This window comes from Nocardiopsis sp. CC223A (assembly GCF_030766825.1).
Taxonomy (GTDB): Bacteria; Actinomycetota; Actinomycetes; order Streptosporangiales; family Streptosporangiaceae; genus Nocardiopsis.
Map to the genome: position 1 here is coordinate 57,672 of NZ_JASFDV010000014.1, position 45,314 is coordinate 102,985.

Genomic DNA, 45,314 nt, shown 5'->3' on the forward strand with positions numbered 1-45,314 from the left:
TCCTCATGGCCACCTGGAAGCTGGCGCCCGCGCTGGCCGCGGGCAACGCCGTCGTGCTCAAGCCCGCCGAGCAGACCCCGGCGTCCATCCTGGTCCTGATCGAGCTCATCGGCGACCTGCTGCCGCCCGGCGTGCTCAACATCGTCAACGGGTTCGGCGTGGAGGCGGGCAAGCCGCTGGCGAGCAGCTCCCGGGTGCGCAAGGTCGCCTTCACCGGAGAGACCACCACCGGGCGCCTGATCATGCAGTACGCCTCGGAGAACCTCATCCCGGTCACCCTGGAGCTGGGCGGCAAGAGCCCCAACATCTTCTTCGAGGACGTGGCCTCGGCCCGGGACTCCTACTACGACAAGGCCCAGGAGGGCTTCACGCTGTTCGCCCTCAACCAGGGCGAGGTGTGCACCTGCCCCTCCCGGGCGCTGATCCAGTCGTCCATCTACGACTCCTTCCTGGGCGACGCCCTGGAGCGGGTCGGCCGGATCAAGCAGGGGAACCCGCTGGACACCGAGACCATGGTCGGCGCCCAGGCCAGCAACGACCAGCTGGAGAAGATCCTGTCCTACATCGACATCGGTCGGCAGGAGGGCGCCGAGATCCTCGCGGGCGGCGAGCGCGTCGACCCGGGCGGGGACCTGTCCGGCGGCTACTACGTGGCCCCGACCGTGTTCGGGGGCGACAACACCATGCGCATCTTCCAGGAGGAGATCTTCGGCCCGGTGGTGTCGGTGACCCGGTTCGAGGGCTACGCCGACGCGATCAAGACCGCCAACGACACCCTGTACGGCCTCGGCGCGGGCGTGTGGTCCCGCGACGGCAACACCGCCTACCGGGCGGGCCGCGACATCCAGGCGGGCCGGGTGTGGGTGAACAACTACCACTCCTACCCGGCGCACGCCGCGTTCGGCGGGTACAAGCAGTCCGGGATCGGACGCGAGAACCACAAGATGATGCTCGACCACTACCAGCAGACCAAGAACCTGCTGGTCAGCTACTCCGACGAGGCGCTGGGATTCTTCTGATGGACGCCGGGGCCGACGTGGAGCGGGTGGCCGTCACCGACGCGGCCGCCGCCCTGCTCCGCGACCTGCGGGCCGAGCACGGGCCGCTGATGTTCCACCAGTCCGGCGGGTGCTGCGACGGCAGTTCGCCCATGTGCTATCCGGCCGGGGAGTTCCGCACCGGGGCCTCGGACGTGCACCTGGGCGACCTGGACCCGGGGACGCCCGAGCCGGTGCCGGTGTGGATGTCCCGCTCCCAGTTCGAGCTGTGGAGCCACACCCACCTGACCATCGACGTCGTCCCCGGGCGCGGGGCCGGTTTCTCGTTGGAGGCGCCGACCGGCAACCGGTTCCTCATCCGCTCCCGACTGATGACCGACGCGGAGGCCGAACGCCTCCCGTGACCGACCACGGTGCCGCCCGGGCTACCCGCCCGGGACGGCCCATCCCAGGAGGGGAAGGAGAGGGCGGGCCCGGGGATGCTCCCCGGGCCCGCCCGATCACCCCGTACCCCTTCACTCGGCCCGCCGGGCGGAGTCCTCCTCGCGCTTGCGCGCCAGCCGCTCGGCGAGGTCGTCGCGGACCAGCAGGTCCTCGCGGATGCGCCCGGTGCGGTAGCCCACCCGGGCGGCGATGTGCCCGGCCACCGGGATCGTGACGACCTGGAACAGGCCCACCAGCAGCAGGGTGCCGACGTTGAACACGTTGGTCTCCTCCACCGGCGCCAGGCGCAGCCCGATCCCCACCAGCACCAGCAGCATCCCCAGCACCTGCGGCTTGGCCGCGGTGTGCATCCGGGACAGCAGGTCGGGGAAGCGGATCAGGCCCACCGCCGCCACCACCGACAGCAGGGCCCCGGCCAGCAGGCACAGGATCGCGATCCAGTCGAGGACCGTGACGAGCTGATCGCTCACGGCCGCCCCCCTTCCTCGTCGGCCGACGGGGCACCCGGGACCGGGTGGACGACATCGGTCGGGGTGGCCACGTGCTCCTCCGGGCGGCGGGCGACGAACTTCGCGATGCTGATCGTCGCCACGAAACCCACCAGCGACAGCACCATCAGGGTCGGCAGGACCGTGGGGTCGCGGTGGAGGGCGGCGTAGGCGCCGAGGCCGACCAGCGCCGAGGCGAGCAGCACGTCCACCGACAGCGCCCGGTCCAGGATGCTCGGGCCCAGCAGCAGGCGCACCATGCTCAGCAGGGACGCGACGGCGAGCAGGGCGGCGATGACGGTCCACAGGGTGTTCACGCGCTCTCCTTCCCGGAGGGGGACGCCGCCTCCAGGGTCTCGATGTCCTCACGGGTGCCGAGGGCCCGCACGAGGAGACGCTCCAGGACCATGACGTCCCGGACCCCCTCCTCGATGCCCGCGTCGTCGGCGGCGCCCAGCACGTGGACGTACAGGATCCACTCGTCGCGCGAGACCTCGACGATGACCGTGCCCGGGATGATCGAACTGGCGATGGCCGTGCACACCAGCATCAGGTCCGACTGCGTGCGCATCGGCACGGCCACCACCGAGCTGCGCACCTCGCCGGGGGAGAACACCTGGGCGGTCACCCGGAAGCTCGCCGTGAACATCTTCCCGATGATGTGCAGCACCAGGTGCGCCAGCGGGAGCGGGTGGAGGCGAAAGCCCGGGGTGATCGGCGGCAGCGGGAACACCAGCATGATCGCCACCGACACCAGGAAGCCCAGCACGAACAGGCCCAGGGACTCCCAGCGCCACTGGAACCCGTTGAACAGCAGCAGCCAGACCAGGGTCATGCCCAGCGCCACGGGGATCTGGACCTTGCCCAGCCGCCTCCGCAGCGCGGTCGCCCCGGCCCTCTTCCCGGCCTTCCCGACGTTCTGCGCGGTCATCGGTCACCTCCCAGGACGGCCTCGATGTAGGGGGTACGGGCCAGCAGTTCGGTGGCCGCCTCCGAGGAGTAGGCGATCAGCGGGCCCGCGAACACCGTCAGGGCCAGGCCGAACCCCACCAGTGCGATCGTGGCGCCGACCATGGTCCTGGGCAGGGCCACCGAGGTCACCAGCGGGGTGGACACCGTGGCCGTGCCGCCGATGCGGGAGGAGGGGCCCACGGCCTCGCCCGGACCCAGGGCCGCGGTCGAGGAGTCGTCGGCCTCGGTGTCCTCCAGCACGGTCCCGGGGTCGGCGACCTTGCCCTCGGAGGGCGCCCGCCAGAACGCGTAGTTCCACACGCGGGCGATCACGTACAGGGTCAGCAGACTGGTCAGCACCGACGCGCCCACCAGCAGGTAGGCCAACGGGGTGCCCTCCTGCACACCGGCCTGGAGCAGGCCGACCTTGCCCAGGAAGCCCGACAGCGGCGGGATGCCGCCCAGGTTCATCGCCGGGATGAAGAACAGCACGGCCAGCAGCGGCGCGATCCGGATCAGTCCGCCCAGGTCGTCCAGGTTCGTGGACCCGCCGCGGCGCTCGATCAGACCCGTGGTCAGGAACAGCGTGGTCTGCACCGTGATGTGGTGGGCGATGTAGAACACCGCGCCCGCCAGGCCCATCTGGCTGCCCAGCGCCACCCCGAACACCATGTACCCGATATGGCTGATCAGTGTGAACGACAGCAGACGTTTGATGTCCGTCTGAGCCACGGCGCCCAGGATGCCCATGATCATGGTCGCCAGCGCCACCCACATGAGCAGGTTGTTCAGGTCCTCGCCCGGGAAGAAGAGCGTGTGCGCGCGGATGATCGCGTACACGCCGACCTTGGTGAGCAGGCCCGCGAACACCGCGGTGACCGGTGCCGGGGCCGTCGGGTAGGAGTCGGGGAGCCAGGCGGCCAGCGGGAACACCGCGGCCTTGATGCCGAACGCGAAGAGCAGCATCACCTGGAGCACGATCTTGAGGTGGCCGTCCAGCTCCGGCAGCCGTTCGGCGAGCTGGGCCATGTTGACGGTGCCGGTCGCGCCGAAGGTGAGCGCGATCGCGATGAGGAACAGCACCGACGACACCAGGGACACCACCACGTAGATGGCGCCCGCCCGGATCCGCGACTGGGTCCCGCCCAGGGTCAGCAGCACGTAGCTGGCGGTCAGCAGGATCTCGAAGCCGACGTACAGGTTGAACAGGTCGCCGGCCAGGAAGGCGTTGGAGACACCGGCGACCAGGATCAGGTACGTGGGCTGGTACACCGACAGCGGCGCCACCTCGGCCCGGCTGGCCATGCCCTGACCGATGGAGTACACCAGCACGGCCAGGGTGATCGCCGCCGACACCGTCACCATGAGGGCGGACAGCCGGTCCGCCACCAGGGTGATGCCGATCGGCGCCTCCCAGCCGCCCACCTGCACGACCTGCGGACCCAGGGCGTCCGCGCCGAGCATCAGGACGAACCCGACGAACAGCACGAAGGTCAGCGCGATGATGCTCAGCCACTGCTGCACCTTGGGCCAGCGGCTGCCCATGGCCAGCTTGACCCCGGCCGCGAACAGCGGCACCACCACCGGGAGCGGGATGAGGTAGTGGAGGAGACCCGCGAAGTAGTCCCAACTCATGCTCAGTCACTCCCTTGCAGGTCGCTGTCCTCGGCGCGGGCCAGACGCTCGCGCTCGGCCCGCATGGTCTGGGCGGCCTGGCGGCGCTGGGCCCGCACCCGGCGGCGCAGCTCGCGCCACAGCTCGCGTTCGGCGGCCCGGTCGGCCCGGCGGTGCTCGCGCAGCCGCCTGCGGCCCAGGCGGATGCGTCCGCGCAGCTCCTGCACCTGGGCGGTCATGGTCTCCGCCCGGTCGCTGAGGCGGCGCATGGTCTCCTGGGACTGCTCGTCGATCCCGCTCTCCTCGACCTCGACCTCGTAGCGGGCCAGCTCGGCCTGGGCGCGGGCGATCTCGGCCTTGATGCGGGCCTGCTCGGCCAGCTCCTGGGCGTCGGCCGCGGCGATGGTCGCCTGGAGCTCCGCCCGCTGGCGCCGGATGTCGGCCTTGAGCCGGCGGCGCTCGCGCACGAAGCGGCGGCGCAGCGCGCGCCGCCCCTCGCCCTGGACGATCCGGAGGTCCTCGGCGTCGTCCTGGACCTCGTCGTTGCCCTCCAGCTGCCAGCTCCGGTAGGCCATGGCGAGCAGGAACGCCGTCACACCCAGGGTGATGACGATGGCCGTCAGGATCATCGCCTGCGGCAGCGGGTCGGTCATCTCCTGCGGTTCGCTGAACCACAGCAGCGGAGGCCCGCCCATGGTCCCGGCCATGGCCAGGATCATCAGGTTGACGCCGTTGCTGAGCACGATGAAGCCGAGCAGCACCCGGCTGAGGCTGCGCTCCAGCAGGAGCACCACCCCGACCGCGACGAGCACCCCGATCAGCAGGACGAGGGTGAGACTGGGCGAATCGTTCACGAGGTGACCTCCTCGACGGGCTCGGGGGCGCCGGGCCCGGCGGTCGCCCGGACCCGGGCCGCGTCCCGCTCGATCTGCTCGTCGATGCGGGCGCCGAGACTGCGCAGGATGTCCAGGATCAGACCGATGACCAGCAGGTACACCCCGATGTCGAAGAAGAGGGACACCGTGATGTGCGGTTCTCCCAGGATCCACAGGTCCACGTGGAAGTCCCCGCCCGCGAGGACCTCGTCGCCGAAGATCGCGCCGCCGATCGCGATGCCCGTGGAGATGGCCAGGCCCAGGCCGATCAGCGCGCCGGGCTGCACCCAGGCGGTGTTGTACAGCTCGAACCGGCCGCCCGCCAGGTACCGGACGATGAACGCCAGACCGGCGACGATGCCGCCGGCGAAGCCGCCGCCGACCGCGCCGTGCCCGGTCAGCAGCAGGTACACGGAGATCACCATGATCACCGGGAACAGGAAGCGCGAGACCACCTCGAAGATCACCGAGCGGCGCTCGGTGGGCAGCGCGTCCGCGCCCGGGAGCCAGGTGTGGTTCCACTGGGGCTTGACGTGCAGGTTCTCCGGGGCCACCCGCAGCCCGCCCAGGTCGATCCGGGCCTGGCCGTCGGCGGCCTGCCGCCCCGCGGAGGTGACCGACACGGCCATCACCCCGCCGGGTGCCTTGCGCGGCTGGGTGCGGCGGACGAACATCAGGCTGGCCACCCCGGCGGCCGCGGCGACCAGGACGGAGATCTCGCCCATGGTGTCCCAGGCGCGGACGTCCACCAGCAGCACGGAGATGATGTTGTAGCCGCCCGCCTCCTCGGCGGCCGCCGGGTAGAGCCGGGAGATCGACGGCTCCTGGCGGCCGGCCAGGGCGAACCAGGTCATGGCGGCGACCAGGGTGCCGGTGGAGGCGCCGATGGCCAGGTTCCATATCCGGCGGCCCTTGAGCGCGGGCGCCGAGAAGTGGCTGGGGAAGCGGCGCAGCACCAGCACGAAGACCACCAGGCTGACGGTCTCGACCAGGAACTGGGTGAGTGCGAGGTCCGGCGCGCCCAGCAGGTAGAACATGGCCGCCACGCCGTAGCCGCCGGTGCCGACGAGGATCACCGCGAACAGGCGCCGCCGCATGAACAGGGTCAGCAGGGCGGTGGCCGCGATGATCACGGCCGGGATGACCTGGATCGGCGTGTCCCACAGGCGGACCCGCGGGTAGTCGCCGTCCCAGATGGGCTCGGAGATGACCCAGTAGCCGGCCACCACGACCAGGCTGACCAGGATGGTGCCGAGGTAGACCGGCAGTGAACCGCGCTGGGTGCTGCCGGTGACCTGTAGGGCCAGGTTCTCCAGCCCGGCGAGCATGCGCCGGTAGACCCGGTCCGGGTCGACCACCGAGGTGCGGGTGCCGATCCAGACGACCGCGCTGCGGACCCGGAACAGCAGGAGGCCGCCGACGACGCAGGCCGCGGACAGCAGCAGCGGCAGCTCGAAGCCGTGCCACAGGGCCAGGTGCGTCTCGTAGGCGCCGGGCGCGAGCGGGACGGAGTCGGCGTACAGCGCGAGCAGCGGGTCGATCCGGTGCGACAGCGGCCCGCCGATCAGGCTCAGACCCGCCATGAGCGCGGCCGGGGCCAGGAAGAGCGGGCCGGGGCCGTGCACCGGGGTGGGCGCCACGTCCGCCTTGTCGAAGAACGCGCCCCACAGGAAGCGCAGTGTGTAGGCGACCGTGAGCGTGGAGCCGGCGACCATGCCGACGAGCACGACCGTGTCCACCACGCCGCCGTGGGCGTAGGCGCCGAAGGCCAGCTCCTTGGCGGCGAAGCCGAGCATGGGCACCAGCCCGGCCATGGAGGCCAGGGCCAGGACCGAGGTCCAGAAGGTGCCCGGCATGGATCTGCGCAGCCCCGAGAGCTCGCGCAGGTCGCGGGTGCCGGTGCCGTGGTCGATGATGCCGACCACGAGGAACAGGGGGGCCTTGAACAGCGAGTGCGCGATGAGCATGGAGATGCCGGCCAGGGCCGCGGCCCGGGTGCCGGTGCCCAGCAGGGCGATGAGGAAGCCGAGCTGGCTGATGGTGCCGTAGGCCAGGACCAGCTTGAGATCGTACTGGCGCAGCGCCTTCCAGCCGCCCAGGATCATCGTGAGCACGCCGAAGCCGAGGGCCGTCGAGGTCCACACGGCCGAGTCGGGGAACGCCGGGGTGAGGCGGGCGACCAGGTAGACGCCCGCCTTGACCATCGCCGCCGCGTGCAGGTAGCCGGAGACCGGCGTGGGCGCGCGCATGGCGGCGGGGAGCCACAGGCTGAAGGGGAACAGCGCGGACTTGGACATCGCGCCGACCATGATCAGGCCCAGGGCCACCTCGACGGCGATGCCGCTCGGGGGGGCGGCGACGATCTCGGAGATGACGTAGGTCCCGGCGGTCTCGCCGAGCACGATCATGCCGACGAGCATGGTGAGCCCGCCGAAGGTGGTGACGGTCAGGGCCGTCATGGCCGCGCGGCGGCTCTCCTTCAGCTCCGTGCTGTGCCCGATGAGCAGGTAGGAGAAGACCGTGGTCAGCTCCCAGTACACGAACAGCTGGATGAGGTCGTCGGCCAGGACGAGGCCGAGCATGGCCCCGGCGAAGGCGACGAACACCCCCGCGAACCGCCCCAGTCCGGGTTCGGAGTCGCTGAAGTAGCGCGCGCAGTAGATCAGGATCAGGGCGCCCACGCCGGCGGCGATGAGGGTCATCACCAGGCCGAGGGTGTCCATGTACAGGCCCAGGCGCAGCGAGAACGCGGGGGCCCACGCGACGGATCCGGCGAGCGCGCCGCCGTCGAGGATCACGGGGAGTTGGAGGAGGGCCCAGACGGTGGCGGCGCCGGGCACGACGGCGAGGGCGAGGAACGCGTTGCGGCCCCACAGCCGGACCAGTAAGGGCGCGATCGCCGCCGCGATGAAATGCGCGATCAGCACTGTTGTCAATGCGCCCCTCCCGGATCGTTCCGGGCCCGCCCGGTGTTTCGGGCGGACGTCCGCTGCCCCCAGCAGCAGACCGATTCGCCCACAACCGGATGCGTGGACGGGGTGTCACTACGGTGTGAGGGGGCAAGGATCTACGTAACTTGTATGTACATGCTATTTAATAGCTAGACTACACAAACGTCAAACCACCGCGCGGGTCCAGACGGGCCCCGGTGCCCGTCCAGCCTGCGAGGAACGTTTCGTGTCCGACGAGACCCCCGAGTCCAGCGCCGAGCGACTCCGTGCCGCCGACCGTGGAGTCGCGGCCGAGCGTGCCCGTGAGTTCGAGGGCGTCGGACTCGATTCCCCTGTCGGTCTCGAAGAGTTCCAGCGCGCCTGGACGGAACTGATCAACGCGGCGATCCACGCCCGTTCCCGCAGCGGACACGGGCATCGGGCGGCGGACGACCTCACCCTCACCCAGGCCCTCCTCATGGAGGCCGTCCGCGGGCTGGACAGTCCCAGCGTAGGCGCGGTGGCCCAGGTGGTGGGGGTGTCCTCCCCCTCCGCCACTCGCATGATCCAACAGCTCGAACGCAAGGGCATGATGGCGCGCCGCAGGTCGGAGCGGGACGAACGGAGCACGGTGGTGGCCATCACGCAGGAGGGTGAGAAAGCGCTCGCCCACCGCCGCCGCAGCATGGAGGCCAGACAGCGGCGCGTGTTCGAGGCGATCCGCCCCTCCCTGCGCCCCGTCGTGCTGGAGCTGCTCCGCGATCTGCGCGACGCCATGGACGACACCTGAGGGACGGCCCGGGGGTATCCGGGCCCTCCTTTCCGGTCCCTTCACCCGTTCCCATTCCCCGGTCCTTACGGTCTGCCGTCGGCATATCTGCCGCAGGCCGAAACAGTGGCATCCGCTGCGGCCCGCCGCGCAGGGTGGAGGCACGGCCGGTGCGGGCGAGGGATCCGCGCCAGCGGCCGGGAAGGGAAGGGGGCCACTCCATGTCGATGACCGGAACCAGGGCCACGGCCTCGCACGAGGCCGAGGGCGGAGCGTTCGACGACCAGCTGTCCGCCCGCCTGCTGCGCAGCCGCATCGTGCTGCTGGGCACCCAGGTCGACGAGACCAGCGCCAACCGGGTCTGTGCCCAGATCCTGCTGCTCGCCGACGAGGACCCGCACAAGGACATCACCCTGGCCATCAACAGCCCCGGCGGCGTCGTCTCCGCCGGGCTGGCCATCTACGACACCATGAACTTCGTGCCCAACGACGTGTCCACCCTGGTCATGGGGTTCGCGGCGAGCATGGGGCAGTTCCTGGCCTGCACCGGAGCCCACGGCAAGCGGTACAGCCTGCCGCACGCCCGCATCATGATGCACCAGCCCTCCGGCGGGCTCGGCGGCACCGCCGCCGACATCGCGATCCAGGCCGAGAACCTGGCGCACACCAAGCAGACGATGATCCGGCTCATCGCCGAGCACACCGGGCAGAGCGAGGAGACCATCTCCCGCGACCAGCACCGGGACGCCTGGTTCACCGCCGAGGAGGCCAGGGAGTACGGGTTCGTCGACCACGTGGTCACGTCCCTGTCGGAGATCAACGGCACCGGCATCCGGCTGGGCGCGGGCGCCCCCGGGTTCGTCCGGCGCGAAACGGAGGGCGTGCGATGAGCGGGCGCTACACGGTCCCCATGGTCGTCGAGCGCACGCCCCGGGGCGAGCGGTCCTTCGACGTGTTCAGCCGGCTGCTGTCGGAACGGATCATCTTCCTGGGCACGCCCATCGACGACGACGTCGCCAACGTGGTGATGGCGCAGATGCTGCACCTGGACCACGAGTCCGCGGACACCGACATCCAGCTGTACATCAACTCTCCGGGCGGCTCCAACACCGCCCTCACCGCCATCTACGACACCATGCGCTTCGTCCGCGCCGACGTCGCCACGGTGTGCATGGGGCAGGCCGCGTCCGCCGCCGCGGTGCTGCTCGCCGCGGGAGCACCCGGCAAGCGCCGGGCCCTGGAACACGCGCGGGTGCTGCTGCACCAGCCCTCGGGGGAGGGCCAGGGGGTGGCCGCCGACCTGGAGATCCAGGCCGCGGAGATCCTGCGGGTCCGATCCCAGGTGGAGGAGATCCTGGCCCGGCACACCGGGCAGACCCAGGAGCGGCTGCGGGCCGACACGGACCGGGACAAGATCTTCACCGCCCACCAGGCGAAGGACTACGGGCTGGTGGACACCGTCATCAGCACCCGGGAGGCGGTGCCGGTGTGAGCCGGGCCGGTCGGGGCCGCACCGCGGCCCCGACCGGGCGGTGCGGGGACGCTCCTATGAGGTCACGGTCGCCCGTCCGGTCGCGTGCGGCGGCCTCCCCGTACAGGCCGACGAATCCCGTAAGGGACGACCTTGCGGTGTCGGCCAGGCCGTGGGTCGGACCTGCGGGAGAAGCCACTGCACATCCTCGCGGTCAGGCCGCCAGGGACACCGACAGCACGGAGACGGTGGCGGTCGCCCGCGGCGCGGCGGTCGGCGTGTAGGAGCCGGTCCGGCCGCCGAGCGGCCGCGGTACGGCCATGACCGTCTCCCGGTGGAGCTCGGCCAGCACGTCGGTGAGGCTCAGCCCCAGGGACCGGTAGACCGCGGCCAGCACCTCCGAGGACGCCTCCTTGCGGCCGCGTTCGATCTCGGACAGGTACGGGAGCGAGACCTGGGCGTCCTCGGCCACCTCGCGCAGGGTGCGGCCCTGCTCCACACGGGTCCGGCGCAGCAGGCCGCCGATGAGGTCGCGCATCAGGGGCTCGGGCTCGGGGACCCGGTCGGTGCCCCTGCGGGCCTCGTCCAGGGAGCGCAGGACATCGGTCATCGGGGCCTCCGGTCTCGTGCTCGGGATGCGCACTGGTCCTCCCCGCAGCCTACGCTCGCGGCCGCGGGCCGGGGAGGGCCGTCCCCGGCCTTCTGCGGACGGCAGAACGATGTTCGGCGGTCGGACCGTCACGGATGGGCTCTTCAGCGGCTCCGGCGGGGGTTGATCGGCTTCGGCCGGGGCGCGGACGGGGTGGTGGGCGCCGCACTGCTCGGGACGGTCACCCTGCCACCGCTCTTCGCGACCTACGCCGCCCTGTGCCCGGCCGGTCCGGTGCGCCGCTCCCCGGTGGGCGGATGGCTGTCGGCGGTCCTGCTCACGGTCACCGGTCTGGGCGACCTGTGGGGTGGGGCCCGCCCCGGCCCACGCACCGGCGGTCCGACCTGGACGAGCAGGGGAACCTCCGGGCCCCCGGATGGACCCCGGCCGGACGCCGCCGCGCTGGGGCCGACCCCTCCCGGTGAAGCGGTGCAACCGCCAAACGGCTACAAAAGATTTTTCTCCTTCGGGGGTGTGACGGGTTCGTCGCTCTGAGAAAGGGAACGGTGAGAGGTGTCCGACCTTGGGGAGGGACCTTGGAGATCACCGGAATCATCAGCGCGGTCATCGTGGGCCTGATCATCGGAGCCCTCGGCAGACTCGTCGTCCCGGGGAAGCAGCACCTGCCCATCTGGCTGACGCTGATCCTGGGCATCGTGGCGGCCTTCATCGGCGGTTGGATCGCCGCGTTCTTCACGACCATGTGGATCATCGTCCTGATCGTCCAGGTCCTGGTCGCAGCCGGGATCATCTACCTCGCCGACGGGATGTACGCCAAGAACGCCAAGGGGGCCGCCCCCTAGGGAGGCGGGCCCCGTTCTCCGCTCGGGCCGTCGGGCCGCCTCTCGCTGCGCCGCGTGCGCTCGGACAGCCGAACCCGGGCTGGCCCGCGCTCGTCGTCGTGCGAGAGATCGCCCGGCGGCCGCTCGTGTCCTTCGGTGCGAGCGCCGAGCCGCACGAGAGCATCCGCCGGACACGCCCGAGGGAGGCGGGCCCCGTTCTCCGCTCGGGCCGCCGGGACTACCCGGCGGCCTTCGGCACGTCCACCGTCCGGCCCTCGCGCAGGGCGGTCTCGGCGGCCGCCAGGACCGCGACCACCTCGCGGCCGAACCGCACGTCCAGGGGGTCGCCGGGGGTCCCCTCCACCTGGGCGATCAACCGGTCGACCGCCACCCCGAACGCCTCCACCGCGGACCTGTCGCCGCTCGGGACCTCGGCCCGGCCCGCCTCGCCGAACAGCACCACCTCGAACCCCTGTGCCTTCTCCGGGGCGTCGAGGGTGACCGAGAACGTGCCGACGGCACCGCCCCGGTGGCGGGTGAGCAGGTGCACGGTGTCGCGGGGCCCGGCCATCGCCGCCACCGCCTCCACCGGACCCAGCACCGGCAGCACCACCGACAGCACGTGCGGGCCCACGTCCCACAGGCCGCCCTTCTCCCTGCGCCACGGGGAGGCGCCGTACGGGTTCCCCGGGCGGAAGATCGACGCGAACAGGGTCGCCCGCACCCCCTGCCAGCCGCCCCGGTCGGCGGATTCGCGCACGAAGGCGTCGATCCCGTCGGAGAAGCGGTTGGTGAAGAACACCATCGACGCCAGCCCGCGCGCCCCGACCTCGGCGACGACCGCGTCGGCGGCGTCGGTGGTGAGCGCCAGCGGCTTGTCCAGCAGCAGGTGCTTTCCGGCGCGGGCCGCCCGCAGCGCCAGGTCCGCCTGCACGTCCGGCGGCAGCGCCACGGCCACGGCGTCCACGTCCGCCAGCAGCGCGTCGAGGTCGGCGTAGGCCCGCGCGCCGTACCGGTCGGCGACCGCCTCCGCCTTCTCCGGGGCCCGGCCCCACACCCCCACCAGCTCCGCCCCCGGGTGGGCGGCCAGCGCCGCCGCCTGCGTCTCGGCCGCCCAGTGGCCGGTGCCCAGCAGCCCGAACCTCAGACCCATGTGCATGCTCCTTCGTCCGTCTCGTGGCCGTTCGCCCATTCTTCCCGGAAGCGCTCCCACAGGGTCGGGGCGGGTGCCGCGAACGAACTCTCCGGGACGGACGAGGTCAGGAGAGGCGGCGGGCGCCGGGGGAGGGGACGGCGGCGAAGAACGCGGGCGCGGTGAAGCCGCGCTCCTTGTAGGCGTCGCGGACCGCGTCGGCGACGGCGTCGGCGCGGTCGGCGTCGACCAGGGCGATCACGCAGCCGCCGAACCCGCCGCCGGTGATGCGCGCGCCCAGCGCGCCCGCGGCCAGAGCGGCGTCCACGGCGGTGTCCACCTCCGGGACGCTCACCTCGTAGTCGTCGCGCAGGGAGGCGTGCGAGGCGGTCAGCAGCGGCCCGACCTCGGCCACCGCGCCCGCCCGCAGCAGGTCCACGGCCTCCAGCACCCGGGCGTTCTCGGTGACCACGTGGCGCACCCGGCGCCGGGTGCGGTCGTCGGGCAGGGCGGCCAGCGCGCCGGGCAGGTCGGTGACGTCGCGCAGGGCGGGGACCCCCAGCAGCCGGGCGGCCTCCTCGCAGCCGCGGCGGCGTTCGGCGTAGGCGCCGTCCACCAGCCGGTGCGGGGCGCGGGTGTCCACCACCAGCAGGGTGAGCCCGTGCGCGGCCGGGTCGAAGGGCACGTGTTCGGCGACCAGGGTGCGGGTGTCCAGGAACAGGGCGTGGCCCTCGCGGGACAGCATCGACGCCGACTGGTCCATGATCCCGCAGGGCATGCCGACGAAGTCGTTCTCGGCCCGCTGGGCCAGGCGGGCCGTCTCCTCCGGGGCGGGCGGGGCGTCCCCGGCGACGGCGAGCAGGGTCGCGCACACCAGGGCGGCGGAGGAGGACAGCCCCGCCCCGGAGGGGATCGTCCCGTCCGCGTACAGGTCCAGGCCGCCCGCGGGGAGCCCGGCGTCGGCCAGCGCCCACAGCGCGCCCGCCGGGTACGCGGCCCAGCCGGCCACCGTCCCCGGCGCGGGGAGGGCGGCGGCCTCGAAGACCTCCGGGTCCTGCGCGGACCGGAACCGCAGCCGCCCGTCGGCGCGGGGCGCCGCCGCGACGGTCACCGCGTGGGGGAGGGCGACGGGCAGCACGAACCCGTCGTTGTAGTCGGTGTGCTCGCCGATGACGTTGATCCGCCCCGGCGCTCGCCACACCCCGGCCGGGTCGTACCCGAACACCGCGCGGAACCCCCGTGCCGCGGCACTCACGCCGGCTCCCGGGCGGCGGCGCGGGCCAGGGTGAACTCCCAGGCGTCGGCGACGGTGTCGGCGAGGGAGCGGCGGGGCTCCCAGCCCAGTTCGGTGCGGGCCCGGTCGTTGGAGGCGACCAGGACCGACGGGTCGCCGGGGCGGCGCGGACCGTCCTCGACGGCGACCGGGCGGCCGGTGACGGCGCGGACGGTGTCGATCACCTCGCGCACGCTGTGGCCGCCGCCGGTGCCCAGGTTGTACACCCGGTGCCTCCCCGGGGAGGCGGCGTCCAGTGCCAGCAGGTGGGCCTGCGCCAGGTCGGCGACGTGCAGGTAGTCGCGGACGGCGGTGCCGTCCGGGGTGGTGTGGTCGGTGCCGTGCACCCGGGCCGGGGTGCCCTCCAGGGCCGCCCGCAGCAGGTTCGGCAGCAGGTGGGTCTCCGGGTCGTGCCGCTCGCCCAGGCCCTTGTGGGCGCCGGCCACGTTGAAGTAGCGCAGGCTCACCGCGCCCAGCCCGTACGCGTGCGCCCACGACTCCAGCATCCGGTCCACGGCGAGCTTGCCCGCGCCGTAGGGGTTGGTGGGCACCGGCGGGTCGTCCTCGCGCAGCGGGGCGGCGGAGGCGGGCTCCCCGTACACGGCGGCGGTGGAGGAGAACACCAGCCGGTCGACGCCGTGCCGGGTCATGGCCTCCAGCAGGGCGAGCGTGCCCGCCACGTTGGTCCGCCAGTACTTCCCGGGCGCGGTGACGGACTCGCCGACCAGCGACTTGGCGGCGAAGTGCAGGACGGCGCCGGTGTCGGGGGTGAGGACGTCGGCGGCGTCGGTCAGGTCGGCCGTGACGGTACGCGCCCCCGGGGGGACGGCGTCGCGGTGGCCGGTGGACAGGTCGTCGAGCACGGTGACGTCGTGCCCGGCCTCCAGCAGCAGGGCGGTCACCACACTCCCCACGTACCCGGCGCCTCCGGTGACGAGCAGTTTCAAGGTGCGGCCTCCCTGAGCCGGCGGGCGACGGTCTCGGGCGCGACGTCGCTGACGAACACACCCATGCCGGATTCGGTCCCCGCCAGGTATTTGAGTTTGTCGGGTGCGCGGCGCACGGAGAACACCTCCAGGCGCAGCCGGGACAGGTCGCGGCCGGTGCGCACGGGCGCCTGGTGCCAGGCCGAGATGTAGGGCAGCGGCAGGCCGAACAGGCCGTCCAGGCGGTGCAGCACGTCGAGGTACAGCGGTCCGAAGTCGTCGCGTTCGGCGTCGGTGAGGGCGGGCAGGTCGGGCACCGGGCGGTGCGGGTACAGGTGGACCTCCACCGGCCAGCGGGCGGCCGACGGGACGAACGCCGTCCAGTGCTCACTGCGGGCGACCACCCGCAGTCCCGCCTCCTGCTCGGCGCGCAGGACGTCGGCGAACAGGTCGCCGCCGGTGCGTTCGCGGTGGGCCCGCGCCGACTCCAGGATCCGCTGCGTACGCGGGGTGACGAACGGGAACGCGTAGATCTGGCCGTGCGGGTGGGGCAGGGTCACCCCGATCTCCGCCCCCCGGTTCTCGAAGCAGTACACCTGCTCGGTGCCGGGCAGGGCGGACAGCGCCTCGGTGCGCCGGGTCCACGCCTCCAGGACGGTGCGCACCCGGCGGGGCGTGAGGTCGGCGAAGGAGGCGTTGTGGTCGGGGCCGAACACCACCACCTCGCAGCGCCCGGTGCCCGGCCGACGGGACCGCCCCACCTCGCCGACGTCGTCCAGGAGGGGGCCGTCGCCCGCGGCCAGGGACGGGAAGCGGTTCTCGAACACCACCACGTCGTAGTCGTCGGCGGGGACCTCGGTGGCGCGGTCGGCCGTGGACGGGCACAGCGGGCAGGCGTCGGCGGCCGGCATGTGGGTGCGGTCCTGCCGGTGGGCGGCGATGACCACCCACTCGCGCAGCAGCGGGTCGAAGCGCAGTTCCGAGGCGGCGGAGAAGGGCGGCAGGTCGCGCCGGTCGGGTGCGGGGACGCGGGGCGGGGCGCCGCCCTCGTCGAAGTACACGATCTCGCGCCCGTCGGACAGCCGGGCCGGGGTGATGCGGACGCCGTCCGCGGCGGTCCGGCTCATGCCGGGTCCTCCTTTTCCGTCTCCGCGGGGCGGACCTCGGCGATGACGAGGCGGCCCACGCGCTCGCCGAGCACCTCGCGGGCCCGCGGGTCCAGCCCGTCGTCGGTGACGAGCACGTCGCAGCGGTCCAGGGGCACGATGGTGCTGATGCCGACGGTGCCCCACTTGCTGTGGTCTGCGGCCACCACCAGGGTCCCCGCCGCCTCCACCAGGGCCCGGTCGGTCTCGGCCTCCAGGAGGTTGGGGGTGGTGAACCCGGCGCGCTCCTGCATGCCGTGCACGCCCAGGACGAGCAGGTCCAGGTTCAGCCCCCGGATGGAGGCGAGCGCCAGCGGACCCACGAGCGCGTCGGAGGGGGTGCGGAAGCCGCCGGTGAGGGCGACCGTCCGGTCCGGGCGTGCGGCGCGGTGGAACACCTCGGCCACCGGCAGGGAGTTGGTGACGACGGTCAGCCCCGGCGTGTCCACCAGGTGCTCGGCGACCAGCGCGGTGGTGGTGCCGCCGGACAGCCCGACCGCTCCGTGCGGGGGTACGAGCCCGGCGACGGCGCGGGCGATCGCGTGCTTCTCGTCCTCTTGGAGGGCGGACTTGGCGGCGAACCCGGGCTCCTCGGTGCGGGCCCGGGCGACGGCCCCGCCGTGCACCTTGCGCAGGGCGCCCCGCGCCTCCAGGACGTCCAGGTCACGGCGGACGGTCATGTCCGAAACCGCGAGGCTCTCGACCAGGTCCGCGACCCGGACCGCGCCGGTGCGCCGGATCCGGTCGAGGATCAGCTCCTGCCGTTGGGCGGCCAGCATCGTTTCCCCTCGACTGATGGAAAATGTTCGATCCTGTTGGAAACAGTGCATCATGGGCTGTCGAAGTGTCAACACCGGCAACGAGAACACTTCGCTCCCCTGCTGTTTGTCGGAAAACGTTGGTTCGTGTCGGTCGGTGTATTGACAGCCGCGGAGCCCGGAACCGAGCATGTGGAGGCCGCCCCAGAGACCCCCGGAGGACCGCCCGTGCCACAGCAGCCGGGAACACCGACCGCACCCGCCATCGCCCCCGGCGTCCCCACCGTCCGGCTGGCCGCGGCCGGGACCGCACTCGTCCTGGGCGTGCCCGACACGGGCCTGCCGTACGTCCTGCACTGGGGCGCCGACCTGCCCGACCCGGCGGGACTGGCCGCGCTGTCCGGCCCGACCGTCCCGCACAACACCGTCGACGCCGCCTTCCCGCTGTCCCTGGTCCCCGGCCAGGGGGAGGGGTGGTCAGGGCACCCCGGCCTGTCCGGGCACCGCGAGGGCCGGGCCACCCACCCCCGTTGGCTGGTCCGCGAGGTCGTCGTGGACCCGCTGCCGGACGCCCGGGACGGCACCGGCGGGGTGCTGGTGTTCACCGCCCGGGCGCAGGCCGCGGGGCTGGAACTGCGCGGCGAACTGCGGATGGAGGCCGACGGCCTGCTCCGGGTGCGCCTGGAGGCGACCAACACCGGGGAGGACGTGTGGACCCCGGCCGCCCTCCACGTGTTCCTGCCGCTGCCCCGGGAGGCCGAGGAGGTGCTCGACCCCACCGGGCGGTGGTGCCGCGAACGCGCCCCCCAGCGCCGGGACCTCGCCCAGGGGACTCTGCTGCGGGCCGCCCGCCGCGGGCGCACCGGCCACGACGCCCCGCTGTTCCTGGTCGCCGGGACCCCCGGCTTCGGCTTCCGCCGGGGCGAGGTGTGGGGTGCGCACGTCGCCTGGAGCGGCGACCACGTCCACCTGGCCGAACGCCTGCCCGAGGGGGCCGGGCAGGCCGACGCCGTGCTCGGCGGCGGGGAACTCCTCCACCCCGGCGAGGTACGGCTGGCCCCGGGGGAGTCGTACGGCACCCCGTGGGTGTGCTTCTCCTGGTCGGACCGGGGACTGGACGGCATGTCGGCGCGCGTCCACCGGTGGCTGCGCGCCCGCCCCCACCACCCGGCGCCGCCGCGCCCGATGGTGCTCAACACCTGGGAGGCCGTCTACTTCGACCACGACATCGACAAGCTCAAGGCGCTCGCCGACACCGCCGCCCGCGTCGGCGTGGAACGCTTCGTGCTCGACGACGGATGGTTCCGCGGCCGCCGCGACGACACCGCGGGCCTGGGCGACTGGACCGTGGACACCGAGGTGTGGCCGGACGGGCTGCACCCGCTGTTCGACCACGTGCGCGCGCTGGGCATGCAGGTGGGGCTGTGGGTGGAACCGGAGATGGCCAACCCCGACTCCGACCTGTTCCGGGCGCATCCCGACTGGATCCTGGGCCCCGCGGACCACCGGCCGCCCACCGGGCGCGACCAGCACGTGCTCGACCTGGGCCGCCCCGAGGCCGCCGCGTACCTGCTGGAACGCCTGGACGCGCTGGTCGCGGAGTATCGGCCCGACCACCTCAAGTGGGACCACAACCGCGACCTGCTGGAGGCCGTCCACGGGCCCACCGGCGGCGCGGGCGTGCACCGCCAGACCGCCGCCGTGTACACGCTGCTGGACCGGCTGCGCTCCCGGCACCCCGGACTGGAGATCGAGTCGTGCTCCTCCGGCGGCGGCCGGGTGGACCTGGGCGTGCTGGAGCGCACCGACCGGGTGTGGGCCTCCGACGTCAACGACCCGCTGGAGCGGCTCGCGATCCAGCGCTGGACGGGGCTGCTGCTCCCGCCGGAGCTGGTCGGCGGCCACGTGGGCGGGCCGGTGTCGCACACCACCGGCCGCGCCACCGACCTGGCGACACGCTGCCTGACCGCGCTCATCGGCCACCCCGGCATCGAGTGGGACATCTCCGCCTGCACCGAGGAGGAACTGGGCGTGCTGGCCCGCTGGACCGCCCTGTACCGGGAACTGCGTCCGCTGCTGCACACCGGCGACCTCGTCCGCGCCGACGACCCCGACCCCGCCGAACAGCTCGACGGCGTCGTCGCCCGCGACGGTACGCAGGCCGTCTTCCGCTACGCCCGCCTCACCTCCTCGGTCCGCACCCACCCGGGCCGGGTCCGCCTGCCGGGACTGCGCCCGGACCTGCACTACCGTCTGCGCCGGCGCCGGGACGTGGGACGGCCGGCCACCATGCAGCGCGCCGTGCCGGGCTGGTTCGACCGCGGGGAGGCGGTCGCCTCCGGTCGCGTCCTGGAGCGCTCCGGTGTCCAGTTGCCCAACCTCAACCCCGGCCAGGTGCTCCTGCTCCACCTCACCGCCGTCTGACCGCCGCCCCGCCCCGGCCGCCCGGAAGGACGTCCGCCACCCCCTCCGGCGGCCCCGCCGGGGCGGGGTCAGCGTGGGGAGCGGGTGGTGACCGAGGCGAAGGGGGCGTGCGTGGTCAGCCGCTGCTCGATGCCCCGGCGCACCATCTCCTTGGCGGTGGCCGCGGCCGCGCCCACCTCGGCGCCCCTGGCCAGCTCCGCGGTGATCGCGGCGGCGAAGGTGCAGCCCGCGCCGCTCACCCGCTCCTCACCGATCTTGGGGGCGCGCAGCACGGTCACCTCCTCGCCGTCGAAGTGCACGTCCACGGCGTCCGGGCCGGGCAGCTCCGCGCCGCCCTTGGCGATCACGTGCGAGGGCCCCAGGTCGCGGATGCGCCGGGCCGCCTCGACGAGGTCGTCGACGGTGTCGATGCTCTCCATGCCCGCCAGCGTCATCGCCTCGAAGTGGTTGGGCGTGATCACCGTCGCCAGCGGCAGGACCTTCTCGGTGAGCGCCTTGTCGGTGTCCAGTGCCGCGCCCGGCTCCTGGCCCTTGCAGATCAGCACCGGGTCCAGCACCACGTGCCGCCATTCCCGCGCGCGCAGACCCTGTGCGACCACGTCGATGGTGTCGGGGGTGCCGAGCATCCCGATCTTCACCACGTCCAGGTCGTGGCAGGCCGTGGCCGCCTCGATCTGGTCGGCGATGACCTGCGGGTCGACCGGCACGAACCGGTGCCCCCACCCGTTCTTCGGGTCGAAGGAGACGATGCAGGTGATCGTTCCCATCCCGTAGACGCCCAGCTCCTGGAACGCCTTCAGGTCGGCCTGGATCCCGGCGCCCCCCGTGGCCTCCGAGCCCGCGATCACGTACGCGCGATCGGTCATCGGGCAACCCCCTCGTGTTCGATGTGCTCTGTCGGGTCCCGGGAACGGTCTCGGGAAGGCGAGACGGTTCCACGGCCCCGCACAATTCCACCACAAAGCCCAGGTAAGGGGGCGTTGTCCACAGGCCGCATCGGCCTTCCCGCGGGCCCGGCCCGTGACCGGTCCAACGGTCCGTCACGGGCATGCGCCAGACTCGGACACGGAATACGCCGACCGCCCGAACCACACCGGTCACCGAGGAGTCACACAGCGCATGCCCGACACACAGAACCCCGACGGTTCCCGACCCGATCTGGTCGCCTTGATCGTGGAGGCGTTCGCGCGCGCGGAGATCAGCGCGGAACGGCGTTCGTCCACGGAGGTGCTCATCCACCTCCCGGAGGCCGAGCCCTTCCTCAACGACTACGCCGAGGCGGTCCGGAACGCCCGCGAGTACCCCGACGAGCAGTATCCGGAGCTGGCCTCGCAGGTCGTCCTCGCACTGATGCGGGGCTTCCGCGAACGCGGTGTCCCCCTGGGCACCCACTACCCGCCCCGGACCTCCGACCACGCCCGCGGCGCCCTCCTGGCCGTGCTGGAGCAGTTGGGCGTGCGCGCCCGCTTCCTGTTCCCGAACGTCCTGGAGGTGGAGACCGCCCAGGGTGCGGTCCGCACCGACGTCGGCCGATACCTGGAAGGTCTGGAGGACGCCTCCATCGACGCGGCCTTCGACCGGGCGGGCCCCTACGCCGAGGCCCTCACCGAGCAGATCCGGCAGATCGCCCCGCAGGACGACACCTCCGCCGGGCGGTTGCGCTCCCGCGTCTACCCGGCCACCGCACTCCCGCACGAGGTGTGGGACACCCTCGTGTACCGCGACTTCGCCGAGGGCCTGCGCGAGACGGTGGTCATCGACGCGCCCGACAGCGTGCAGCCGCTGAACCGGTCCGCACTGGGGTCGATGGACCTCACCGAGGAGCAGGCCTTCGCGCAGGCGGTCGCCGCCTCGGTCGCCGAGGAGGTCGAGGCGAGCGAGGTCGACCTCGGCGGCGCGGCGATCATCCACATCGGCGGGGCCCAGCCCTACACCGCCGCCCAGGCCCACGTGCTCTCCCGTTTCCTGGGCGATGCGGCCGACGGCGCGCTGGTGGCCTTCCCGGTGCGCGAGGTGGTGCTGGTGCATCCGCTGGGCAAGGGCCACCCGATCATGGCGATGGAGCGCCTCCAGGAGCTGGCCGAGCGCTTCGTCGCCGACGCGGAGAAGCCGATCAGCGCCCAGCTGTTCTGGTGGCACCCGGATTCCGCCGCGCGTTCCGAGGCCGAGGTGCCCGACCTGCGCCCGGTGGGGGTGAAGGTCGACCACGAGGACCGGTCGGTCTCCCTGTACACCTCGGACGACGAGTTCGGCCCGCTGCTGAACCGGTTGATGGAAGCCGGCTGAGGCGTCACACCCCGGGCGCGGCCGGATCCGGCCGCGCCCGCCCCCGTCGCTTGCCCTATAAAAATATTTCCGTATTATTTTTTTCATGGCACGGACCGCGGATCACGAACAGAGGCGGCGACAGGTCGCCGAGGCGCTCATGGCGGTGGTGGGGGAGCGGGGACTGGCCCGGACCACCCTCGCCGACGTCGCCGACCACGCCGGGGTGTCCATCGGTTTGGTACAGCGCTACTTCCGGTCCAAGGCACAGCTGCTGCGGTTCGGCGTGGAGCACATGTACCACCGGGCCGAACAGCGGCTGCGGGAGGTCTCCGACGGACCGGTGCCGGTCGCCTCGGTGCGCGACTGGCTCGACCGGGCCACCGAGACCCTGCTGCCCCTGGACGACGAACGCGTCCGCGAGCTGACCGTCTGGCTGGAGTTCCTCCCGGCCGCCCTGGCCGACCCCGAGATGCTGCGGATGCATCAAGAGACCACCCGCACCCTCGCCGACGCCCTCACCGACGCCCTGGAGGCCGCCGTCCGGGCGGGGGAGCTCCCCGCGGACCGCGACCCCCGGGCCGAGGCGGTCGCCCTGATCGCCTGTATCGACGGCCTGACCCTGCACCACCTCGTCACCGCCGAACCCTTCACCGCGGAGGCGGTCCGCACCGCCCTCACCACCCACCTCGACCGGCTCTTCACGGCCCCTGAGAGCCCCCCGACCCCTTGATCACCGATGATCCCGACACGGAGGCCACGACCTTGACCGGTCACCCCGACCAGACCCGCGCACCCGACACCCGCGCGGCCCCGGCCGCGCCCGGTGCGGCCCCGGCCGCGTCCCGCCGCCTGCCCCTGCTCGACGTCCTGCGCGGCGTCGCGATCCTGGGCACCCTCGCCACCAACGTGTGGCTGTTCGCCGCACCCGGCGGCGAGGCCAACATGCTCTTCACCGCGTCGCTGAGCCCGCTGGAGGCGGCCCTGGCCGACCCCTCCCCGGGCACCATCGCCGAGGGCGTCCTCCTGCTGCTGTCCAACGGCAAGTTCCTGGCGCTGCTCACCCTCCTCTTCGGGGTGGGCCTGGCCATCCAGTTCCGGTCCGCGGCGAAGAAGGGCGGCCGCTGGCCCGGCCCCTACAAGTGGCGGGCGCTGTTCCTGTTCACCGAGGGCCTGGTGCACTTCACCCTGGTGTTCGCCGCCGACGTCCTCATGGGCTACGCCGTGACCTCCCTGCTGGTGGCCTGGCTGCTCACCCGGTCACAACGGGCGCAGAACGCGGTGATGTGGGTCTGCGCCGCCCTGCACCTGGCCGTGGTCGGCCTGCTCACCGTCGCGTTCGCGCTCCTGCCGCAGCCGGGCGGGCAGTCCGCCGACAGCGGGGTCCCGGCCGACGTCGTGGACCTGTACGCGCACGGCACCTACCTCGAACAGGTCGCGTTCCGCCTGGACAACGCGCTGGCGATGCGCTCGGAGCCGATCATCGCGTTCGCCTTCATGGTCTTCATGTTCCTGCTGGGCGTGCGCCTGTTCCGGGCCGGGGCCTTCGGCGGCGACGCCACCGGGCGGCGGCTGCGCGGCCGCCTGCTGGCCTGGGGCCTGGGCGTGGGCGTACCGCTCAACATCGCCACCGCGTTGGGCGGGGTCGACCTGTTCTTCGTGGACCGCTACGTCGCCGCCCCCGTCGTGGCCCTGGGCCTGATCGGCGCCATCGGATGGCTGGTGGACCGGGCCGACCCGGCCGGGTGGGGGATCGTGTCCCTGTCCTGCCTGGGCCGCATGGCGATGAGCGGGTACGTGGTGCAGAACCTCCTGTGCATGCTCGCCTGCTACGGCATCGGCCTGGGCCTGGCCGCCCGGCTGGCCGACACCGGACCGTGGTGGGTGATGGGGCTGTGGGCGACGGTCACCGCACTGCTCCTGGCCGGGTCCACCCTGTGGCTGCGCCGGTTCCGGTTCGGACCGCTGGAGGCGTTGCAGAAGGCCGTGCTGGGCCGGATCCCCGACGGCCGCCGCTGACGGCGGGCCGGTGGTGTGCGGCGCCCGCCACCGGCCCGCGGCTCAGCGGTCCGCCTCCCCGGAGCGCCGGGCCGCCGCGAACATCTCGGGCAACGGGGCGATCGGGGGCCGCGCGCAGGCGGAGGAGACCAGCACCCTCCTGTCGCTGAGCACAGCGAAGCGGGTCCGGAGCTCGGCGGCCTCCATCGGCAGGTCGGGGGTCTTGGGCACACCCACCCGTCGTGCGCGAACAGGGTCCGCCCGGCCCGGGGCCGCCTGCCCTGCTCCACCGCGCCCGTCTCCACCGGCCGCGCGACCACCTTCCCGTGCTGCGCCGCCGACCAGCCGTTCCACCGGCGCACGTTCTGGTCGGCGGGCCGGGACAGGGCGAGCAGCCGGAGGTGCAGCGCGGCCGCGTCGGCGTCGGTGCCCGGGGCCGCGGCGACCTCCTCCACCGGCTCCGGCACGCTCAGCCGCGGGTCGGCCCCGTACCCGCCGACCGGAACGGGGGCGTCCGCGGTCCGAGCGGCCAGGCGCCCGGTGCCCCGGACCGTGGTGGTCCGGGGCACCGGGCGCGTGCGGCGGCTCAGGCCACGAGGGAGGAATCCCGGCGGTCGGCGATGGGGAGCGCGGCGGCGGGGGTGTCCTCGTTCCCCTTCAACGGTGCGAAGCGGCGTAGTCGTAGGCTGTTGGTGACCACGAACACGCTGGACACGGCCATGGCGGCACCCGCGATCATCGGGTTGAGCAGCCCGGCCGCGGCCAGCGGCAGCGCCGCCACGTTGTAGGCGAAGGCCCAGAACAGGTTGCCCTTGATCGTGGCCAGGGTGCGGCGGGAGAGCCGGATGGCGTCGGCGGCGGCCCGCAGGTCACCGCGGACCAGGGTGAGGTCGGAGGCCTCGATCGCGACGTCGGTGCCGGTGCCCATGGCCAGACCCAGATCGGCCCTGGCCAGCGCGGCGGCGTCGTTGACGCCGTCACCGACCATGGCCACGGTGCGCCCTTGGGCCTGGAGGCGTTCGATGACGGCGACCTTGTCCTGGGGCAGTACCTCCGCGATGACCTGCTCGATACCGACCTGGGCGGCCACGGTGCGGGCCACGGTCTCGTTGTCGCCGGTGAGCAGGATCGGGTCCAGCCCCAGGGCGCGGAACTGCTCGACGGCCCGGGCGCTGGTGGGCTTGACGGTGTCGGAGACCACGAGCACCCCCCGGGCCCGGCCGTCCCAGCCGACGGCGACGGCGGTCCGGCCCTGGCTCTGGGCCTCCTTCACCGCCTGGACGAGGTCCTCGCCCAACGGTTGCGACCGGTCGGCGAGCAGCGCGGGTCGGCCGACCAGGACGGTGCGGCCGTCCACGGTGCCCTGCACGCCCTGTCCCTCGATGTTGGCGAAGTCCTCGGGGACCGGCAGGGTGCCGCGGGCGGCCGGGGCGGCGTCGGTCCGGGTGAGGGCGGCCTCGGCGACGGCTCGGGCGATGGGGTGCTCGGAGGCGTGCTCCAGCGCCCCGGCCAGCCGCAGCACCTCGGCCTCGTCCTGGCCCTCGGCGGCGACGACCTCCACCAGCGCCATGGTGCCGGTGGTGACGGTGCCGGTCTTGTCCAGCACGATCGTGTCGATACGCCGGGTGCTCTCCAGGACCTCGGGGCCCTTGATGAGGATGCCGAGCCGGGCACCGCGCCCGGTACCGACCAGCAGCGCCATCGGGGTGGCCAGGCCCAGAGCGCACGGGCAGGCGATGATGAGGACGGCGACCGCCGCGGTGAACGCCGCCGAGGCGGGTTCGCCGGTACCGATCCAGAAGCCGAGGGTGGCGGCGGCCAGGGCGATGACGACGGGCACGAAGACCCCCGAGACGCGGTCGGCCAGACGCTGCACCCTCGCCTTGCCGTTCTGGGCGTCCTCGACCAGGCGGGCCATCCGCGCCAGTTGGGTGTCGGACCCGACCCGCGAGGCGCGGACGACCAGACGGCCGCCGGCGTTCACGGTGGCGCCCACGACGGCATCTCCGGGACCCACCTCGACCGGCACGGACTCGCCGGTGAGCAGGCCCGTGTCGACGGCGGAGGTGCCGGTCTCCACGGTCCCGTCGGTGGCGATCTTCTCACCCGGCCGCACCACGAACAGGTCGCCCACCACGAGCCGTTCGACGGGGACCGCGACCTCGCGGTCGCCGCGCAGCACGGTGGCGTCCTTGGCGCCCAGCTCCATGAGCGCGCGCAGGGCGGCGCCCGCCCGCCGTTTGGAGCGGGCCTCGAAGTAGCGTCCGGCCAGGATGAAGGTGGTGACCCCGGCGGCGACCTCCAGGTAGATGCCGGCGGAGCCGTCGGCGCGGGCGATGGTGAACTCGAAGGGGTGCGTCATGCCCGGATCGCCCGCGGTGCCCAGGAACAGCGCGTACAGGGACCAGGCGAAGGCGGCGGTCGTGCCCAGGGACACCAGGGTGTCCATGGTGGCCGCGCCGAGCTTGAGGTTCTTCCACGCGGCGATGTGGAAGGGCAGCGCACCCCAGACGACGACGGGTGCCGCGAGGGCGAGGGAGGCCCACTGCCAGTGGGTGAACTGGAGGGCGGGGGCCATCGCCATCGCGATGACCGGAACCGACAGCAGGGCGCTGACGAGCAGGCGGGTACGCAGCGGGCGGTCCGGATCCACGGCCGCGCCACCGCCGCCGTCGCCGCCTCCGCCGCCGTCGGTGGCGGTGTTGGTGGTGCGGGGGACCTCGGCGGTGTATCCGGCCTTCTCGATCTGGGCGATGAGGTCCTCGGCGGGCACCGGGTCACCGTCGAAGGAGACTTCGGCCTTCTCGGTGGCGTAGTTGACGGTGGCGGTGACGCCGTCCATTTTGTTGAGGCGCTTCTCGACGCGGTTGGCGCAGGCGGCGCAGGTCATACCACCGATCGCCAGCTCGATCCGCTCTCCGGGTGCTGCGCCGTCTCCGGGTCCGGTGTTCATCGTTGCTCCTTGAGGTCGTGGGGTGCGCGGCAGGGGGCGTCGTCACGGTCAGTGGGAGTGCGGGGCGTGGCCCTCCGGGTCCGTGTGCTCCTCCGTGGTGGCGGAACCGCCGTTGGTGCCGTCGGCGGTCACGGTGAACTCCGCGGTCCGCACCTCGCCGCCGTGCTTGAAGTCGAGGAAGAGCCGGTAGTCGCCGGTGGAGGGCGCCGTGGCCTGGAACGTGATCTCGGGCCCGGGCTCGGTCGCACCGTCACCGGGCTCGCCCTCCGGGTGGACGTGCAGGTAGGCGAGGTCGCCGGCGCGCAGCGCCACGAGGTGGCCGTAGGCGCCGAGGTAGGGCTCCAGGTCGGTGACCTCCTCACCGTCGCGGGTGACGGTGAGGGTGATCGCGCCGGCCCGTCCGGGGACGAGGCCGCCGTCGAGGGTGACGGTGTAGCCGTCCACCTCTGCGGTCCTGGCGGGCGCTGGGAGGGTCTGCGGCTCCTGGTCGCCGGCGATCGTGAGGTCCGCGCCGAGGGTGAGCCCGCTCCCGTGCTCCCGCGGAACGAAGTCGGCGAACATCCGATAGGTCCCGGGGGTATCCAGTTCCAGTGGGATGCTCCAGGTGCCGTCCTGGGCCATCTCCGGGTGCACGTGCTGGTAACCGCTCATGTCGCGGCCGACCACGATCAGGTGCATGCGTTCGTCGTGCGACTCGTCGAACGCGGTCACGGGCTCCCCGCCGGGGCCCAGGACGCGGAAGGACAGGGTCTCCTCCTCGCCCGCCCGCCCGGGGGTGCGGACCGGGGTGAGCGTGTAGCCGTCCTGGGAGATCTGGAGGCCGGAGGGGGTGGTGTGCGCGCCGTCCATGGGAGTCTCCTCGGCGGTGGTGTCGGCGGCACGGGTGTCCTCGTGGCCGGTGTGCCCGCTCGCCTCGGTGGTGTCCGGGAGCAGGGGGCCCACCAGGCCGCCGGCCCCCATCGCCCCGGCGAATGCCACGGCGAGGCCCAGTCCGTACAGTCCGAGCTTGGCGGGGACGTTCATCGTCGGTCCTTTCTGTGGCCGGTCCCGATGGGGCCGTCGGCGATGATTCAAGGGATACCATACCCCCCCAGGGTATACAAGGCGGTGCTCGGGCCCGTTCCACCGTAGGTCCGGCGGGTCAGTGCAGGTAGCGCCGCATCAGTATGCGGGGATGGCCGGCCAGGACCGACGTCGTGTCGGCGGCGTGGGTGAACCCGGCACGCTCGAAGTTCCTTCGGAGCCCGGGGTAGGCCATCGTCAGGTCCACCCTGGCGTCGCCGTTGTCCAGGGGATAGGCCTCGACGGCGGGCGCGCCGTGCGCGCGGGCGAACGCGACGGCCCCGGCGATCAGTGTGTGCGAGATCCCCTGCTTCCGGTGGCCCGGCCGCACGCGGATGCACCACAGCGACCACACGGGGAGGTCGTCGACGTGCGGGATCCTGCGATTGCGGGCGAAGGAGGTGTCCGCGCGCGGCGCCACCGCGGCCCAGCCGACCGGTTCGTCGCCGTCGTAGGCGAGCACTCCCGGCGGCGGTTCCTCCCGGCACAACCCGGCGACGTACTCACCGCGGGCGGGGCCGCGCAGTTCTCTGTTGAGCGCGGACGGGACGCGGTAGCTGAGACACCAGCACACGTTGGCGCCGGGTGACTTCGGTCCCACCAGGGTCCGAACGTCCTCGAACACCGAAGCCGGGCGCACGTCGATGGCCATGGCGCCAGCATGCCACGGACGCCGCGGCGGACCGGCCCCGGTGCGTCCGGGCATGAAAAAAGGCCCTGTGACCAGGACCTTTATTTGTGTCCGAGGGGGGACTTGAACCCCCACAGCCTTAACGGCCACTAGCACCTCAAGCTAGCGCGTCTACCTATTCCGCCACCCGGACCGGTGGTATCGGGCGGCAGCGCCGCCTGACAGGTCAACCATAGCAAAGCTCAGGAGTACCCCGAACCGCTTTTCGGGCCGGGGGTGATCGTGACAGGGTCGGGGGCGACGAGCACAGTGACACGGTGGAACGGGAGCGTCCGATGACACGGGAATCCGAGGGCTTGAGCACGGCCGAGGTCGAGGTCGTCGACCTGTGCCGGGAGCTCATCGCCTTCGACACCTCCAACTACGGAGACCACTCCGGGCCGGGCGAGCGCAAGGCGGCGGAGTACGTGGCGGGCCGGCTGGACGAGGTCGGGGTCGGGTCGACCATCTACGAGAAGCACCCCGGGCGCAGCAACGTCGTGGCCCGGATCGAGGGTGTCGACTCCTCCCGGCCGCCGCTGCTCATCCACGGCCACCTGGACGTGGTGCCGGCCGCGGCGGAGGACTGGACGCACCACCCCTTCGCCGGGGAGGTCGCGGACGGCTGCGTGTGGGGACGCGGCGCGGTCGACATGAAGAACATGAACGCGATGGTCCTGGCCATGCTGCGGCAGCGGCTGCGGGAGGGGCGGCGGCCGCCGCGGGACATCGTGCTGGCGTTCCTCGCCGACGAGGAGGCGGGCGGCACCTGGGGCGCCCAGTACCTGGTGGACGAGCACCCCGACCTGTTCGCGGACTGCGACGCCGCCATCAGCGAGGTCGGCGGCTTCTCCTTCACGGTGAGGGACGACCGGCGGCTGTACCTCATCGAGACCGCCGAGAAGGGCATCGCCTGGATGAAGCTGACCGCGCGCGGCACCGCCGGGCACGGTTCGATGGTCAACCGGGACAACGCGGTCACCGAGCTGGCGGCGGCGGTCGCCCGGTTGGGGGAGCACGCGTTCCCCGTGCACCTGACCCCCACGGTGCGCACGTTCCTGGAGGAGATCTGCGAGGAGTTCCGGATCCCCTTCGACGAGAACGACCTGGACGCGACGGTGGCGCGGCTGGGCCCGATCGCCCGGATGATCGGGGCGACCCTGCGCAACACCCTCAACCCGACGGTGCTGGGCGGCGGCTACAAGGCGAACGTCATCCCCGGCGAGGCGACCGCCCAGGTGGACGGTCGTTTCCTGCCCGGCACCGAGGAGGACTACTTCGCCACGATCGACCGGCTGCTCGGTCCCAAGGTGAGCCGGGAGTTCATCCACCACCTGCCCGCGGTGGAGACCCCCTTCGAGGGCGGACTGGTGAACGCCATGTCGGCGGCCCTGCTGGCGGAGGACCCCGGCGCGCGCGCCGTCCCCTACTGCCTGTCGGGCGGGACGGACGCCAAGAGCTTCTCCCGGCTGGGGGTGCGCAACTTCGGGTTCGCGCCGCTGAAGCTGCCCCCGGAGCTGGACTTCGCCGGCATGTTCCACGGTGTGGACGAGCGGGTGCCGGTCGACGGGTTGCAGTTCGGGGTCCGGGTGTTGGACCGGTTCGTCGAGATGAGCTGACCGAAAGCCGGGATGATCCGGCATCGGGATGGACTGATCCGCCCCCGACCGCGGTGATTCGTCCTCCGGCCGCGTCGGGAACTTCTCGGCGCGGCCCTCTTGTTTCACGTGCGCAGTCACAGAACGTGATGCTACGGTGTCTGTGAGTTCAACGATGTGGTGGCTCGGGCACGTCCGCCGTGCGCCCACCGCATCCGATCCGGGCGGCGCCGTCGCACGGGACCGTCCAGCAGTCAGGAAACGAGGGGGCATCCATGGTGCTCACGGGCCGGGAGTGGTCGGTGTCGACCGACCGTGCCGCCCGTGGCGACCGTGCCCTCTGCCGCCTGCTGCTCCTGTCCGGCATCATGGCCGTCGCATGGCTGGCCGGGGTGGGTGTCGCCCATGGCGAGACCGGCCCCGGCGGGCTCGTCGACCGGGCACTGGGATCCGAAGGCGTCGTCGAGGAGGTCGGCGGTTCGGTCGGCGAGGAGGTCCGGGTCACCGGTACCGCCGCCCAGGCCGCCACCGGCGCCCTGACCGGTGCCGTCGTACCCCAGGCCGGGGCGCTCCCGGAGACCGTCCTCGACGGGACCGGCGTCTCCGGTGCCCTGGAGGGCACCTCCACCGGGCGCGTCGTCGAGGACACCACCCGCACCGTGGACGGCACCGCCCGAGGGGCGGGCCGACTGGTCGACTCCGTCGCCACCACCGGGCGCGAAGTGGTGGGCTCCGCCGACGGCGCCCTGCGCGAGGGGGACCTGGTGGGCGGCGTCGCCGGACTCACCGAGTCCACCGGCGCCCTGGACGCCCTCGACGACACCGTCACCGCGACGGTGCCCGCCGACCTGCCGCTGGTCGGCGGCCCCGACACCCCCGCCGCGGTGGCACGCCCCGCGGTGGACCGGGCGGTCGGCTCCGCCACCGAGGCGGCGGAGCGTGCGGTCCGTACCGAGCGCACCGCCTCCGGGTTCGACCTGATCGCACCCGTCGGCGGACCGCGCGACGCGTCCGCCGTGGCAGTCGACGGCACCGCCGACGCGGCCGACACCGACCCGGGCGACCGCATCCGCCTCATCGCGGGCGGTTCCCCCGGCCCGAACGGCGCCGACGCCACCGGTGCGTCCGCGCCGTCGTTCCCCACCCCCGGCGCCGCCGGGTTCCTGACGCCCCGGGCCGCCCACCTGGCCCCGCGGGTGCAGCGGGTCGCCCTTCCCGGCGACCCCACCCTCGTCGTGCGCGACGCCGCCGACGACCCCACCTTCTCCCCCGACTAGCCGCGCCTTCACCCGCCGCGGTCGGTCCGGTGTGCCCTGCGCGCCCTTTCCCACTCGCTGACTTCTTGAGGGCGCCCCTGCCCGGGTCCCCTTTTCCAGGAGTCGGAACGACCGCGGTCCACGCAGCAATCACGACCTTCTTCGCTGACAAGGACACGCGATGACCCATCGGACTCACGCCAGGATCGCGGCACTGACCGCCGCGGGCCTCCTGGCCCTGGCCCCCGCCGGAACCGCCTCGGCCGACACCTCCACCAGCGGCAACGGCTCGATCGCCGGAGGCAACCAGATCCACGCCGACGTCGACGCCCCGGTCAACGCCTGCGGCAACTCCCTCGCCGTCCTCGGAGTGGCGGGCGCCCAGTGCGCCGACGGGGACGCCGGGACCGGAGGCGGCGACCGGGACAGGGACGGCGACAGGGGCCACCCCGGATACCCGGGCTACTCGCCGGAGCCCTCGGAGAGCCCCTCCGAGGGTCCGTCGGAAGGGCCGTCGGAGGGCCCGTCGGAAGGACCGTCGGAAGGCCCCTCCGAGGGACCTTCGGAAGGGCCGTCCGAGGGACCCTCCGAGGGACCGTCGGAAGAACCGTCGGAGGGTGAGAGCCCCCGTGAGGAACCGTCCGACTCCAGCACCGCGGGCGAGCGTCCGTCCGAATCCCCGGACGCCCGGCTCCCGCTGACCGGCTCCGCCGGCCTGCCCGGCCTGGTCGTCGCCGCGCTCGCCGTGGCGGTCGCCGGGATCGGCCTGGTCATCGCGGGCCGCCGCCGCTCCCGGGCCTGACCGCACGGCTTCCCGGGCCGCCGACGCGGCCCGGGGGTTGACGCGAGTCCCGTAGCACCGGCCGAGGCCATGTGCGCGGGGTTCACGTCAGCCGCCGCCCCACCAGGGCGGAGCTGACCGGCGGGGCGCGCGCGTCCGTCCGCATCCGGCGGACGGGACGGCGACGCAGCCCTCAAGTACCGACCGACACGCACCGCCCAGGTGCGGAGCCGGGAGGACGATCCCCGGCCTTGGCCGAAGGCCCGTACCCCACCCAGGGGTGTGGAACGGCCTGTGGCCCGAGCACACACCTTCTCATCAGCACGTTTTCTCGAAAGGAACTTCCCACATGTCTAAGTGGGTCAGGACCTCTGCGAAGTCCGTCCTGCTGGCCGCGGGCTTCGTCGCCCTGGGCAGCGGCGTGGCCTTCGCCGACACCGACGCCGCCACCAGCGGCAACGGCTCCGTTCTCGGCGGCAACCAGGCCGTCGCCAACGCCGACGTCCCGGTCAACATCTCCGGCAACGCGGTCGGCGCCGTCCTGGGCACCGCCGGGGCCGCCACGACCGACAGCGACGCCGTCGTCGAGGACCACCACCACAACGAGGTCGCCACCTCGGGCAACGGCTCGGTGCTGGGCGGCAACCAGCTCGTGGTCGACGGGGACGTCCCCGTCAACGTGACCGGCAACGCGATCGGCGCCGTGGGCGGCATCGCCGGCGCCTCCAGCACCGACTCCGACGCGGTCGTCGAGCACAACGGGCACCACGGCCACCACGGCCACCACGGACACGACCCCGAGGTCGCGACCTCCGGCAACGGCTCCCTGGTCGGCGGCAACCAGATCGTCGGCGACCTGGACGTTCCCGTGAACGTGTCGGGCAACGCGGTCGGCGCCCTGGGCGGCGTCGCGGGCGCGGCGGCGACCGACGCGGACGCCATCGTGCGCGACGGCCACGGCGGGCGCGAGCACTACGCGGCGGCGACCGACGTCACCCCGGTCGACCTGGTGGGCGAGGCCGCCCGCAACGTCAGCCTGCTGCCGGACACCTCCGGCGTGGACGCCGGCGTCCTGCGCCAGTCCGCCCCGGTCCGCGAGCACCAGTCGATCGCGACCTCCGGCAACGGCTCGGTGCTGGGCGGCAACCAGCTGGTCGGCCACCTGGACGTGCCCGTCAACGTGGCCGGCAACGCGGTGGGCGCCGTCGGCGGCGTCGCCGGCGCGGCGGCCACCGACAGCGACGCGATCGTCAAGGAGCCGCACGAGCACATCGCGACCTCGGGCAACGGTTCGCTCGGCGGCGGCAACCAGGCCGTTCTGGACGGCGACGTCCCGGTCAACGTGACCGGCAACGCCGTCGGCGCGGTCGCCGGCCTGGCGGGCGCGAGCTCCACGGACAGCGACGCGGAGGTGATCCACCAGAGCGCCACCGAGCACCAGTCCGGCGCGCTGGACGTGCTGCCCGCGGTCCAGCAGCTGCCCGAGGTGCCCGTCTCCGAGACGCTGCCGGTCGACTACACCATGACCGAGACCGCCCAGCAGGCGGTCGCCGAGCACGCGCCGGAGCACGCCGAGGCACTGCCCGCCCCCGCCGCGCCGGTGGACCCGGTCGGCCAGGTTCTGGGCGCCGTGGGCGTGGGCCTGTAGCGACGCGAACGGGGGAGGGGGGACCGGACCCGTTCCCTCGCCGGTGGCGTGAGGCACCTCGTTCCGTTTGGAACGCGGTGGACTGCGAGGTGCCGAACACCACAGGCGGGGATCAGGCCGGGGCTCCCGGAGCCCGGAGCGGCACGTGCAGGGTGCCGCGTGCGTTGCCCGAGCGCAAGACGGATCGCCTCCGCGCGCCCGTTCCGTGAGGAACGCGGTGGACTGCGGGCGGGTGGGGGTGTCCGTCGACGGCTCGGAATCACCGTCGAGTCCTCCCGGGAATATCCGGGAGGACTCGCCGCTTTGTGGGGGGTATGGACATCTGGACCCCCGGGAAGTGTGATGGAAGTCACCTTGGGGGTGTGTTCCGGGTGATCGTCGGAGTCAAAGACGGCTCCGGGGCCCGTACGGTCGGCCCACGGCCTGCGCGGTACGGGCCGGTAGCGGTGCGGTGAGCGCTTATTCTGCGGTTGCCGGTGGGTGAAGAGCCCGCTCTCCGCGGTCACGGCCCCGTGTACACGGGAGTCCCTCCGCCCACCCACCGACGGGGGAACGCCTGAGGTTTCGGTTACCGTCGGTTTCCACGGGAGCCGAGGGACCGCGGCCGACAGACCACGCAGAGGCTAGACGTAGACGTAGGGGAACACGTGCCACCCACCAAGGGCAGCGCCGGCAAGAACGGCTCGCAGGACAGCGGACGACAGGGCTCGGGGACCGCCCTCGTCATCGTCGAGTCGCCCGCCAAGGCCAAGACCATCGCGGGCTATCTGGGCCGCGGTTACGTCGTGGAGTCCAGCATCGGGCACATCCGCGACATGCCCACCAAGGCCGCGGAGATCCCCGCCAAGTACAAGGGGGAGCCCTGGGCCCGCCTGGGTGTCAACGTCGACGGCGACTTCGAACCCCTCTACGTCGTCAACGCCGACAAGAAGTCCCACGTGCGCAAGCTCAAGGAGCTCATGGCGGACGCCGACGAACTCCTGCTCGCCACCGATGAGGACCGCGAGGGCGAGGCCATCGCCTGGCACCTGATGGAGGAGCTCAAGCCCAGGATCCCGGTGCGCCGCATGGTGTTCAACGAGATCACCAAGGAGGCCATCCAGCGGGCCGCCGACAACACGCGCGACCTCAACACCCGGCTGGTGACCGCTCAGGAGACGCGTCGCATCCTGGACCGGCTCTACGGCTACGAGGTCTCCCCCGTGCTGTGGAAGAAGGTCATGCCCAAGCTCTCCGCGGGCCGGGTGCAGTCCGTGGCCACCCGTCTGGTGGTCGAGCGCGAGCGCGAGCGGATGGCGTTCACCCCCGCCGAGTACTGGGACCTCAAGGCCCTCTTCGACGCCTCCGGTGCGGGCATCCCCGCGGGCGATCCCACCGAGTTCCCGGCCACCCTGGTCTCGGTGGACGGCACCCGCATCGCGGTGGGCCGCGACTTCACCGCCCAGGGCACCGTGCGCTCGGACCGCGCCGTCCGCCACCTCGACGAGGCGACCGCGCGCGGCCTGGCCGAGCGTCTGTCCGCCACCGCCTTCGGCGTGTCCTCGGTGGAGCGCAAGCCCTACCGCCGCTCGCCGTACGCGCCGTTCCGCACCACCACCCTCCAACAGGAGGCGTCGCGCAAGCTGGGGCTGTCGGCCAAGCAGACCATGCAGGTCGCCCAGCGGCTCTACGAGAACGGCTACATCACCTACATGCGAACCGACAGCACCACGCTGTCGGACAGCGCGGTGCGCGCCGCCCGATCCCAGGTGCAGCGCCTGTACGGCGCCGACTACCTGCCCGAGCGGCCCCGCGTCTACGCCAAGAAGGTCAAGAACGCCCAGGAGGCGCACGAGGCCATCCGCCCGGCCGGCGACGAGTTCCGCACCCCCGCCCAGACCGGGCTGAGCGGCCCCGAGTTCCGCCTCTACGAGCTGATCTGGAAGCGCACCGTCGCCTCCCAGATGAAGGACGCCGTCGGCGAGTCCGTCACCGTCAAGGTGCAGGGCACCTCCTCGGCCGGCGAGGTCGCCGAGTTCAACGCCACCGGCAAGATCATCACCTTCCACGGCTTCCTCAAGGCCTACGTGGAGGGCGCCGACGACCCGGCCGCCGACCTCGACGACCGCGAGCGGCGGCTGCCCGCGGTGGCCGAGGGCGACCCGCTCACCGCCCGCGACCTGACCGCCGAGGGGCACAGCACCCGCCCGCCCGCCCGCTACACCGAGGCCACCCTGGTCAAGGAGCTGGAGGAGCGGGAGATCGGCCGCCCCTCCACCTACGCCTCGATCATCGGCACCATCCTGGACCGCGGCTACGTGTTCAAGAAGGGCACCGCCCTGGTGCCGTCCTTCCTGGCGTTCGCCGTGGTGCAGCTGCTGGAGCGGCACTTCGGCAACCTGGTGGACTACGAGTTCACCGCCCGCCTGGAGGACGTGCTCGACTCCATCGCCCGCGGCGAGGCCGAGAGCCTGCCGTGGCTGCGCCGGTTCTACTTCGGCGGTGCCACCCCCGAAGGGGGCCAGGAGACCGGCCTGAAGGAACTGGTCGGCGACCGCCTCGCCGACATCGATCCCAAGGAGATCAGCTCCCTGCCGGTGCCGGGCACCGACGGCATCGTGCTCCGGGTCGGTCGCTACGGCCCCTACCTGGACCGCGAGGGCGTCCGGGTCAACGTGCCCGAGGACCTGGCCCCCGATGAGCTGACCCCGGAGAAGGCCGAGGAGCTGTTCGCCCAGCCCAGCGGCGACCGCGAGCTGGGCACCGACCCCGAGACCGGGCACGTCGTCGTGGCCAAGTCCGGGCGCTTCGGCCCCTACGTCACCGAGATCATCGAGGAGCCGGAGGAGAACGGGGGCAGGAAGGCCAAGGCCGTCAAGCCGCGCACCTCCTCGCTGCTCAAGTCGATGACCCTGGACACCGTCACCCTCGACGACGCGGTCAGGCTGCTCTCGCTGCCGCGCGTGGTCGGCGAGATCGACGGCGAAGAGGTCACCGCCCAGAACGGCCGTTACGGCCCCTATCTCAAGAAGGGCACCGACAGCCGCTCCCTCGCCTCCGAGGAGCAGATGTTCACGGTCACCGTCGAGGAGGCGAAGGAGCTGTTCGCCCAGCCCAAGCAGCGCGGCCGCCGGGCCGCCGCCCCGCCGCTGCGCGAACTGGGCAAGGACCCGGTCTCGGGCGTCGTCATGCTCATCAAGGACGGCCGGTTCGGCCCCTACGTCACCGACGGGGAGGTCAACGCCTCGCTGCGCAAGGGCGACGAGGTGGAGTCCATCACCGACGAGCGCGCCGCCGAACTGCTGGCCGAGCGCCGGGCCAAGGCACCCGCCAAGAAGCCCGCGGCCAAGAAGGCGCCGGCCAAGAAGACGGCCGCCAAGAAGACCACGACGACCAAGAAGACCACCGCCGCCAAGAAGGCGCCGGCCAAGAAGACGGGCACGCCCCGCACCACGGCCAAGGCCTCCGACGAGGCCTGAACCGACGGACACCGTCGCACACGGACCGCCCCGGATCGGACCGCTTCCGACCGGGGCGGTCCGCGTCGTGTGACACGGGGTGTCCGGGTCGGTACGATCTCCACGTTCACTCCAGGGCTCGCTGTCCCCCCTGTTCGGAGCCGATCTTCCGTACTACGCTGGACGTGGCCGACGGGAACACTGAAACGCAAGTGATCTTTCGCCGATCCACCGAATTCCTCAGCGGACGACGGCCCACCCTTCCCTTCCCCCTCACCGAATAACCTTGAGCGCTATGAGCAGACCTGCATCTCCGGGAGCGCCGTCCGAGGCGCACAACATCCTCGCGATCACTCCCTTCCGAAGGCTGTGGATCTCGCTCGTGCTGTCCGGACTGGGCGATTGGCTGAGCCTGCTGGCTCTGGTCTCCCTGGCCGCGATCTTCACGTTCGACGCCCCGGCCCCGGTCCGGTACCTGGCCATCGCCGGTGTCCTGGCCGTCAAACTCGCCCCCTCCGTCCTCCTGAGCCCCCTCGTCGGAGCGCTCGTGGACCGGTTGGACCGCCGCTGGACCATGGTCGGGGGCGACGTCCTGCGGGGCCTGCTCTACGTCTCGGTCCCCGTGGTGGGCCTGCTGGCCCCCGGGTTCGCGCTGCCGTGGCTGTTCATCGCGGCCCTGCTCGCCGAGGTCGTCGAGCTGCTGTGGACCGGTGCCCGGGACTCCGCGATCCCCAACCTGGTGCCCCGCAAGCTGCTGGGCCAGGCCGACCGCCTGGTGCTGTTCACCTCCTACGGCACCGCGCCGGTCGCCGCCCTGCTGTTCGCCGCCCTGGCCTCGGTCAGCAACGTGCTCGGCGTCCTCGTGCCCTCGCTGGCCTCCCCCGAGGCGGACATCGCGCTCTACCTCAACGGCCTGCTCTTCCTGGCCGCCGCCGGGCTGATCGCCGGGCTCCGGATCCCCGGCCACCGGCCCGCCAAGGACACCCAGAGCCCCACCCGTGACGCCCGCATCCTGCCGTCCGTCGCGCGCGGTATGCGCGGCTCCGGCGACCCGGTGCTGCTGCGCGGGCTGTCCCTGGGCCTGATCACCACGGTCGTCGCGGTGGGCGCCGTCATCGGCGTCGGCCGCCTGCACGCCGAGGGCCTGGAGGCGGGCAACGCCGGGTTCGGCATGCTGTTCGCCGCCGTCCTGGGCGGCATGGGCCTGGGCGCCGTCTCCGGCCCCCGCATCCTCAAGCTGTTCAGCCGCCGCCGACTCTTCGGGCTCACCGCGGTCGTCGCGGTGGTCCTGCTGCTATTCGTCGCCGCCGTGGGCGACATGGTCCTGGCCGTGGTCCTGGCCCTGGCCCTGGGCGTCGCCGCGGGCATGGCCTGGGCGACCGCGTTCGGTGTGGTCACCCGCGAGGTCGAGGAGGAGCACCGTGCCGCGGTGCACGCCCACCTCAACGGCGCGGCCCGCCTGGCCCTGGTGCTGACGGCGGTGTCGGCCCCCGTCGCCGCCGGGTTCATCGGCGACCGCGCCCTGCCGATCGGCCCGCTCACCTACGACCTGCGCGGCAGCGCCGTCGTACTGATGGCGGTCGCCCTGCTGGGCGTGATCGCCGCCGTGGTCGCCCACCGCCAGGTCAACCGGAACGACCCCGAGGCCGGCCCCGGCCTGCTCCCCGAGCTGTTCGCGGCGCTGCGCGGCGTCGAGATCACCGAGCCGGTCGACGAGGACGAGCGCGCCTCCGGCGCTTTCATCGTCGTCGAGGGCGGCGAGGGCGCGGGCAAGTCCACACAGGTCCGCGAACTCACCGTGTGGCTGCGCGACCAGGGCTTCGAGGTGGTCAGCACCCGCCAGCCCGGCGCCACCAAGCTCGGCATGCGGCTGCGCGCCCTGCTGCTGGACCGGGAGAACTCCCACATCACCCCGCGCGCCGAGGTGCTGCTGTACGCCGCCGACAAGGCCGACCACGTCCAGCAGGAGATCCTGCCCGCGCTCGAACGCGGCGCCGTGGTCATCAGCGACCGCTACACCGACTCGCTGCTCGCCTACCAGGGCACCGGTCGCGACCTGGCGGTATCGGACATCGCCGACATCAGCACGTGGGCGGTGCAGGGCCTGGTCCCCGACCTGACGGTGCTGCTGGACGTGCGGCCCGAGGAGGGCCTGTCCCGGCTGGGGGGCCCGGCCGACCGCATCGAGTCGGAGTCCGTGGAGTTCCACGAGCGGGTCCGCAAGGGCTTCCTCGACCTGGCCCGCCGGGACCCGGACCGCTACCTGGTCCTGGACTCCCGTGAGCCCCGCGAGAAGATCACCCGCGAGATCCAGAAGCGGGTGCGCGCCCTGCTGCCCGACCCGGTCCCGAGCAGCGCCGAGGCCGTCACCGGGATGATCCCGGTCATCAAGAACGACTGATCCGCCGCGGCGGAACGGGCCCGGGGGCGCACGCCCCCCGGGCCCCGCGCGTTCCCGGCCCCCGGAAGGGCCTGTGGACAACGGCCCGACCGTCGCCCCCGGCTCCTATCCTGGAGCCCTGGCACGACTTTCTACGTGGGGGTGGAGTGTGACGGTCTTCGACGACCTGGTCGGTCAGCGGACCGCGGTGGACCACCTGCGGCGGGCGGTGGCCGGTGCCGCCGACCTCGTCGCCGGGGGAGCCGGCGCGGGCATGACCCACGCCTGGCTGTTCACCGGCCCACCCGGCTCGGGGCGCTCGGAGGCCGCCCGCGCCTTCGCCGCCGCCCTCCAGTGCCGCGACGGCGGCTGCGGCCACTGCGACTCCTGCCACCAGGTCATGGCCGGGACCCACCCGGACCTGCTGTACGTGCGGCCCAGCGGGCTGAGCTTCGGCGTCGCCGCCACCCGCGAGCTGGTCCTGCGCGCCGGGTCCAAGCCCTCCGGCGGGCGGTTCCGGATCGTGCTGTTCGAGGACGCCGAACGCGCCACCGAGGCGGCCTCCAACGCCCTGCTCAAGGCGGTGGAGGAGCCCTCGCCGCGCACCGTGTGGCTGCTGTGCACGCCCACCCCCGACGACCTGCTCGTCACCATCCGCTCCCGGTGCCGCCTGGTCACCCTCACCACCCCCTCCACCGCCGAGATCGTCGGCGCGCTCACCCGCGCCGGCGACGTGGACGAGGACACGGCCAGGGCCGCCGCCGTCGCCTCGGCCGGGCGGATGGACCGCGCCCGGCAGCTGGCCACCGACCCCGAGGCGCGCCGCCGCCGCGAAGAGGTGCTGTCCATCCCCGCCCGGCTCGACGGCATCGGCGCCTGTGTCACCTTCGCCGCCCGGCTCTACGAGATCGCCGAGGCGGAGTCCAAGGCGATCACCAGCGCCCTGGACGAGAAGGAGAAGGGCGAGCTCAGGGCGGCCTTCGGCGAGGGCTCCACCGGCAAGGGCATGGCCAAGGCCATGCGGGGCTCCGCGGGCGCCATGAAGGACCTGGAGGAGAGGCAGAAGCGCCGGGCCACCCGGATCAAGCGCGACTCCTACGACCGCGCCCTGCTGGACCTGGCCGCGTTCTACCGCGACGTGCTCACCCTCCAGCTCGGGGCGTCCGTCGAGCGCTCCACCGGGGAGCGCTCCGGCGATCTGGAGCGCATCGCCCGCTCCAGCACACCGAAGACCACCCTGCGGCGCATCGACGCCATCATGGACTGCCGCGAGCGCATCGCCGCCAACGTGCACCCACAGATCGCCATGGAGGCCATGACCTCCGCCCTCCTCATCGGCTGAGTCCCCGGCCCGGACTGCACGCTGGGCGGTGGCCCGCCCGCGTCCCCCGGCGGATACGGTCGACGTACGGTGCCACCTCCCCGTCGCAACCGGAACGGCGGCACGGCCATCACAGGCGAGGGTGGAACCGAACGACGGGAAGGACGGGAACGCGTGGCGACGAGGCTGCGGGCAGCGGTGGCGGCGACGCTCACCGGCACGGTGCTCCTGGTGAGCGGGTGTACGGCACAGGCGCCGGACGGAGGGGCGCAGGAGCCGACCGACTCGCTCGGGGCCCTGGGCGACCTCACCGAGCAGGAGCTCGACTGGGGCGACTGCGACGGCGGCCCCGCCGAGGCCGAGTGCGCCACGTACGAGGTGCCGCTGGACTACGACGAGCCCGAGGGCGAGCGCATCGAGATCGCGGTCAAGCGCATGGCCGCCACCGGCGACGACGTCATCGGCTCCCTGCTGGTCAACCCCGGCGGCCCGGGCGGCTCCGGGTACGACTACGTCGACCACGCCTCGTTCATCGTCAGCGAGCAGGTGCGCGAGCGCTTCGACCTGGTCGGCTTCGACCCGCGCGGGGTCGGCCGCAGCACTCCGATCACCTGCCTGCCCGCCGGGGAACTCGACGACTTCATCGGCGGCGCGGCCGAGTCCGCCGACGGCGACGGCGACATGGCCGAGCTGACCGAGGCCGGGATCACCGACATGGAGGACGGCAGCCGCGAGTTCGTGGAGGCCTGCCAGGCCAACGCCCCCGACCTCATGCTCAACGTCGGCACCGTCAACGTCGCCCGGGACATGGACGTGCTGCGCTCCCTGCTGGGCGACGAGAAGCTCACCTACCTGGGCGCCTCCTACGGCACCCACATCGGCGCCCACTACGCCGAGCAGTTCCCCGACCGGGTGCGCGCGCTGGTGCTCGACGGCGCCGTCGACCCCACCCTGGACCAGCTCGACCTGAGCGTCGCCCAGGCCACCGGGTTCGAGACCGCGCTGCGCGCCTTCGTCGAGGACTGCCTCACCCGCACCGACTGCCCGCTGGGCGGCAGCGGCGACTCGGTCGAGGACGGCGTGGCGGCCCTCGACGAGTTCCTGGCCTCCACCGCCCGGGAACCGCTCGCCAACTCCATGGACGACCGGGAGATCAACCGGTCCCGCACCGAGCTGGGCGTGCTCGCCGCCCTGTACTCCGAGTCCTGGTGGGACCGGGTCCGCGAGGGCCTGAACGACGCGATGAACGACGGTGACGGCACCGTGCTCCTCCAGCTGGGCGACGAGCTGTACAGCCGCAACGACGTCCAGGAGTACGAGAACTCCACGGCCGCCCTCATCGCGGTGAACTGCTCCGACTCACCCAGCCCGCGCCGGGTCGATGCCTACGCGGAGGCCGCCGAGGAGGCCGGGGAGGAGTCGCCGATCTTCGGCCCGAGCCTGGCCTGGGGTGCGCTGCCGTGCGCGTTCTGGCCCGAGGAGGCGGTCTACGACGGCGGTCCGCTGGACGCGCCGGGCGCCCCGCCGATCATGGTGGTGGGCACCACGCGCGACTCCGCCACCCCCTACGCCTGGGCCGAGGCGCTGGCCGAGGCGCTGGAGTCCGGCTTCCTGGTCACCCGGGACGGCGACGGCCACACCGGCTACCGGATGGGCGACGTGTGCGTGGACCGCATGGTCGACGCCTACCTCATCGACCTGGAGGTGCCCGAGGACGGGATGGCCTGCGCCTGACCCCCGCGGGGTGCCGGGTCCGAAACCGTGTACCCGGCACTCCGCGAAGACGCTAAACTGGTGATCGCCTCGCCGCGTGAACCCGCGCGGCGTCGCGCCGCCTTAGCTCAGTCGGCAGAGCGATTCACTCGTAATGAATAGGTCGTCGGTTCGATTCCGACAGGCGGCTCAGCACAAACGCCACCCCGGACCGGGGTGGCGTTTCGCGTGGGGGGCCATTTGGGTGGCCAAGGCCTCCACCGGGCCCGGCCGGAACCGGCCGCCACAGGGCGAATGCGGGCACAGCGCGACCGCTACCCGTCTCATCCGAGGGCGCCCCTCTGCGGGATGGCGGCCCGCCGGGTGGTGTACTTCTCCGGCCCCGTTCCCACGGATACGCGGCGGCGCCGGTCGGACCGGTGCGCGCCGCCTTCGGCGGTGCTTCCACCCGGGTCATCGTGCCGACAGGGCGCGATGGCCGTCCGGCACCGGCCGACCATCGCGACGACCCGCAAGGGCGCACCCGCGCGAAGGTCACACCACTTCAGGACACGACCCTCTGCGGGGCCGGGGTCTCCGGAGGCTGGAAGTACGGGATTCAGACGTCCGGGGAAGACCGTCGCCGTCCGAGGCCGAGGCGGAGCGGTTCTCCGACGGCAACGGCCGCGAGGCGTTCGAGGAGGCGCTGACCCGGCAGGCCCGGTGTATCGAACAGGCCGCCGGTGCCGGGGACGGGGCCGGGGTGGACGAGCCGTGGCCCCTGCCGCCGGAGGATGTGCCCGCTACCCGAAGTGTTCGAGGAGGTGCTGACCCGGCAGGCCCGGTGTATCGAACAGGCCGCCGGTGCCGGGGACGGGGCCGGGGTGGACGAGCCGCGGCCCCTGCCGCCGGAGGACGTGCCCGCTACCCGAAGTGGCCGAATAATGACCTTTCGTGTCCGGTGGTCGGGGGTGAGCCGGGGTAGGGGCACCGCATGAGCTTGTTCTTCATGCTGGTGGCGCTGGTGGGCGCGGTGCTCGTGCTGGCGGGCGGGTCCTACGCCCTGCGCCGGGTCATCTCCGCGGTCACCGCCCGCCTGGCGGCGGACGAGGCCCCGGCCCCGGTGGACCCGGGGCCGGAGGCGCAGATCGGCGGATACGTGCCCGCCCCGCGCGTCCCCGGCGAGCTGCCGCCGCAGTTGCGGGCGCGGGTGGCCGACCTCGTGGCGCTGGGGCGCTCGGAGGAGGCGGTCCGCCTGGTGCGGGACCGCCTCGACGGGGACGAGGGCCGGGCGCGCGGGATCGTTGCCGCGCTGGGCGGCGACGGCGACACACCGGCCCTCGAACACTGACTCACATCCCGGCGCGGCTGCGCAGCCCGCTCCACACGGCCGTGGCGACGAACAGGATCGCCGCGATGACGGCGAGCCAGAACAGGCCCTTGACCAGCACCCCCAGGATCGCCAGGAACAGCCACAGCGCCAACAGGACGAGTATGAGATAGACCACGTGCCCCCCTTGAACGTCCGGTACCTCCACTGATCTACCCGGCCGGGGCGCGCGGCACGCCCGCACCCCTGTGGCGGGGTGTGCAGGACGGTCCTCCCGGGGTATGAGGGGTGCATGAGTCTGGAAGAGGCATCACGACAGCTGGAAGCGGCGATCCACGACGCGCGGGTCGCATTCGACTGCATCCTCCTCGATGAGTTGGATCGGGCCCACGTCAACGCCATCACCGCCCGGGCCGCGGTCGACGCGGCCGAGAACGCCATCCAGGTGGAGCTGGAGAGAAGGAAAGAGGAGGCCGGGGAGGGCCGGGAAGAGGAGGACGAGGAGATCTCCTCGGACTGATACCGACTTTTTTCGAACAGGGTTTCGAACAAAGGGTATGCTCGGAGCATGCCCGATCATTCGCTGAGTCCGGACTGGCCCGCGAGTGTGCACCCACCCGGGTCGGACTCCTTCGAACGGACGGCCGTGGTGTGGCTGTTCGACCTCCTGCCCGCCGATTACCGGCTGCACGGGGTCCTGCGGCGGTATCCGGTCGCACTCTCGCGGTTGGCGCGCCGGCACCTCACCGCGGTCCTGGCCGCCGGCCGCGAGGGTTACCGCACCGCCCGGGTCGAGCTGCGCGACCACTTACCCCCGCACGCGCTCGAACAGGTGATGCGCGCCTATCAGGCGGAGGGGCGCCGCACCGCCGCCGTACTGCGCTCCGTCGAGGCCGTCGACGCGGCCCTGCGCACCCGGTACGACGGCGAGGCGTTCGAGGAGGGGGCGTGAGACCCCCCTCAGGCGGTCACCCGGACCACCACGGCGACCTCGTCACCGGTGTTGACCAGGTGCTGGTGCCCGCCCAGGGAGCCGCCGACCACCCGGGCCCGGCCGGGGGCCAGCTCGGCCGCCGACCGCATGCGCCCGTCGGAGCCGGAGGAGATGAGGTGCGCCCGCCCGCTCACCAGGAACAGCACCTCCATGTCCGCGGCCCGCGGGGACACCGGGCCGGACACGAAGCTGTTGGGCTCCAGCGACACGGTGCTCACCCGCAGCCGCCCGTTGGCCTGGCGGCGGGCGACGCGCGGGGCGGGCTGCCAGTGGCCCCGCCGGGTGGGCCACAGGGTGGGC

The 45,314-nt window shown here is 72.9% G+C and carries 39 protein-coding genes, 2 tRNA genes and 1 pseudogene (1 of these 42 only partly in view); 22 read left to right on the forward strand and 20 right to left on the reverse strand.

The features are described 5' to 3' along the window. Both QJS33_RS08060 and QJS33_RS08065 read left to right on the forward strand, forming a co-directional pair. Positions 1-1,019 carry the 3' portion of an aldehyde dehydrogenase family protein gene (locus QJS33_RS08060; protein ID WP_306367245.1) on the forward strand. It extends 505 nt beyond the left edge of the window, so only the last 1,019 of its 1,524 coding nucleotides appear in the window; its start codon lies off the left edge, out of view; it ends in the stop codon at positions 1,017-1,019. Continuing rightward, positions 1,019-1,402: a DUF779 domain-containing protein gene (locus QJS33_RS08065; protein ID WP_306367246.1), complete on the forward strand. Its 384-nt coding sequence runs from the start codon at positions 1,019-1,021 to the stop codon at positions 1,400-1,402. The genes QJS33_RS08060 and QJS33_RS08065 overlap by 1 nt, the downstream gene beginning before the upstream one ends. A 111-nt stretch (positions 1,403-1,513) precedes the next feature. Here the strand turns inward: QJS33_RS08065 and mnhG are convergent, their stop codons facing one another. From mnhG to QJS33_RS08095, 6 genes are read right to left on the reverse strand one after another with little or no spacing between them, the layout of a single operon-like run. Further along, a complete protein-coding gene (mnhG, locus tag QJS33_RS08070; RefSeq protein ID WP_306367247.1) occupies positions 1,514-1,912 on the reverse strand; it encodes a monovalent cation/H(+) antiporter subunit G in 399 nt (132 codons plus the stop codon). Next, the gene (locus QJS33_RS08075; protein ID WP_306367248.1) at positions 1,909-2,247 is read right to left on the reverse strand and encodes a monovalent cation/H+ antiporter complex subunit F; all 339 of its coding nucleotides are present in this window, start codon (positions 2,245-2,247) and stop codon (positions 1,909-1,911) included. The genes mnhG and QJS33_RS08075 overlap by 4 nt, the downstream gene beginning before the upstream one ends. Next, the gene (locus tag QJS33_RS08080; protein WP_306367249.1) at positions 2,244-2,861 is read right to left on the reverse strand and encodes a Na+/H+ antiporter subunit E; all 618 of its coding nucleotides are present in this window, start codon (positions 2,859-2,861) and stop codon (positions 2,244-2,246) included. The genes QJS33_RS08075 and QJS33_RS08080 overlap by 4 nt, the downstream gene beginning before the upstream one ends. Beyond that, positions 2,858-4,516, reverse strand: coding sequence for a Na+/H+ antiporter subunit D (locus QJS33_RS08085; RefSeq protein ID WP_306367250.1), 1,659 nt, complete (start codon positions 4,514-4,516; stop codon positions 2,858-2,860). The genes QJS33_RS08080 and QJS33_RS08085 overlap by 4 nt, the downstream gene beginning before the upstream one ends. A gap of 2 nt (positions 4,517-4,518) precedes the next feature. After that, on the reverse strand, positions 4,519-5,349 hold the full coding sequence (locus QJS33_RS08090) for a Na(+)/H(+) antiporter subunit C (protein WP_306367251.1): 831 nt from the start codon (positions 5,347-5,349) through the stop codon (positions 4,519-4,521). Further along, a complete protein-coding gene (locus QJS33_RS08095) occupies positions 5,346-8,297 on the reverse strand; it encodes a Na+/H+ antiporter subunit A (RefSeq protein ID WP_306367281.1) in 2,952 nt (983 codons plus the stop codon). Before QJS33_RS08095 ends, QJS33_RS08090 begins: the two co-directional genes overlap by 4 nt. A gap of 394 nt (positions 8,298-8,691) precedes the next feature. Between QJS33_RS08095 and QJS33_RS08100 the strand changes: the two genes are divergently transcribed. The 3 genes from QJS33_RS08100 to QJS33_RS08110 all read left to right on the forward strand — a co-directional run bounded on the left by QJS33_RS08100 (position 8,692) and on the right by QJS33_RS08110 (position 10,561). Next, entirely contained in the window at positions 8,692-9,090 is a 399-nt protein-coding gene (locus QJS33_RS08100; protein ID WP_372339614.1) for a MarR family transcriptional regulator, read from the forward strand. 206 nt (positions 9,091-9,296) lie between these two features. After that, positions 9,297-9,959 carry a ClpP family protease gene (locus QJS33_RS08105; protein ID WP_306367282.1) on the forward strand — a complete coding sequence of 221 codons (663 nt, stop codon included), beginning with the start codon at positions 9,297-9,299 and terminating at the stop codon, positions 9,957-9,959. Beyond that, positions 9,956-10,561 (forward strand): ATP-dependent Clp protease proteolytic subunit, encoded by a 606-nt coding sequence (locus tag QJS33_RS08110; protein ID WP_306367253.1) that lies wholly within the window; start codon positions 9,956-9,958, stop codon positions 10,559-10,561. The genes QJS33_RS08105 and QJS33_RS08110 overlap by 4 nt, the downstream gene beginning before the upstream one ends. 193 nt (positions 10,562-10,754) lie before the next feature. Here the strand turns inward: QJS33_RS08110 and QJS33_RS08115 are convergent, their stop codons facing one another. Then, positions 10,755-11,150 carry a helix-turn-helix domain-containing protein gene (locus tag QJS33_RS08115; RefSeq protein WP_306367254.1) on the reverse strand — a complete coding sequence of 132 codons (396 nt, stop codon included), beginning with the start codon at positions 11,148-11,150 and terminating at the stop codon, positions 10,755-10,757. A 575-nt stretch (positions 11,151-11,725) separates the two neighbouring features. Here QJS33_RS08115 and QJS33_RS08120 point away from each other — a divergent pair. Then, positions 11,726-11,992 carry a GlsB/YeaQ/YmgE family stress response membrane protein gene (locus QJS33_RS08120; RefSeq protein WP_306367255.1) on the forward strand — a complete coding sequence of 89 codons (267 nt, stop codon included), beginning with the start codon at positions 11,726-11,728 and terminating at the stop codon, positions 11,990-11,992. A gap of 217 nt (positions 11,993-12,209) precedes the next feature. On the opposite strand, the gene QJS33_RS08125 is transcribed toward QJS33_RS08120, so the two are convergent. From QJS33_RS08125 to QJS33_RS08145, 5 genes are all read right to left on the reverse strand, one after another. Beyond that, positions 12,210-13,124, reverse strand: a complete 915-nt coding sequence (locus QJS33_RS08125) for a Gfo/Idh/MocA family protein (protein WP_306367256.1) — start codon at positions 13,122-13,124, stop codon at positions 12,210-12,212. Between the two features lie 106 nt (positions 13,125-13,230). Next, entirely contained in the window at positions 13,231-14,358 is a 1,128-nt protein-coding gene (galK, locus tag QJS33_RS08130; protein ID WP_306367257.1) for a galactokinase, read from the reverse strand. Next, complete coding sequence (gene galE / locus QJS33_RS08135; RefSeq protein WP_306367258.1) at positions 14,355-15,323, reverse strand: UDP-glucose 4-epimerase GalE; 969 nt, start codon at positions 15,321-15,323, stop codon at positions 14,355-14,357. Before galE ends, galK begins: the two co-directional genes overlap by 4 nt. Next, positions 15,320-16,429 (reverse strand): galactose-1-phosphate uridylyltransferase, encoded by a 1,110-nt coding sequence (gene galT / locus QJS33_RS08140; protein ID WP_306367259.1) that lies wholly within the window; start codon positions 16,427-16,429, stop codon positions 15,320-15,322. The genes galE and galT overlap by 4 nt, the downstream gene beginning before the upstream one ends. Continuing rightward, positions 16,426-17,226 carry a DeoR/GlpR family DNA-binding transcription regulator gene (locus tag QJS33_RS08145; protein WP_306367260.1) on the reverse strand — a complete coding sequence of 267 codons (801 nt, stop codon included), beginning with the start codon at positions 17,224-17,226 and terminating at the stop codon, positions 16,426-16,428. Before QJS33_RS08145 ends, galT begins: the two co-directional genes overlap by 4 nt. A 207-nt stretch (positions 17,227-17,433) precedes the next feature. On the opposite strand from QJS33_RS08145, the gene QJS33_RS08150 reads away from it, so the two are divergent. Further along, the gene (locus QJS33_RS08150) at positions 17,434-19,629 is read left to right on the forward strand and encodes an alpha-galactosidase (RefSeq protein ID WP_306367261.1); all 2,196 of its coding nucleotides are present in this window, start codon (positions 17,434-17,436) and stop codon (positions 19,627-19,629) included. Positions 19,630-19,697: 68 nt separating this feature from the next. Here the strand turns inward: QJS33_RS08150 and thiD are convergent, their stop codons facing one another. Beyond that, positions 19,698-20,495 carry a bifunctional hydroxymethylpyrimidine kinase/phosphomethylpyrimidine kinase gene (gene thiD / locus QJS33_RS08155; protein WP_306367262.1) on the reverse strand — a complete coding sequence of 266 codons (798 nt, stop codon included), beginning with the start codon at positions 20,493-20,495 and terminating at the stop codon, positions 19,698-19,700. Between the two features lie 253 nt (positions 20,496-20,748). Between thiD and QJS33_RS08160 the strand changes: the two genes are divergently transcribed. The 3 genes from QJS33_RS08160 (at position 20,749) to QJS33_RS08170 (ending at position 23,913) form a co-directional block, all read left to right on the forward strand. Next, a complete protein-coding gene (locus tag QJS33_RS08160) occupies positions 20,749-21,915 on the forward strand; it encodes a hypothetical protein (protein ID WP_306367263.1) in 1,167 nt (388 codons plus the stop codon). Between the two features lie 85 nt (positions 21,916-22,000). Further along, positions 22,001-22,627 (forward strand): TetR/AcrR family transcriptional regulator, encoded by a 627-nt coding sequence (locus QJS33_RS08165; protein WP_306367264.1) that lies wholly within the window; start codon positions 22,001-22,003, stop codon positions 22,625-22,627. 119 nt (positions 22,628-22,746) lie between these two features. Then, entirely contained in the window at positions 22,747-23,913 is a 1,167-nt protein-coding gene (locus tag QJS33_RS08170; protein ID WP_306367283.1) for a DUF418 domain-containing protein, read from the forward strand. Positions 23,914-23,955: 42 nt separating this feature from the next. Here the strand turns inward: QJS33_RS08170 and QJS33_RS08175 are convergent, their stop codons facing one another. The 5 genes from QJS33_RS08175 to QJS33_RS08195 all read right to left on the reverse strand — a co-directional run bounded on the left by QJS33_RS08175 (position 23,956) and on the right by QJS33_RS08195 (position 28,731). After that, positions 23,956-24,123, reverse strand: coding sequence for a hypothetical protein (locus QJS33_RS08175; protein WP_306367265.1), 168 nt, complete (start codon positions 24,121-24,123; stop codon positions 23,956-23,958). A 355-nt stretch (positions 24,124-24,478) separates the two neighbouring features. Beyond that, on the reverse strand, positions 24,479-26,845 hold the full coding sequence (locus QJS33_RS08180) for a cation-translocating P-type ATPase (protein ID WP_306367266.1): 2,367 nt from the start codon (positions 26,843-26,845) through the stop codon (positions 24,479-24,481). Positions 26,846-26,893: 48 nt separating this feature from the next. Then, positions 26,894-27,868 carry a hypothetical protein gene (locus QJS33_RS08185; protein WP_306367267.1) on the reverse strand — a complete coding sequence of 325 codons (975 nt, stop codon included), beginning with the start codon at positions 27,866-27,868 and terminating at the stop codon, positions 26,894-26,896. Positions 27,869-27,986: 118 nt separating this feature from the next. After that, positions 27,987-28,559 carry a GNAT family N-acetyltransferase gene (locus QJS33_RS08190; RefSeq protein WP_306367268.1) on the reverse strand — a complete coding sequence of 191 codons (573 nt, stop codon included), beginning with the start codon at positions 28,557-28,559 and terminating at the stop codon, positions 27,987-27,989. An 87-nt stretch (positions 28,560-28,646) separates the two neighbouring features. Next, positions 28,647-28,731, reverse strand: a tRNA-Leu gene (locus QJS33_RS08195). Between the two features lie 142 nt (positions 28,732-28,873). Here QJS33_RS08195 and QJS33_RS08200 point away from each other — a divergent pair. The 10 genes from QJS33_RS08200 (at position 28,874) to QJS33_RS08245 (ending at position 44,041) form a co-directional block, all read left to right on the forward strand. Then, positions 28,874-30,196 (forward strand): M20/M25/M40 family metallo-hydrolase, encoded by a 1,323-nt coding sequence (locus tag QJS33_RS08200; protein WP_306367269.1) that lies wholly within the window; start codon positions 28,874-28,876, stop codon positions 30,194-30,196. A 254-nt stretch (positions 30,197-30,450) separates the two neighbouring features. After that, on the forward strand, positions 30,451-31,452 hold the full coding sequence (locus QJS33_RS08205; protein WP_306367270.1) for a hypothetical protein: 1,002 nt from the start codon (positions 30,451-30,453) through the stop codon (positions 31,450-31,452). Between the two features lie 160 nt (positions 31,453-31,612). Then, positions 31,613-32,233 (forward strand): chaplin, encoded by a 621-nt coding sequence (locus QJS33_RS08210; RefSeq protein ID WP_306367271.1) that lies wholly within the window; start codon positions 31,613-31,615, stop codon positions 32,231-32,233. Positions 32,234-32,561: 328 nt separating this feature from the next. Beyond that, a complete protein-coding gene (locus tag QJS33_RS08215) occupies positions 32,562-33,860 on the forward strand; it encodes a hypothetical protein (RefSeq protein ID WP_306367272.1) in 1,299 nt (432 codons plus the stop codon). 647 nt (positions 33,861-34,507) lie between these two features. Continuing rightward, entirely contained in the window at positions 34,508-37,318 is a 2,811-nt protein-coding gene (gene topA, locus QJS33_RS08220) for a type I DNA topoisomerase (RefSeq protein WP_306367273.1), read from the forward strand. A 274-nt stretch (positions 37,319-37,592) separates the two neighbouring features. Beyond that, the gene (gene tmk, locus QJS33_RS08225) at positions 37,593-39,698 is read left to right on the forward strand and encodes a dTMP kinase (RefSeq protein WP_306367274.1); all 2,106 of its coding nucleotides are present in this window, start codon (positions 37,593-37,595) and stop codon (positions 39,696-39,698) included. Between the two features lie 148 nt (positions 39,699-39,846). Next, on the forward strand, positions 39,847-41,019 hold the full coding sequence (locus tag QJS33_RS08230) for a DNA polymerase III subunit delta' (RefSeq protein ID WP_306367275.1): 1,173 nt from the start codon (positions 39,847-39,849) through the stop codon (positions 41,017-41,019). A gap of 177 nt (positions 41,020-41,196) precedes the next feature. Continuing rightward, the gene (locus QJS33_RS08235; RefSeq protein WP_306367284.1) at positions 41,197-42,732 is read left to right on the forward strand and encodes an alpha/beta hydrolase; all 1,536 of its coding nucleotides are present in this window, start codon (positions 41,197-41,199) and stop codon (positions 42,730-42,732) included. Between the two features lie 96 nt (positions 42,733-42,828). Next, a tRNA-Thr gene (locus tag QJS33_RS08240) sits at positions 42,829-42,901 on the forward strand. A gap of 783 nt (positions 42,902-43,684) precedes the next feature. After that, positions 43,685-44,041, forward strand: coding sequence for a hypothetical protein (locus tag QJS33_RS08245; protein WP_306367276.1), 357 nt, complete (start codon positions 43,685-43,687; stop codon positions 44,039-44,041). Position 44,042: 1 nt separating this feature from the next. Here QJS33_RS08245 and QJS33_RS08250 read toward each other — a convergent pair whose 3' ends face one another. Continuing rightward, the gene (locus tag QJS33_RS08250; RefSeq protein WP_306367277.1) at positions 44,043-44,198 is read right to left on the reverse strand and encodes a hypothetical protein; all 156 of its coding nucleotides are present in this window, start codon (positions 44,196-44,198) and stop codon (positions 44,043-44,045) included. A gap of 114 nt (positions 44,199-44,312) precedes the next feature. Between QJS33_RS08250 and QJS33_RS08255 the strand changes: the two genes are divergently transcribed. After that, a complete protein-coding gene (locus QJS33_RS08255; RefSeq protein ID WP_306367278.1) occupies positions 44,313-44,540 on the forward strand; it encodes a hypothetical protein in 228 nt (75 codons plus the stop codon). A gap of 48 nt (positions 44,541-44,588) precedes the next feature. Then, the gene (locus QJS33_RS08260; RefSeq protein ID WP_306367279.1) at positions 44,589-44,972 is read left to right on the forward strand and encodes a hypothetical protein; all 384 of its coding nucleotides are present in this window, start codon (positions 44,589-44,591) and stop codon (positions 44,970-44,972) included. A gap of 8 nt (positions 44,973-44,980) precedes the next feature. Here the strand turns inward: QJS33_RS08260 and QJS33_RS08265 are convergent. Beyond that, positions 44,981-45,314, reverse strand: a pseudogene (locus QJS33_RS08265) (hypothetical protein); the annotation flags it as partial.

What these genes read in the sequence shown, in the direction of transcription:
- QJS33_RS08200 (WP_306367269.1), top strand. Translation starts at nt 28,874, where the DNA reads ATGACACGGGAATCCGAGGGCTTGAGCACGGCCGAGGTCGAGGTCGTC.
- tmk (WP_306367274.1), top strand. Translation starts at nt 37,593, where the DNA reads ATGAGCAGACCTGCATCTCCGGGAGCGCCGTCCGAGGCGCACAACATC.
- QJS33_RS08085 (WP_306367250.1), bottom strand. Translation starts at nt 4,516, where the DNA reads ATGAGTTGGGACTACTTCGCGGGTCTCCTCCACTACCTCATCCCGCTC.
- QJS33_RS08115 (WP_306367254.1), bottom strand. Translation starts at nt 11,150, where the DNA reads ATGACCGATGTCCTGCGCTCCCTGGACGAGGCCCGCAGGGGCACCGAC.
- QJS33_RS08245 (WP_306367276.1), top strand. Translation starts at nt 43,685, where the DNA reads ATGAGCTTGTTCTTCATGCTGGTGGCGCTGGTGGGCGCGGTGCTCGTG.
- QJS33_RS08125 (WP_306367256.1), bottom strand. Translation starts at nt 13,124, where the DNA reads ATGGGTCTGAGGTTCGGGCTGCTGGGCACCGGCCACTGGGCGGCCGAG.
- QJS33_RS08190 (WP_306367268.1), bottom strand. Translation starts at nt 28,559, where the DNA reads ATGGCCATCGACGTGCGCCCGGCTTCGGTGTTCGAGGACGTTCGGACC.
- QJS33_RS08180 (WP_306367266.1), bottom strand. Translation starts at nt 26,845, where the DNA reads ATGAACACCGGACCCGGAGACGGCGCAGCACCCGGAGAGCGGATCGAG.
- QJS33_RS08145 (WP_306367260.1), bottom strand. Translation starts at nt 17,226, where the DNA reads ATGCTGGCCGCCCAACGGCAGGAGCTGATCCTCGACCGGATCCGGCGC.
- QJS33_RS08080 (WP_306367249.1), bottom strand. Translation starts at nt 2,861, where the DNA reads ATGACCGCGCAGAACGTCGGGAAGGCCGGGAAGAGGGCCGGGGCGACC.
- QJS33_RS08165 (WP_306367264.1), top strand. Translation starts at nt 22,001, where the DNA reads ATGGCACGGACCGCGGATCACGAACAGAGGCGGCGACAGGTCGCCGAG.
- QJS33_RS08105 (WP_306367282.1), top strand. Translation starts at nt 9,297, where the DNA reads ATGACCGGAACCAGGGCCACGGCCTCGCACGAGGCCGAGGGCGGAGCG.
- thiD (WP_306367262.1), bottom strand. Translation starts at nt 20,495, where the DNA reads ATGACCGATCGCGCGTACGTGATCGCGGGCTCGGAGGCCACGGGGGGC.
- QJS33_RS08110 (WP_306367253.1), top strand. Translation starts at nt 9,956, where the DNA reads ATGAGCGGGCGCTACACGGTCCCCATGGTCGTCGAGCGCACGCCCCGG.
- QJS33_RS08065 (WP_306367246.1), top strand. Translation starts at nt 1,019, where the DNA reads ATGGACGCCGGGGCCGACGTGGAGCGGGTGGCCGTCACCGACGCGGCC.
- QJS33_RS08210 (WP_306367271.1), top strand. Translation starts at nt 31,613, where the DNA reads ATGACCCATCGGACTCACGCCAGGATCGCGGCACTGACCGCCGCGGGC.
- QJS33_RS08260 (WP_306367279.1), top strand. Translation starts at nt 44,589, where the DNA reads ATGCCCGATCATTCGCTGAGTCCGGACTGGCCCGCGAGTGTGCACCCA.
- QJS33_RS08185 (WP_306367267.1), bottom strand. Translation starts at nt 27,868, where the DNA reads ATGAACGTCCCCGCCAAGCTCGGACTGTACGGACTGGGCCTCGCCGTG.
- QJS33_RS08205 (WP_306367270.1), top strand. Translation starts at nt 30,451, where the DNA reads ATGGTGCTCACGGGCCGGGAGTGGTCGGTGTCGACCGACCGTGCCGCC.
- QJS33_RS08160 (WP_306367263.1), top strand. Translation starts at nt 20,749, where the DNA reads ATGCCCGACACACAGAACCCCGACGGTTCCCGACCCGATCTGGTCGCC.
- galT (WP_306367259.1), bottom strand. Translation starts at nt 16,429, where the DNA reads ATGAGCCGGACCGCCGCGGACGGCGTCCGCATCACCCCGGCCCGGCTG.
- QJS33_RS08255 (WP_306367278.1), top strand. Translation starts at nt 44,313, where the DNA reads ATGAGTCTGGAAGAGGCATCACGACAGCTGGAAGCGGCGATCCACGAC.
- QJS33_RS08215 (WP_306367272.1), top strand. Translation starts at nt 32,562, where the DNA reads ATGTCTAAGTGGGTCAGGACCTCTGCGAAGTCCGTCCTGCTGGCCGCG.